The sequence below is a fragment of the Fluviispira multicolorata genome, assembly GCF_009208585.1.
Lineage (GTDB): Bacteria > Bdellovibrionota_B > Oligoflexia > Silvanigrellales > Silvanigrellaceae > Silvanigrella > Silvanigrella multicolorata.
The window spans coordinates 173,015-230,685 of sequence record NZ_WFLN01000004.1; the positions used below are offsets into that span (position 1 = coordinate 173,015).

The window sequence follows — 57,671 nt, forward strand, 5'->3', positions numbered from 1 at the left end:
TACAGGCGCACCTTTTGTTGAGGAACCCATTACAAGCACCGACAGTTCAGAAACACAGAGTACAGGTACATTTTGGAAATTGGCATGGCAAAGCCAGGTGGGTAGGGGATCTTCATTAAGCAATACTTTTTCAATTACCCACGGGCTTACCAAAACAGAAACATCGAGTTTAGGTTATCAACTTGGGGTTAAACAAAGTTTTGGGATCGATGGTTTGTTTTCTACTGATATTTCTATGAACTTTAATCAAAATTGGGGCTGGTCAACAGCAGTGACAGATCAAAAAACATACTCAACGCAAATTTCTTTCCCTGTAGACTTTAGCAACGACCGCGCCGTGGCATATTACAATCTTATGTTGGGTGTGCATTCAAAAGCTCCCTTATTGGAAAAATTTGTAGATCCACAAAATCCAAACGGATTTAATGCGCAAATTGTTGATCACTTTGTTGGTCTACAGATGGCTAAAGCATTGCCTAGCGGAGTTTCAGGGGTTGAGAATGCGGTTGATGCATTGACTCCTTCTGGTGAATATATTTATGGAACTTTAGCTGTTAACAGAAATTGAATTTTTCTCTACCGATCAGCGTAAAATAATGGCACAAAAGCAGTTAAAGATACGATAATTACTTAATAACATTGGGTAATTATCGTATTTAAAATTTATTTTATAAAATTTGAAAATAAACAAATAATTAATTAATAAATAAAATGATTCAATTAATTGGATCATTTTATTTATGCTAATAAACAAGGAGGTTTTTTGGTTATGTTTCAAATTTTTGCGAAAAAATCGTGTCTAGCTTTTTCGGGATTAATTTTTTCACTCACATCCAATGCATATTGCCCAAATAGCGAAGATCTACGTTTAAATGAAAATTATAATTATGTTGCAATCACCGACCAAGGAGAATGGACTCAAAAGAATAGTTTAGAAAAATTTAATTCCGCAGCAAATTCTTTTATCACTCTTCGATTTGTCTATGCACTTAGTCCAGAAGCTCAAAACAAGTTTAATGAAATTTTATGTATTTATAATATAAATGATTCATATGTGTTTCTTAAGTCACCAAGGAATAAAAAATATGCACTTTCAAATGAAAATCAGACATCAACAAGTTTTTGGGTAGAAAGTGAAAGAAGAAATAAACTTAATCTTTGCGTGACTTTTACAGCTCCAAAAAGATGTCACTTTTATGAATTGTAATTTAATAAATTTCAAATTTAATTAGGGTGTATTCTCAAATTTTAGCCCACATAATTAAGTATCTAATTTAATTATTTATTTTTGAAAATAGAAATAAATATCCGTTATTTTCAATGTCATTTTTCATTTCTAATTGTTCATAATCTGTTTCAATTAGACTAATATGGGTGTCATTATGTTTGTACCAGTTATTATTATCCGCCATAATATAAGCTACATAATGCCCACCGTTTAATCCATTGCCATAGTGAACAACAACTCCATTTAATTCATAAGAAACGCTTGTTTTTTCGGATAAGTTCATACTAAAAAAATCGATATTTATATTTTTAGATAAAGAAATATTGTCATTATTTTTAGATAATTTTCCGTTTAAGTCATGAGTAAATCTTTTTAATCCAAAAACAAATTTATCTGGAATTTTATTCATATCTTTCAAAGTAAAGTATGTATTTTTTGTAATATTATGCGGGACACCTTCAACCCTAAAATCATCTATTTCTGTAGTTAAATTATTTAAAAGCAATTGATCAAAAGAGTGGAGTTTATTTTGTATATTTATACGAAAATAAAATATATCATTAGGGCTGCCGTCTTTTTTTGTAGATTCTGCTTGTGCAGGTAATTTTCTTCCGCTTTTTAATACAATTTGTGTAGAAATAGTAAGGGATGGTAAAACTGAATTGAGATCTAGCAAATCAATTAATTTAACGAAATATTCATCAGCATCCATTTGATCTTTTTTTAGTGAATATCCAGAAATAGTTCCATCGCCTCCTTGTGATTTTAATTCATTTTTAATATTTTCAAATAAGGTATTTAATTGATATTCATAGAAAGGATCTTTTGCATTCTCAAAAGTTACTTGAGAAGGATTTGTATTTAATAAGTCATTTTTTCTGTTCATTATTGCCATGAAATCATAAAATGATTTTTGAACATCGGTATTTTTTTTAATACTCGGATTTACTTTATGGTTACGTAAATATTCCCATATCAATTTATGAACAGAGTTGGCAAAACAAGTATTTCCTAAATTCACTGTTCCTAAAGCCTCGGAAAGATAGATTTTGTTACTTTCTGAGTTAGAAATGCCTGCCGGCTGTTCAGTATTATTTTTCTGGTTGGAATTACTGCAACCTATTAGAAATAATAAACTAAAAAGTAAACTGTGAGTTAGGATATTTAATTTCATCATAATTGAACTGTTACCTTTGTTATTTTGGATTCGTTAAACTTCATAATCCAATTTTTGCTGGAAATTTGCTAAAAAATTAAGTTTTTTCAATATTTGAGATCACACCCTAAATATGAGTCTGTCTTGCTCTATCGATCATTGTATGTAGTAATGTAACAGCAGCAGGAGTTATTCCGCTGATGCGTGATGCCTGACCTAAAGTGCTAGGACTGTGTTTTTTAAGTTTTTCCACAACTTCACGCGAGAGTCCGCTTACTAAAGAATAATTAAAATTATCAGGAATCCAAACGTGATCATATGTGCGAAGCTTATCGCTTTGGGTTTCTTCTCTTTTAATATATCCTTCATATTTAACTTCAATTTCAACACAGCGTAAAATACGTAAATCATAATTTGAAATAAGACCTGCTTCTTTTAGATAACGAACATTGACTTCAGGTCTTTTTAAATAAGCATCCAATGTTACGTTTGTCGAAATTTCAGGTAAATTATTTTCTGTTAATTTACTGTTTAATTCTGGAGTTGGGTTTAGCCAAATACTCTTTAAACGAGCACGTTCAGAGGATATTTTTTGCATACGATCTTTAAATTTTTCATACACTTCATCATCTATTAAACCGAGGGTACGACCGTATTCTGTTAGACGAGAGTCTGCATTGTCTTCTCTGAGTTTTAATCTATTTTCAGCTCGACTTGTAAACATTCTATAAGGTTCATTTGTACCTAAAGTTGTTAAATCATCAATAAGAACACCAATGTAACTTTCAGAGCGACTTAAGACAAAAGGTTCTTTACCGCTCACATTGAGTGCAGCGTTGATTCCAGCTATGAGGCCCTGTGCCGCTGCTTCTTCATACCCTGTTGTTCCGTTAAGTTGCCCCGCAAAATAAAGATTCTTAATTTTTTTAGTCTCGAGAGTTGGACGCAGCTCAGTTGGTTGTACGAAATCATATTCAATGGCATACCCAGGTTTCATTAATACAACGTTTTCAAAACCAGCGATGGTTTTTAAAAACTCTTCTTGCACATGAATAGGTAAACTCGTGCTGATACCATTTGGATAAATCTCATGTGTTTGATATCCCTCAGGTTCAATAAAAATTTGATGGCTCAAACGGTCAGGGAATTTTACAACTTTGTCTTCAATACTCGGGCAGTAACGAGGGCCAATTCCTGTTATTACGCCGCTGTAAAGAGGCGATAAGTGCATATGATTTTTAATGACTTCATGTGTTTTTTCGTTTGTGTAAGTAATATAACATGGAACTAATTCTTGAGTTATTTTGTCAGTACGCATGCTAAATGGTACGAAATCAGGATCGCTGTCTTGACGCTCCAAACGAGAAAAATCAATTGAACGTGCATCGAGACGAGGTGTTGTCCCAGTTTTCATACGTCCTACCTGAAAGCCATAATCTTTTAAAGCTTGGGCAAGTTCGACACTTGCAGGTTCTCCTGCGCGACCTGCAGTTATTCTTCTTTCACCAATATGAATTAAACCGTTTAAAAAAGTTCCTGTAGTGAGGATAACACAGTGCGAGTGAATAATTTGATCAAGAGATGTCTTTACTCCATAAGCACAATTTTTATCTAATATTAAAGAAGAAACAGTGTCCTGTAAAATATCGAGGCAAGGCGTGTCTTCGAGGGTTTTGCGTACATAAGTGCGATATAAATCCATGTCGGCTTGTGCTCGACTGGACCAAATGGCTGGACCTTTGCTTTTGTTTAATATGCGATATTGAATGCCTGTTTTGTCGATCGCAGCGCCCATTTCTCCGCCTAAAGCATCGATTTCTTTAACTAAATGTCCTTTGGCGGTACCGCCAATAGCAGGATTACATGACATTTGTCCAATGCGATCGATGCTCATGGAAATGAGAAGTGTTTTCTTTTTCATACGAGCTGATGCAAGTGCTGCTTCGCAACCTGCATGTCCTCCTCCAACAACAACCACATCATAATTTAATGAACGCATAAATATTTTCCTCAAAAACACAAAAAGCAGGATGTCATAAAGAATGACAAGCCTGTGTTACTTACCCTTATTTGCTTTGTGATTCAAGGTTTATTGGCGTGAAAGAATACTTTAAAATAAAAGTTATTTATACTTTTTACTAATATTATCAATGACTTTGTCTTTGTTCATTTGGACAAGGAGAGCATTGAGTTTTTTAATTAAGGTCTCATCTGTTTTTATGTTAAATGCTGCGTACAGGTCTGATTTTTTAATAGTAAAGAGTTCAACGATACTACCTGTTTTTTCTGACTCACTAATATAGGGTGCAAGCAATGAACCTGTTGCCCAAAGATCAATACGTCCTGCTTCCAGTTTAAATGCATTTTGCACTTCATTTGTAGCTAGTAGTAATGATTTATCTTTAATAAATCCATTCTTAATAAGGTATTCAGATGTTGCATCTCCATAATAACCACCTACACGAAATTTTTTAGCATCTTCTAATGATTTAATTACAATTTTAGAGCCTTTTTTTGCAAAGAAAGCCCAATTGCTTTCTCCTATTGGACCAACCCATTTAAACAACTTTTCTCTTTCTGGTGTCCGTGATGTTGCAAAAACAACAGTATTAGGCTCTTCAAGGGCGAGTTTATATGAGTGCGCCCAAGGATAAATATTCAGAGTGTATTCGATTTTAGCTCGTTTAAATAATTCTCGCATAATATCTGCTGAAACACCAACAATATTTTCATTTTCAATCATATTGTAGGGGGGATAATGTTCAGTGACTGCAATAATTTTATTTGCAGCAAAAAGTTGGTAAGGTAAAATTAAAAAAAAGAGTGCAATAAAAAAACTTATATAATTTTTTAATTTTACTTGAAGCATCTTAATCCCCTTACTATATTTTTAGTATTATCTAATTATAATAGCAATTTAACAATTTAAAATAAGTATCTAACAAAAAAATGGCATAATAACTAATATACTAAAAATCTATTAATTGGTCTTTTTTTATTAGAGAAAAGTATATGTGTAATAAATATCTATTAAAATTTTCATTAATTATTTTATGGTATTGTTTTTATTCTGTTTCTTATGGGTTTTAACATGAAAGTCAAATAAATATGTCAAAAAGTAGACAATTCTGTTTGTGTAAAAATAATAAGAAATTATTATAATATATGTTTTGGTAATTTTTTTCTTAAATAATTAAAAAAAAATAGGAGGTGCTTATATAAGACGCTTTAGTTGATGTTGATTGGTGTTAAAAATTTAATAAATCAGGAGGTGAATTATGTCGAATATATTCGGTATAAGTGTAGATTTTTATAGATACACTTCTCTCGGGATTTTTTTGTTACCAATTTACTCTTATGCACATGGTACTATAGAAACTCCCATCAGTCGTGTCTATAGCTGCTATAAAGAAGATCCAGAAGATTTAAAATCTGCAGCTTGCCAAGCCGTTGTAGATGCGAGTAGTACCGATCCATTATACAACTGGAATGGAATCAATCAATTAAATGCAGCAGGAAATCATAAAAGGGTTGTACCTGATGGTCATTTATGTGGCGGTGGAAATGAAATGTTTATTGCATTGGATCTTAACCGTTTTGATTGGAATACGACAATAATAAAGTCAACAAAAGGAAAATTTAACTTTGTATACTTAGCCGCCGTTCCGCATGCGACTAAATATTTTAAATTTTATATTACAAAAGATTCATATGATTATTCTCATCCTTTGAAATGGTCTGATCTCGAAGACAATCCATTTTGTACTATAAACAAAGTTACTTTGTCTAATGATAAATATAATATGGCATGCGATTTTCCATTAAATAAAAAAGGAAAGCATGTCATTTATAATATTTGGCAGCGTTCAGATAGTCCTGAAGCATTTTATTCCTGTTCAGATGTTTATATAGAGTAATAATAATGAAAAAAAGAAATGGAGTTATATATGAATATAATTAAACTCGTTCCATTTTTTATCACAGCTTCTGCATTTGCTTCAGAAGTTGTTCCTCCTGAATGTTATAAAGCAACTTCAGGAAATGAGTGGGGAGCAAACTCCTCAATATCTATTATTGCAAAATGTTTCATTGATTTTTCAGGTGGTGGCACGATTGCTTTTCAAGGAAATCATTCAGGAGAACCTTGGGGGCGCTTTCCGGGGGGTTGGATGACATTTACGAATATTCCTGAAGGATATCTTTTTAAACCTGTGCAAGGAGAAAAACATGTTTTAAATGTTGGCGATAATATGATGCTTGCATATATGGGGGATACTGCTGCAAAGCATATTGAAATATACACAGGAGCAACTCCACCACCTCCTCCTGTGAAAAAATATGGTTCATTTCATTTTACAAATAAAACAGGATATCATTTTATTTCAACACTAAGTAGTGAAGATAATCAGCAAAATATAGAGATAAATGGAACAGATATTACTTCTAAATCATTGATTGGAAAATATGAAATTTCTGTTGCTCCTATTAAAAATGATGGAAAATTAATTGTCATCAATGCAAACCAAAATCCTGTAGCTGTTGAAGAAAATAAAACAGTTGAAATTTCTTTTTCAGCAAAAGAAGTTATTGCAAGTAAGATTTTTTATCCATATTTAGAGACGAGTGCCTTGACAGATCCAACACAGCCTAAACCAAATGGATGGTTGTATCCTATTTCAAAATTAGTCGATCTTGTTCCTGTGGGAATGTATAATGTAACACTGGCTTTTGTATTAAGTGATGGTAAATGTGGAGGAGATTTTTACTCACAAAATTATAATTCTAACTTAGCACAGCAAATAAAAGATTTTCAAAACAGTGGAGGTACAATAATTGCTTCTTTAGGGGGAGCAAATGGCCCTTATATTGAAGAGCAGTTTATGGATGCATCACGTTGCAAAGTTGCAGGTGAAAATCTTGAAGTCACTCTTGCCAAAGCATATAAGAAATTTATTGATCAATATAATATTCGTTACCTTGATTTTGATATTGAAGGATCAGCAATTTCAATCATGAGTCAAGTTGATTTAAGAAATAAAGCAATTGCTATTTTACAAAATGATTCGAAATATGCAGACGTAAAAATTTCTTATACACTTCCTGTTTTGCCAACAGGAGTTCTTGATAATAGTATTGAATTATTAAAAAACTCGAATCTTAATAAGGTTAATGTAGATAGAATTAATATTATGACAATGGATTACGGTGGCGGCTTTCCTGCAGATAGAATGGGAGACAATGCAATTATGGCAGCAGAAAGTCTCTTTAAACAAATAACACCACTTTATCCAAATGCAACAGATAAGCAATTGTGGAATAAAATTGGTTTAACTCCTATGATTGGTTATAATGATGTTAGACCTGAAGTTTTTACACTTGCAGATGCTGAACAGGTTTACAATTATGCACAAGCTAAAGGCATAGGTTTGCTTTCATTTTGGAGTGTAAATCGTGATCAGGCTTGCGAAAGTGGAAATGTTTCAGGCGTTTGTAGTGGAATTCCAACTCAAAAGACTTTTGATTTCTCAAGAAAATTTTTGGGCCAATAATTAGCATTTTAATTTTAAATTTTTTACTTGCATGTCTTTGCTGTCTTCGTATATCTTCCTGTTAACTTAAAGTCTAAAGTTTGAATAAGGGCATGCAATCATGAATTATATTTTTCACTCTCCTAAGTTAAATGAATTAAGAAAAAGAACGCATTTTTTATATAGGGATGTTAAAGAAGTTTATGAAAAAAAACCTTTAAATGGAATACGTATTCTTCATTGCGCACCTTTGACTTACGAAAGTTTATGTAAAGTTGAACCTCTTGTTCTTGCGGGAGCTTCTTTAACAATGACAGGCTACCCAAGTTTAGTGGATAATCCAGAAGTTGAAGCTCTCATTATAAAAAGTCCAATTAAATATCAGAGAGAAATTTCATATATAAAAGATGAATTTGATATTTTTCTTGACTTTAATGCAGAGCTTGTACAAGTGGGAGAGCCAAAAATAGGTACAGTGGAATTAACTCAAATAGGTAGTGAAAAATATAAGAAATTACATTTAGACTATCCTGTTATTTCTTTAGATGAAACGCAAACAAAGGTTATTGAATGTAAATATGGCACAAATGAATTATTTTTACAGGCTTTTCAGTATTTAACGGGAGAGAGCCTTAAAAACAAACAAGTTGTTTTATTTGGGTGTGGAAAAGTAGGATCTGGAATTCTTGAATCTTTAGTTAAACAGAATGCAAAGGTAACAATTATCGATAATAAAGCCATGGCTATGGAATTGGCAAGATATTACTCAGCAAATTTTATTGATAGCAAAGATGTTAGTAAAGTTAAAATTGTAATTAAAAAAGCTTTTTGTGTGGTTTGTGCCACTGGAATTAATAATTTAATCTCGAAAGAGTATAAGCTCACACCGCTTGATTTTGCGGATGCTTTTTTAGTTGATATGGGTGGTGCGGATGAATTTGGCGATTCTTTTCCTGAAGAGCGGGTTTTAGCAAATAAAAAGCCTATTAATTTTATGTTAGAAAATCCTTATATAATGGAATATGTGGATCCAATATTTTATGCACAAAATTTATCTGCCTTTTTATTATTAGATAAAATGTTCCCTTTTTCTGGATATTATCCCTTTCCAAAAGAACTTGATGAGCAGATAGTAAATATTTTTGAAAAAAACTATCTCAGACCTGAATTTTCTTGGAAAGAAAACAAAGCTTCAAACGCAATAGATTTTTTTAAATCAGATATTAGATAATATTTTAAAAATATGTTTCAGAAAGAGTTTATAAAATGTATAAGATATGCTTATTTATAGTTACTTTAAACTTCTTTCATATAAATGCTTTTTCAAATGAAAAAAATAATAAATGTAGCATATGTGAAATTCAGTGTGGAAAGAGTTTTAGTCGTAAGTATAAATGGACTGCTGCCGAAATTAAACTTGAAATGTCTGATAATAAGCATTTAATTTTTGAACGTAATGGAGGATTTATTTTAAAACTCTATAAAGATACTGATATTATGGCAATCCGAAAAGAGACTTTGATAAGCACTGCTGATATGCTTGAAAAGCAAAATGAAAATTCATTTTATACAGTAAAAAATTTCTTTAATTTCTCTTATAAAGGTCAGAATATATTTCGCATTGGTTGTTACTGTTGTGCAGAGTGTGGAAAAAGGTGTGAATAAGTTAAATAGTTTTAAATTATTCTTCTGAACTAACTGGCATCTGAATCATAAAACAATTATTTTCGTTTGATTCATCTAACATAAGTTTGCCACCACAGTCTGAAATGACTTCGCTTGCTAAGTTTAGATTAAGTGATTTTGAAGGAGACGTAAATTTTTTAGTATAATTAGGATCTAATATATTATTTAAAACATCACTTTGAATTCCATTCCCACTGTCAATAATACGAATAATAAGATTATTTCTGTTTTCATTTTCAATGCATGACATTTTTATATTTATCCATTTATCTTTTGCAAAATGCACTGATTCATATGCGTTTGTAATAATACTGAAAATTGCGTGTGAAAAGTTAATTGGACGACAATTAATTTTAACATTTGGAATTTCTTCAATCATAAAATAAATACCGCTATTTATTATTTTTGCTTCGCATAGAATTAAAACTTGATTTAGTATATCAGATAATGAGCATATTTTAAATAATTCATTATCTGATATAAGTGAAAAATTACATAATGATTCTATAATGTATGATATACGTTTGCTAGCAATAGAAATGGAGTTTAAATCTTTTAAAGCTTCTTCTTGTTCGAAATGGCTTTTATTTTTAATTTTATTTTCTAGTAAATAAATGCGACCTAAAATGATTGATAATGGATTATTTATTTCATGTGATATACCTGAACTTAAATTAACAATTATTTTTAGTTTTTCATCATTAACGATAGATTTTCTAAGTAAAATAAGTTCTCTATTTTTTTTATAAATTTCAAAATAATTAATAACTTGCTTGGAAAGAGCTCTTAAGAGGTCAATTTTATTCTCATCAAGTCTGTTTTGCTTAAAATCAATCACGCACAGGGTTCCAATATTATATCCATTGTGTGATTTTAAAGGCATTCCAGCATAAAAGCGTACAAAAGGTTCACCCGTTACAAAGGGGTTATTTTTAAATCTTTCATCTTCACTTGGGTTTTCTACGATAAAAATTTCATTTTGACGTATTGCATGCGTACAAAAAGAAATATCGCGAGGTGTTTCTTGGATATCTAAACCCACTTTTGCTTTAAACCATTGTCTATTTTCATCAATTAAAGAGACTAGAGCAATGGGTGTTTGACAGATATTTGAGGCGATTTTTGTTAAGTTATCAAGGTTGACGTCGGGGCTTGTGTCTAATATAAAGTAGTCTTTTAATTCTTGTAATCTTAATTCTTCAAAAGACTGAGTATTATTATTTTCCATAAAAAAATTTCCTTTATATATATTTATAAGTTTAATTTATATAGAATAAAATAAAAATATATTTCAAATAATTGACATACTTTTTTATGATTTTGAGTGGTAAATAATGCCCTAAGAGCATGAACTATTTTTTAAATTGATTTCTATCCACAAAAGCGTCTGAATATATGTTATTTAAATTGGCTCCTTGTAGAAAGACCTGTTGTTCAGTTTCTTTTACAAATGATTCATTTCCACAAATAAATACTGTCCAGTTAGAAAGATCTGGGAATTTTTCTTCAATATATTTTTCGATTGATGTATTATGGACGAGTTTATGATTATCATCATTGTTTAAAGCGCATGGATGAAATATAAAATTTTTATTTAGAGCAGATATATCAAATAGCTCTTCTAATAAATATAATCCAGATGTTTTAATAGCTCCATGTATTAAGTGAATTTCTTTTTGGTGATTATTAAAAAAAGTATCCTTTAATATTCCCTTTAAAGGTGCGAGTCCTGTCCCAACAGCAATGAGAAGAATATTTTGATTTTTATTTTCATTTGAGTAGTAACAGTAACCATGTGGTCCCGCTATTTTTATTGTATCATTTATTTTTAAATCATTAAAAATCCAGTTTGACATAAGTCCATTTGGAGCAATTCGTATGTGCAGTTCAAGTTCATTGGAAAATGTAGGATGGCTTGCAAGAGAATAGCATCTTGAGAAATTATTATTTATGAGATGAATAAATTGTCCAGGCTTATATTGAAAATTTTCTTCAGGCTTTATTTTTAAAATTACTATATTTTCAGCAGCTAATTCTTTAAATATGACCTTCGCATTTATGATTTTTCTTGGTGCAGAGGTCTGCTCAATTTTAACATCATTTATAGGTTTACAAACACAAGCTAGAATTGTTTTTTCTTCTTTATGTGTTGTGGAGAGTCCTTTTTGACTTTCAGAAGGAATTTCTCCTTCTGACATTCTCAAAATACAGGATTGACAAATTCCACTTTGACAAGAATAAGATACTTCAATTTGATTGCGAAGGAGTGTTTCAAGAACGCTTTCATTTTCGAGTGCTAAATATTTTATATTTTGATATTCTACAGAGTGCATATAAAACCTATTAATAGATATTTTCTTTTTAATGAAGAGTTTATTTTATTGATTCTTTAAAATTTTACGTGCGTCCTAAAACGTCTCCTCTTGCGGCTGATGCTGTTCCAATGATCTGTTCTATAATTCTTTCTGGTACTTTGAGCTCTGAAAGTGTCGTAGAGAGATGCTCAACTACGGCATTGAAATGTTCGTCATTGAGACCTCTTTTAACAAGGTGTGCATGACCTGAACGAAGATCTTTACCTGTATATTGATTAGGACCTCCAAATAACATTGTTAAAAAAGCTTTTTGTTTTCCAATTTGTATTTTCATATCGATATCAGTAAAAAAGTGTTTTATTCGATTGTCTTTTAATATTTTTCGATAAAAAATTGTCACGGCTGCATCCACAGCCGCATCTTCGCCAATCTGTTTGAATATGTTCTCCATTTGTTTTCTCCTAAAGAAAATTCATAACATGTATTTTTAATACATGTTATGAATTTTTCAGTCAAGTCCTCTTGAATATTTTTAAGAGGTATAAGATTGGTTGTCTTTTTCGCATAATTGGATCGTGATTTTTCCCATCAGAGAGGAGTTATTGAAAACAATCAAATAGGGAGAGCTTAATTAAAGATAATTTATTTAAATTTTTCGTAAGTCCATAAATAAAAAGCATGACTCCATGCTAACGGAACAACCCAAAGGGGTTTGCCTGTCTGTGAATGAATTTGTTCAGCAAAGAATCCAGCATCATTGCTAAGATTGAGTGTATTTTCAAATAAATTATTTGCTATGATTTTTAGCTCTGGTTTTATATGAGACAATTCTAAAGCCGCTTGTGCAAGCCAAAAGCCTGCAAGAATCCAACTGTTGCCGCCTTTATAAATGTCATTTTCATAACGTAATACACCCATTTTTGTAGTGAGTTTTTCACTACAAAATTCAAATATTGAAAGTTTAAGTGAATCTTCAATTGGAAATTGCGTGAATGGAAATATACAAGACAATAGAGAGATATCTGCTCTTAAATCACGATTACTATGCGGATCAACACCACGTGCAAAGCGCTTTTGTTTAGTCACATATAAATGGTTATAACAAAAATTCTCACATGTTTTTATTGAATTTCTAATATCGCTTTCTAGTTCTGGGAAGAGCGGTAGAGAATTTGTGAGTGCAGCATGCGCACAAATATGTGCATAAAAATGCAAACCATAAAACTCTTCCCAGAGATCAAAGCTATTCTGTAGAGAACCTTTTTCAGAAAAATCATGAATAAGTTTTTGAATTCCTTTTTTAATACTCAGAGAAAAATTTTCATTCTTTTCGTAATTTAAATATTCAATAAAAGATACAATAACAAGGCCCAATTGATCAGCCTGTAATTCACACCAGCTGGGAGCCTTGTTACCTTGAGAATCGAAGCGCTGAAAATAGTCACCATTGTAATTTTGAACTTTACTTAAAAATTGAAGAATGGGGCGTGCCTCATTTATATAACCGCATTTCATAAGGCTCAAAGCACAGAATGCGGCATCACGAGGCCATATGAATCCATATCCTCCGCTGCTTATAAAGTCAGGATCACATTCGGGTGCTGCGACAAGTGCTCCATTTTCATCTATAAGGGATTTTAATACGGATAAAGAAATATTTTTTAAGTACTCTTTTTTTATATTCAAATTTGTTTTTATTTTTAAAATATTTTCATTGATTATATTTCTATTAATTTTTTCAATAACATTATTTCGAATAGGAGTTTTATCAAGATGAAGTGAAACTTTTTGTTCCAATTCATCTTGATGAAAGCCAAACTCGTACAAAATAGTAACTTCACCGTTAAATATATTATTGTTGTCTCTACTTTGTGTGAGTGCTAAAGGCTGTGTGCAAGCCGCAGCATATACATTTCCCATTTCAATACGGCGATAGTGATTGGGTTCTCTAAGAAAAGTATCGACAATTTCTCCCATTGTTATGTTTGTGTTACTTTGTATAGCCCTGACATATTGAAAATGCGAATAACGTGAGTCATTGCAAGCTGCAATTCCAACCCAAAAATTTCCGTTGTAAGCAAAAATAATATCTTCACCGGTTTCAGAATAAACAGATTGAAATCTTTTTTCACTGTGTATTTTCCAACTTGAAAGAAGCCACATTTGAATTTTTTTGTTGGCATATTCAATGGGAATGTCGAGAGACCATTTTTCGATGAGAGAAGAATCTTGTGGAATGACTTTTTTTATGACTTCTATATTCTGAAATCTTGGATGTTGAACTTTCCAATGAACGGCTAAAATATTTTCTGCATGGAAAAAGGAAATTTGCATGTCATCACGATTTTTATCGAGCCAAATACTTTCGCCATCAATAGCTAAGCCACAAATAGAAAACTCAAGATGGGAATGGTGACTGTCTTTAAAAGGCCAAAATAATCCTTTTAATTGCCCATCTTCACCGAGGCAGGCGAGGATTTTTTCTGAGGCGACGATGCTTGAATAGTTTTCGTGCATTCCTTATTCTCTCCGAGATTTCCCTGTGCCAACTCTTGTATAGTGCCTTGAGCAAGATCTTTGAGTCTTACTTTTTCGGCACACTTCATTTCAAAATCTTCTAAAATATTGACATAGTCGAGATATGCTTCGTAGGGGCTGTCAAAGGGACTGAAGTACTTATGCACATCACCATCGTTTGACCACTTGATACACATATAATAGAAATGGTCACTGGTAAGCAATTTTCTCCATTCTTTGGTAAGGCTTTCATCATTAAGGTAACGAATTTGTTTTTTGAGCTGATAAACTTTTTCAAAAGCATCTTCCTGAATTCGATTGCCAAGCCACGCTGAAATATCTCTTTCTGTATCAGCCCAACTTAAAGGCCTATTTACATCCATGGGAGCGCGGGCTGTGAACTTATTTGCCGCTTCTGACACTGTTAAAAATTCAAAACGTTTGTCATATGTCATATTGCTTATAAAGCGGTCTAGGAATTCAAAAATACCCGTATCTGCCCATTGGTGTTCCCCAAACGTTTCGTAATCCATAAATAAGCCGACAAATTCATGGTTGCCATCAAGAAGTTTTTCAAACCAAGAGTGATATTTCTCGGTTGTTAAAGGCCAAGATTCCCAAGACTGGTTTGAAAAACGAAATGCTAAATCATCAGATAATTTATAGCTCTTTGGTAATAGTTTTAAATTTTGTAATTCAGGGTGGTGAAAAATATGGTGAGCATTCCAACCCTTTGGTATATAGGGATCCCAACCTTCAAGTAAACAGGTTTGAAAACCAGCTTTTTCTACAAGTTTACCAATATGATTTGAATAGATAAGTTCTGTATTGCGAAATGCTGTTACTTTACGATTGAATAATCTTTTTATATTATTTCTCTGCAGTTCAATTTGCGAATAGAATTCTTCTTCATCAATTAAAGCTGCAAGGCTATGGTGCGAAGTTTCACATATAATTTCTGCATTAGAGAGAGATAAAATATCTTGATACAATTCGAGAAGTTTTGGATCGTATGTTTCGCATTGCTCAAGAAATGTACCTGACATTGAAAATGTTACTTTAAAACTTTTAGGGTAGCGTTTTAAAAGCGAAGCAATGAGTAAACCAGCTGGCCAGTAGCATTTTTTTGCAACTTTTTCAAAAATATTTTGATTAGACTCTTCATTAAAGTATGTTTTGTGTGCACCAATTTCTTTAATGCGATAATGATTTATGCGAAAAGGCTGATGAACTTCAAAATAAAAACACAAAGCAACCATATTTTTATTCCTTTCAATTAAAATCACTGTATGCATTTACAAGAGTCTGTGCCGAATGCTTCCAAGTTCTATTTGATAAATCTTTTAAAGAATTTTCGATCAGTTCATTGCGGATCGGAGTATATTTTAAAATGCTTAAAATTCTATCAGCCATAAGGTCTGTATCCCAAAAATCAACTTTCATGGCATGATTTAACACTTCTGATACTCCAGATTGCTTTGAAATAATGACAGGAATATTTTTTGCAATAGCCTCTAAGGCAACAATGCCAAAAGGTTCTGAAACACTGGGCATAACAAAAATACTGGAACTATTTAAAACATCCTGTACGCCTTGTGCATTTAAAAAACCTTCAAATATAAAATTTTTATGAATCCCTAGCTCCCAAATAAGTTGTTTCATTGCAGGCAAGAGATCTCCCGTGCCAACGACTTTAAAAATAACATTTGGGTTTATTTTTAGAACTTTCTCAGCAGCAAAAACAAAATAGGATGGCCCTTTTTGAAAAGTGATTCGACCTACAAATGTAACAACATGAGGTTCCGAATTTTTTTGTTCTACATTTGATGAGATTCTTTTACTCACATTGTGTTGATCATTATTAGCATTATAAACAACTTTTATTTTATTATTTATAATACCAAATTTTTCAATAATTACATTTTTTGTATATTGTGAGACGGCAATAATCATATCTGCAGCTTCGAGTCCTTTTTTTTCGATGGCTAGAATTTTTTGATTATTATGAATATCTCCTGAACGATCAATTTCTGTGGAATGGATATGAGCAACGATAGGTATTTCAAATTTTTGATGGAGCATTTCAACTGCGGTAAAGCTCATCCAATCATGTGCATGAATTATATTGTAGGTCGGGTCCTTTTCAAGAAGATCAAGAGCAAGTAGACCGAGTGCATAAATTTTTTCATTAATCTCATTCGTTATAGAAAAAGAAAATGGTTTTAAATTTATTTTTAAATGCTTATATTTAATATTTTCATTAATGAGTTTATGATGATTTTTTAAATTATATTCTAAGTTTTTTCTTTCATCTTGGCTTAACTCATTTTCAATATGAGTATAATTATAATGTGATATATTATTTTTTTTACCTTTATTTTGAATTATATTTTCAATCTCTTGATAAGTTTGAGAAATAATTTCAAGTACATTTTTTTGTTTTTCATTTGTGTAAGAATTGTGAAATTGATTTAAAATATCGAACTCTTCATCTAATAGAAATGGGTTTTCAGGACTGACTATTTTGAGCCCAGGAATTTTAACTTGAAAAGGAAAGTAAGGTAAAATAAGGGTAACTTTATGTCCCAAAGCGATGAGTCCATTGATAAGTCCTTCTGTAGCGGTGGCAAGACCGCCAGAAATCATTGGAGGATACTCCCAACCTAACATTAGTATCTTCATAATTCCACCATTCTCAATACAATAAATATTTTTGTACTTTCAAAATACTGTTATCGTGCTACTAAATTTAAATCAAGATGTTCTGGAAAAAGACTTGGGTTTGGACAGACACGAATGGTATATGTGCGAATTTCTGGGTTAGTCGTTTCTAGCTCAGAAACATAAATATATTTTTTTCCTGATTCTTTTTCAACGCACGGCATAATAATATCTTTGTTCATAATATATGAATTATTATTTTCTGTATTTGCTAAAACAAGATTGACTTCGATCCACTCTTCAGGGAAAGGTGAAAGAATTTCAACCTGTAAAGTAACAGTCTCTCCGACACTTACAGTGTCGGCTGGTTTCAATTCAGCTCGTGTTACTTCAATTTGATTCCACTGTTCCCTTAATTTTTGTACATTGTTTATATGATTTTTTAACTCTTCAATTTGTTCTGATGAATGTATAGACCATTTTTCATGGAACTTTGCTGCTGGTAAATAAGATTTATTAATATAATCCATTAGCATTCGATTTGCACTGAAGCGTGGCGTCAGAATTGAAATTGATTTTTTCATTTTCTCAATCCATTCATTTGGAACCTTATTACTGTAATAGAGTGGTATTATTTCATATTCCAGTGTGTCATACAGACTTTGACTGTCACGATCGTCTCTCAATTTTTCATTGGCAATCATCTCACGGGAACCAATTGACCAACCTAAGTCGGGTTGATATGCTTCGTCCCACCAGCCATCCAGAATTGAAAAGTTTAGACCTCCATTCATGGCAACTTTCATACCACTTGTCGCCGAGGCTTCTAATGGACGGATAGGTGTGTTTAGCCAAACATCAATTCCTCTAACCAGTTTATGCGCAATTTGCATGTCATAATTTTCTAGGAAAAGAATATTTGAATTTAAATTTTCTTTTTGAATTGATTGAACAACAGACTGAATTATTTCCTTACCTAAATTATCTGCAGGGTGTGATTTTCCAGAAATAATAAGTTGAATAGGTCTATCTTTGTTTTGCATGAGTTTTTTAAGTCGCTCTATGTCTCGAAAGATGAGATTACCCCTTTTATAGCTTGCAAATCTTCTTGCAAAACCAATTGTTAAATATTCAGGATCCAAATTTGATTTTGAAATTGAAGAAAGCAATCGACTTTTTCGAGTCATATGCATATTCCAAATTTCTGTATTTGGAATATTTTCAACTCTTTTCCAGATGAGACTTTCATTTAGTTTTGCATCCCAACCTTTTCCTAAATAAAAATCAAATAATTCGACCAATTCATTGCAGAGCCAAGTGCGTGTGTGAACTCCATTTGTAATCCCATTAATGGGGACTTCATTGTCAAGAAGGTTTGGCCACAGAGGTTTCCAGATTTTTTTTGAAACTTTTTTGTGAAGTTGGCTGACTCCATTTCTATGTCCACTTGTCCTTAATGCAAAAATGGGCATAGAAAATTCAGAGTGATTTTCTGGTGAGCGACCTAAATTGTAAAATTCATTGTCTGGAATTCCATAGTTTTTATAAAGATCTCCCATATAATGTGATAACATTTGTACAGGAAAAGCGTCATTACCTGCGGGGACTGGTGTGTGTACTGTAAAAACTTGTGTTCCTTTAATTGCGATCAAAGCTTCTTGCCAGTTTAACCCTTTTTTAATAAACTGAGAAATTCTTTCTAAAGTTAAAAATGCAGAATGTCCTTCATTTAAATGAAAAACAGCAGGATTAATTTGTATTTTTTGGAGAGCTTTAGTGCCCCCTATACCTAAAATAATTTCCTGTTGAATGCGTAGCTCTTGTCCACCAGAATAGAGTCTTGAAGTGATTAATTTATTTTCTGGCGAATTTTCTGGTACATTTGTATCCATTAAATAAAGTGGAATTCTTCCAACATTTAATTTCCAAATTTGAAAATATATTTTTGTTCTAGCAATTTCTACATCAACGAGTATGGGTTTATTTGAAGATTCAACTAATAACTGCATAGGAAGATAAAAAGGATCATTTGTGTCATAATTTTCTAGTTGCCAACCCTCTTTATTTAAGCTTTGTCTAAAATATCCTTCTGAATAAAATAGTCCTACTCCGACCATGGGGAGTGATAAATCGCTGGCTGTTTTTAAATGATCTCCAGAAAGGACACCTAAACCACCTGAATAAAGTGGAATGCTTTCATGTAAACCAAATTCCATTGAAAAATAAGCTATCGTATTTGTATTCTTATATTCTGTTACTTTATTAATTCCAGTTTCGAGGTAATCCAAAAATTCTTTGTAAACTTCATTGAGGTGTTCTAAAAATCCGTTATCTTCTTTTAAGCTCTCCCAAGTTGAAGAGGGGAGTGTGTTTAAAAGTTTTAAAGGACAAGGGCCGCTTGCTTCATATTCTTGAGGATTGATGCGACGAAATAAATTAATAGCACTGCTATTCCAAGACCACCAAACATTACGAGCTAAATCCCACAGTGGATGAAAATTGCTTGGCAACGATGAACGGATATGAAGTTGAATCGTGCGCATAAGAGTTCTCCTCATTTTTGTCAGAGGATATTGACTGTTATTTCTGAGAAAATCAACAAGCTTAATTTACTTGAAAACTTGAAAAAATGCGAATTAACCACAATTGAGTTGAGGGATTCATACTTTCATTGTTCTTCCACTGAGAAATCTGAGAAAGGATAAATTTTGAAACTGAGAGAAATTCAGGCTCTTTTTTCAATCGTTCATTTGTTATAAAAACAATTATATCTTGTAAGGTGTTTGCTTTATATTCTTTTGAAAGTTTTTCTGATAATTCAATAATACTTTTTAATTTGAATGGATTTATTTTTTTAATAATTTTTTCGGATAAAAAATTATTAATATTCGGAATTGAATTTTTAAACTGGTTAATCTGTAACTTTATTGAATTGTAATCCTCAACTGAAATTTCAGAAATGATATTTTTCTTTTCTATATCTTCAAAACGCAGAAAAACTCTCTGACAACGACTTGATATTGTTGGTAAAACAAGGTTAATGTCTTTTGTTGTGAGAATGAACAAGGATTTTGCTGGAGGCTCTTCTAAAGATTTTAAAAGAGCATTGGCGGAGTTTGCATTCATTCGCTCGCAATTTTCAATAAAGAAAAATCTATGTGTGCCTTCATTGGGTTGATAAAGCGATAGATCTTTTATTTTACTGAGATCCTCAATTCTTAATATTTTACGCTGTCTGTCAGCAATAAAAATATCAGGATGTGAAGAAGCAATTTCAAAGGCAGATGTATTTTCACTTTTAAATAATTCAATTTCACATGTTTCTTTAACAAGAGTGCGAAAGTGCTCTTCTGGAAAATCGTTGTTTTCAAACTGCCGGGAAACAAACAAAAGAGCATGATGTTTGTTATTTTTTATATTCAGAATAAACTCATTAAATGTTTTCATAATTTAATGCCAAGCGTGTTAAAAAGAGCTGTTTTAACTTGTTCAAAAACATTTTCTACCGATGCATTGGCATCGATTGATATTCTTTTAGGTATTGCACCATTTGGATAAGTAAAATTATTATTTAAGACTTCTCTATATCCATTCATTATTTGTGCATGAATATCATTTGAAAATGAATCCAGTCTGTCTTCTTTGCGTGATTTTTCTTTTTTTATTCGTGCCAAAGCTTTGCTGGTATCAGAAATAAATACAAGTGTGAGGTCGGGGATAATATTTTGTAGCGCAAATTGCGAGATGGTATCGACAACCTGTTTATTTACTTTGCCAACAATACTTTGGTATACGTAAGTGCTGTCGAGAAAACGATCGCAAATGACGTGATGACCCTTTGCCAATTCAGGTTTAATAACTTTTTGAATGTGTTGAGTGCGAGCGGCTGTAATAAGCAGGAGCTCTGTCAATGGGAGAGGCGTGTCGCCATGTTCACTCATTCGTTTGAATAGGGAGCGGATGTCCTCGGCAAACGGGGTACCGCCTGGTTCGCGGGTGAGGGTGCAAATTATTCCTTGCTGTTTTAAAGATGTGAAAAGAAGTTCTATTTGAGTGCTTTTGCCAACACCTTCGCCACCTTCAAATACTATAAATGCCATTTGTTCTACCTGGTTAAATGCAGTTTTTACCGAGGGGCTTTTCCCCATGGCTATTAACATAGAACAGGACTCCGATAGAAAGAAGGAAAAATTCTGGAAAATAAGGAGGGGGGATGGATAAAATTGAACTGGATATGCTCAGCATCTCAGCTTATGCAGACTCCTCCCATGCTCGTGATCGTGAATTGTGGCGAGGTTTTTTAAGCTATGCCTTGCCTGTTGTAATGGCCTATGATCCTGCAAAAATTGAAAAAAATTTGGCAGAAGCTGTAGTCTATTCTTTACATGAACTCACTGTAAAAATGGGAAAAAGCTATTCTAAAGCAGAGCTTTTACGTTCTATTTCTATGTTGTTGGCAAAAGAAATTGGTGTGTCACCTGAGTTTGCTTTGGCTTCTTTTTTTGAAGGTGAAATGCCCGCGACTCGTCTTTATAAAATTAACTACAGACCCATGAAGAAGTCAGCAAAGGTTCATCAAGAAGATGCTATGATTGGCGGTTGGTTGGCGGATTTAGCAAAAGTTCAGGAAGATAAGAAATTTATAAAGACGGTGGAAAAGTGGAGAAAGTGGTTTGAAACTGAAGCAGAAGATAATCACAAAGAAGCGAGTTAAATTTTTATATAAAATTAAAACGCTCCCAAACCTTAAAAAGGAATGAGAGCGTTCATATTTCGCGTTAGCAAAAGGATCAATTGAGCTTGATCTTAGTAGCGAGTGCGGTTTCCACCACGATCGCCACCACGATGTCCGCCGCCAAATCCGCCGCGGTTATTGCGTGGTTCTGGTGGACGAGCTTCATTTACGATCATTGGACGGCCGTTAAGCTCAGAACCATTGAACATAGAAATAGCTTGTTGTGCTTCAGCTTCTGTTCCCATTTCAACAAAACAGAATCCTTTAAAACGGCCTGTTTCGCGATCCATAACGGCACGAACGGAAGCCACATTACCAGCCTTTTCAAAAAGACTAGCAACATCATTCTCACTTACAGAAAAAGGCAAATTGCCTACATATAACTTGGTACCCACAGGATCTCCAGTTGAATTGTACAAATGCCGATCAAACACAAAAGCCCCATGCCACGCGTTGTATCGAACAAGAATAACTTTGAGATAAACGGTGGCTCTGAAAACTTTTCATGACTCACGGAGTATTCTCGGTTCCCAGTGTTTCATGGAACGCCTCTACTTGCAAGAGAAAAATAACGTCAAGAAAAAAACTCAATAATATTTATATATTAAAAAATTTGCATGGTCACTTCTAGCCCATATCCCCAAGCAAATCGCTTGTCATTCTCAAGAATCACATAACGTCCATAAGGTTCAATGACAACAATTCCACTGGCAATGGGAAAACCAATTCCTAATTGTGTCTGAAACATCGGTATGTTATCAGTTCCTGAGACATCATCTACTGGAACAACCAAAGGATATTGGGTCTTTAAGCTGATTTGTCGATAGATGCCTCCAATTCCAAAACTTATACTCGGGAGGATGATCCAATCGACCACCAACCCTATTTCTATATCGTACTTTAGGTCGTTTTCCTCAACTCGAATGGCTTGTGGCATTTCGGGTTGCAACCATGAGTAATTTGCCCGCAGCCCAGGACGCAACCAAAGTCTTTGAAATAATGGAATATAACCGTAAATAACGATTTCAGGAGCAACTTGTGTAAAGTAATTTTCTCCAAAATCTCGTATAGGGTAAAAACTCACACCTCCTCCAACGGCCATTTGAAAACGATTGGATTGACTAAAAGCGCTCGAATTGGATATTAATAATAAAATGAAAAGGAAAAATTTAATAATTTTCATTGAAGTTAACATCCAACGTGTGCAGAAGAGATAAAGCCAACGCCCCCAAAATTTGCTTTCAAATTATTACAAATTGCTGTTTGTAATGCCGCATTTGAAGATATTGCTGTCTGTGACAGAAAAGATTGAAAAAAAGAACTCAAGATAAGTCCATTATAATTGCTTTGACTCGAATTACTGATAACTTTGCAAATGTCTGATCCATTTAATAAGGTTGGAAGTTGAGTCATATTTGCTTTTGTCGTGGATAAAGCTGATACGATATTTGTCATAAATGCACTTCTGCCTGTTAATGATGTTTGATCAGTACTTACATTAATTTGAGCATTAAACAATGATTTTGCAAAAAGTGTTCCAATGCAATAAAAACTTCCAGTGCAAATATTATTTTGAGTATCTGTATTTGAATTGTAAATATCATCATAAGTAAAATTAATGCTTGAAAAATTTCTTTGTTCTGCAATATTATTGAAATCTAAACTATTCTTTAGAATATTTGTACTTCCTGTCTGAGTATAACTTAACATATCTGCAAAACCTTCATTTAAACCACGAATGGCATATTCATTTGATATACGATCGCATTCTTGTGATAGACCATTGTCAAAGGAATATTCCCAAATTGCGTGGCCAAATTCATGGGCAATGACCTGTAAATTAGAGGATAAAGGAATTTTTTCAATTGCGGATCGCTGGTATATTAAAAATTGATGAGCAGTGGGCATATAGGCAGCATTCGTTTTTCCAGATACTTCCGCATTTGAACCATCGCTTTCAATTGTAATTTTGGGTTCAAAAAGAATTTTAATTTTTCCATATTTTGCATTTATTGAGCTTAAAGAAATACCCGTCATAGTTTGAATGTTATTTGTTAAATAATCAAATTGATAATAAGAAGAAAGCATGGCAGCCGTTAAATAATCTTTTGGAATCGCAGCCCCATTTTTAACCTTGTATCTGAGCAAAGGAGCATTTCCTCCAGAAAAACTTTTGGCTGTTATGATTGATCCTGATATATTTTTAACAACAAGTTCTCCACCCAAAATCATTTGAAAATAATTTCCATCTAATTTATTTATATCTGTTAATGTAGAATAAGTTGCTATATCGAATATATAGGTGGGATTTTCAGATCTTTGTTGTGATGCATTTAATAAATTTAATTGAATAACTTTTGCTTTAAAAGGTGGACCTGGAATATTATTTTTTTGAGTACATGCAGATAATAAAATAAAGTTAAATAGAATTAAGCTGATATTTTTTGAATTTTTTTTCAAATGAAAAACTCCTTATTATTTGTTATAAAATAAAAGTCCAACTTAACCATGGTCCATAAAATTGGTTGCTAAAATTCCAATACCCCCCACTTAAGACTGATTCTGGTCCGGTTTTCCAATTGAATAAAAATCTAAAAAAAAATGGAAATTTAACAGTAGAGTTTGTAAAAGTGATGGAAGAATTGCTTTCTGGATTATCTATTTCTAAATTTAAATAAGCAGGCACTACAATAAGACCTTCAGCAGAATAAGATTCAGAGAAAAAGTGTAAATAATTTACTCCAAAAGCAAGCGTTTCCACTCCTATTTTAGAATATTTTAAATTGCTTGGATTACCCGTTTGTGAATGAAATGAGAGAGCAGTTGTATGAAAATTAAGAACATTATACTCATCAAAAAAATAAGATGTGTTATTTGTCCCACTGTATAACCAAATATTGTTAGCTGGTGCATTATTTGTTGTTAAATTTAAATAGCCTAAATAGCCTGTTATAACGGAACTTACATTGTGTGAAGAAAAAAAGCGATAACGTGCTTTTAAAATAGCTGTTGGTTGTAAAGTAAAGGCTGCTAAAAGAAGTGTTAACCCATTTGTACCAAGAGAAAAATGCTCAGTAACACCATAATCGAGTTGGAATGTTGGAATGTCAAAAACAACTTTTTTTGGAGGAGTCATTCCAGCATCAAAGTAACTAGGGAAATGGCTCAATGGTGTTTCGATAGGGGATTTTTGTTGGGTATCTAAAGCACCCCTTTGTGCATAGGAAAAGAATGGTGTATGACATATAAGGAAACAATAAAGGAATATTTTCTTCAAATGATTTCTACCTTCAAATAAAAATTGTGTTCAATTTATAAAGGATTTTGAATGAAATCGCAAAAACTAATATATCTCGGAAGCTTTCTTTCCTCTGCATTTTTGACAACCTCGTGTTTAACGGTTGGCAGTTCATTTCCAAGTTCTGTTACCTGGATAAAAACAGATAAAACAACTAAAACCGAAATTGAAAAAGCTTTCGGCCCTCCTTTCCGTATGGGATACGATTCAGGTTACCGCACCTACTCTTATGGATATTATAAATATTCCGCATTTTCAGAAAGTCTAACTAAAGACTTAACAATCCGTTTTAATGCAAATGACACTGTGAGCAGTTATAGTTTTAGCAGTTCGTTTCCTGATGATAAAGAAAAACCCAATTCAAAGGAGTGATTTATTTCTTATAAATAACTCCAAATTGATTTTATAAGAGGAGCTTGGGGATGCAAAATGACTTTATGGATAAAACTATTTTTATGGTTGATGACGAAAAGGATCTCCTAGACTCTATGGCCGCAGTTATCCTATTGCATTTAAAAATCAATATCGTACTTTTTAATTCTCCTTTAGAAGCCCTAAAAAAAATAAAATCAGGGGATGTCCCAAATTTAATTATTTCCGATATAAAAATGCCTAAAATGGATGGACTTAAGTTTGTTTCTGAAATTAGGCAACTGAATATAAGAAAACCAATTATAGTTATGTCTGCTTTTGCAAATAAATCAGAAGCCATTCAATCATTACAGCTTGGTGTCTATGGTTTACTTGATAAACCATTATCTTATGAACTCCTTATCCACGAAATCACGCGAGCGTTAAATTTAGAAGAATATGCTTTGTTAACCGAAAGATTAAGGAGCGAAAAAGATCTTCTTATTGAACTTTTTCAAAAATTTATTTCTAAAAATCATGAAAGAATTTCAAATGTAGAGAATTTATTGCTAAATGAGACCAAAATTTTTTCGAAAAATAAGCATAAAAATAAAGATAAAATTTCAAATTTTTTAAATGATATCATTGAGTGCAATGCTATTGATAGGGAAGTTTCAAAGGTTTTTCAAAAAGTAAATGAACTCATTGCTAAACAAGAAGCCCATATGAATTATTCGATTTAAAATTAGAAACTATAATTTATTTAATTGGTTATCTTCATAATATAGATATTTATAATCTCCTGCAACAATTTGTTTCATCAATTTTATTGTATATCAAAAAATAAATGATATCTAACTTGCTCCTGCATAAAATCTTATGCAGTGAGTTTGATTTGTTTGGATAAAAAGGAAAATAAATGAGGATAAATCAGGTATTATCAATAATAATTTCAGTTGTTTTTTGTTCTTTAATGCAAAATGCAAAAGCTTGTTCTTCTTGTGGATCAAGTGCAACCTCGCCTTTGGTATTGAATCCAGATGAAAATTTAAAAATGTATTTTGGAATTTCAGAAAACTTAAATTTTATGGATTACGGCGCTAAAGGGGCTGATTCTACTGAACAAATTCCTAACCAAAAAATAACTTCCCGGCGTACTTTAACTCTGGCAATTGGCTATCGCACGACAGAAAATTCTTTTGTGACTTTGACTGGCTCAGGAGTGCAAAATCAAGGTCCTATTGATCGTGGTTTTCCTGAAATGGGGATGGCAGATAAACAATATCTAATGGGTGATCCTATTTTAGCAGGACGCTACAATTTAGTAAATATGGATATTACAAACACTTATCGCCCACAAGTTCAGTTGGCTATGAGCTACAAACCAAGTTTAGCAAAGAATATGGTTGATAATGAACCCTCTGCAATTAAAACAGTTGGCAATGGATTTCACCAGGTTACCGCTGGGGTTGATTTTTGGTTTGGTATGTCTGCAGTTCAGTTTGGTGCAGCACAATTTGTGACATACTCCTTCGATAGACAACCAAATAATGCAGGAAGAACATGTTGTGGTAAGGAAAGCTCAACAACGACACAGGTAAAAAGAACTCGAGACTTACAGTATACGACAGTTCTTACGGTAGGATATATTTTTAAAGAACACAATATATCTATACAAAGCGGTGCAATTCTTGATTATATAGGTGAAGAGAAAATCACAAACCAAAATAATAACGATGGCACTCAATCATATATTGTTAAGAAACCAGCACAATCAAATTCTCTATTTGCAAATGTGAAATATAAATCATCTGATAAAGATACTTGGCGTTTATCTTATACACTTGGTGGAGCATATGAGGGTGATTTAGGAGTATTTACAAACTCGAGTCAAACCACTTCTGACTCCATTGCTTTTTCATATGAAAGAACAATTTTCTAATTAAATCCTTGCGAAAAAAATGTATTTCAATTAATTTATTGACAACTATTTGTCTGCAAAACCAGCAAGTTTTGCAGGTATTTCTTATTTATTGACCTTAATAAGTGTATTATGTTAAAAAAAATCATTCATCTTTTATTTATACTTTTCTTTCTTAAATATTCTGTATTAGCTTATGCAAAATGTATAGTTGGCGACGATAAAGATATTGCTCACTTAGTAGAAAAAAAAGCAAAGGTGAAACTTGTTTTTTTTTCTACATGGTGTGCAGATTGTAAAGACGAGCTAGAAAAAATAAAGAAGGAAAAATCAACAAAAGAGCAAGTGATTTTAATTAATATTTTTGATCCTGAAAAAAAAGCTGACAATGTTTTAAAAAAATTTTCACTTGAAAGTTACTCTTGTTTTATAGATACCTCTAAAAAAATTCGTGAAAAATATAAAGTGACGACTGTGCCAAAAGTTATTTATATAAATAATTAAAAGACAGTTCCGTCGCTATTTATTCTAAGGGGAGGGCTTTTGTCTTTGCGTAATTGTTCTGCCATTTTTCTTCCGGCCCACCATGTGCCACCTTCTAAAACACGTGCTAAAGGAAATTCAGAAGGCTTTTTACCCAAGAGCTCTGTTACCTTTTTACCAATTTCATCAAGAAAAGTTATTGTGAGAGCTCGCCATTCTATAATAAGTTCTGAACTTGGCAAATGGATTTTATCAAACTCCTCTTTATTTTTTAATGAAATTAAGCCAGAGTCTAAAATCAATCCGCCATTTCTGTATTCTGCTAAACCTGTTAAAGAATCAATGTGCGTGATATTTAAGCCTGCATCGGTCAATGGTTCAAAAAGCGAATACGACAGCCATTGTGAGAGTTTATGGAATGGAATCAAAGCTTGTAGACCTTCTCCTAGAGGGGAGTAATTCCAAACATCTCCAATGTTAATTTGATTGATTGTGGCTCTTCCTGGCCATATTGAACCAAGTCCTTGTTGCAAAGTTCTTAAAATAAAGGCGGCAGAAATTTTTCCAGAAGGAGATTTCTCTTGAAAATATTCAAGCATATTTCCAATGCGCTGATTTTCACTGCCAAAGAGATCTTCATCATTGTGCAGAGCATGTCCTAAGTTGTGCAAGAGCTTTAATCTTCCCTCAATACCAATAAGAGGGTTTTTTTCTGAAATTTGAAATCCTTCTATGAATTCATTTTCGCTGATACTCAAAAGACGCTCAGCATCGACTCTGAGCGGATTTTTTTTATCCATGGAAAAAAAACCAGCAAGAAATAAACGAAAACTGGCCACTGCCAAGCCCTCTGAGCGAGCGTATTCTTTCCCTGTTTTTTGTTCTAAATAACGCCAGCGCATGCCCGCACCTGCATCGAGTAAAACACTGATCACCACAAGATCAAGTTTTGCTTTTGTCTGTTGAGTAGAAGTCTGTTTTTCGAGCATTAATTTGAGTTCTGCTACGCGATCAATATTTCCTACATTAAAATGATTCCAGCGTGAATGAAATGGAATATTTAATTTTGGATAATTACTTAAAGTAACATCTATGACATACTTTGAAACTTCATCAATTTTATTTAAATGAATTAGAAATTGAGTTTTATTTTCAATGGATAAATTATAAATTTCTAATGATTTTTTTCTTATTGTTTCAGGAGAAAATATATATTCAAGATCGTTAATATCTCCACTATAATCAATCAAATTTTCACTCATTAAGATTGCGTCCTTTCACTTTTTTGAGTTCAGTCGCATCCTTTGTTTTGCCTTCAGTGTAATAGCCAGCTGCTTTTTTGGCTTCCATTTCTACTTGGGCATCCTGAGGAATGAGTTCATCAGGAATGGATACTCTTCGTATAACTTCAATTCCACTTTCAATAATAGCATTGTATTTCATATCGCTCATAGATACGAGATTGTCTATACGTTTTATTCCAAGCCAATGTAAAACATCAGGCATAAGTTGTTGAAAACGCATATCTTGTACACCTGCAACGCATTCTGTGCGATGGAAATAAGTAGCAGCGCTGTCTCCACCTTCTTGTCTTTTACGTGCATTATAAACGAGAAACTTTGTCACTTCACCAAGTGCACGTCCTTCTTTTCTAAAGTAAACGATAACACCCGAACCACCTTCTTGTGCCGTGCGAATAGATTCTTCAATTCCGTGGGTTAGGTAGGGCCTACAGGTGCAAATATCTGAGCCAAACACGTCGGAGCCGTTGCATTCATCATGTATACGCACGGTGAGCTTTTTAGATAAATCGGAAATGTGCTCAACATTGCCAAACATATAAACGGATGTACTGCCTATTGGAGGGAGAAGTATTTTTAAATCTTTTCGAGTGATAAGTTCAGGAAACATACCGCCTGTTTGATCGAAAAGGACGCGGCGTAAATCACCTTCCGAAACATGAAACCTTTTTGCAATGCCAGGTAAATACCATACTGGGTCAATAGCAGCTTTAGTGACAACAACATCTTTGTTTTTGGTGATTATTTTATTGTCAATATGGAGCCGCCCTGAATCAATTGCTTGATTTATTTCTGGCATATTTATATGAGCAGTTGTTATTGCAATTGTTGGCCTAATGTCGTATCCTTTTTCGTAAAAACTTTTAAAAACGTCTGCAACTTGCGCTCCCCAAGGGTCAAGGCTCACAATTTTTTCAGGATCTCCCCAAGAAGGAAACGGACCAATGTTTGTAAATGGTGAGGTATTTGTGAGGTCAGGTTTGTGATCCATGGTCAATGCCCCAGACGCATTTGCTAAAGCTCTATAAACTGTGTAGCTGCCGCTGTGCGTGCCTATGGAGTTTCTATGTTCTCTTTTTGTTAAAGAAGCGACTACCGGACCACGTAAAATCGGAGTGCTTTCTCCCCAATTTAGAGGAGCTGCTTGTTTAAAAATGCTTGCTGGGTGAGAGGTTAAAAGAACATGACTTGTAATTGCCATTTTATTCTCCTAGCAGTGTTAAGACATCCAGTTTTTGCTTTTTTGCTGAATCCATTTTGTCGTTATTTTTTTTCTGTTACTCCAAAATTCAATGCCTCCTTCGCCCGTGATATCTCCATGCCCAAATTTAGAAGCATTTATTCCACCAAAGGAAAAAGGCTCACGAGGGACAGGTATGCCAACGTTAATTCCGATCATTCCTGCACTTGCATTTTCAGAAACAAATTCTGCTACATCGCCTCGAGTTGTAAAAACCGAGGCGGCATTTCCATAAGGATTTTTATTTTCAATTGCTATTGCTTCTTCTAAATTTTTGCAACGAATAATAGATAAAATAGGACCGAATAATTCTTCTTTTGCAGCAAAACTTTGAGGAGAGACGTTGTCTAGTATCGTTGGATTGAGCCAATTGCCATTTTCATACTCTTTTGCAATTGTTACTTTACGTCCGTCAACTAAAATTTTTGCTCCTTCTTTTTGAGCTGTTCCAATTGCAGTTGTTAATTTATTAAGAGATTCTTTAGTTATAACTGCACCTATGTTTACTTTAGGCTGAAACTCTTTCGCTTTATCGACTAGAGAATTGATTATTAAATCAACTTCTCCTACAGCAAGTAAAACACTTGCAGCCATACAGCGCTGACCTGCACAGCCTGTGAAAGACGCAAGAATAGCATCAGCGGTAGTTTCTTTATCTGCATCAGGCATTAGTATAATATGATTTTTTGCGCCACCTAAAGTCAGTGCTCTTTTGCCTTGGGCCGTTGCTCTTTTATAAACATCTTTTGCAACGGGAGTTGAACCTACAAAGGCAACTGCTTTAATATCTTCGTGTTCACAAAGTGCTTCGACTGTTACTTTATCGCCTTGAACCACTGTTAAAACCCCATCTGGTAAACCTGATTTTTTTAATCCTTCTGCTATTAATAAAGAAGTAATTGAGGTTTTTTCGGAAGGTTTCCAAATAAAGCAATTTCCAACAATCAAAGCATTTGGAATCATCCAGAGGGGGACCATTGCGGGGAAGTTACTTGGCGTTATTCCTGCAACTATGCCTAAAGGTTCTCTTTTGTATTCACAGCTGACTCCGCGTGAAACAGGTATTTTATAGAGTTTTTCACTACAAGGTAAGCTTATTGCAAATTCGAGAATTTCTATACCTTTAAGAAGTCCATCTTGAGCTTCTTTTGGAAGTTTTCCACATTCATCACTTATTGTTTGCGAGAGTAGGGTAAGATTTTCTAAAATCCAGCCTCTAAATTGATTTAAAATGTGTGCCCTTTCCCGAACACTCATTTGTGCCCAATCTTTTTGAACTGCTTTAGCAGCTACCACTGCTTTATGAATGTCTTGCGCATTGCTTCTATATGTTCGTGCAATTGCTTTTCCTGTATGAGGATTTTTAATTTGCGATAGCTCTTCTGATGGCTTCAGCCAATTCCCTCCGACAAAATTTAAGCAATCAATTAATTCTTGGCTTACAAAGCGACTTAGCATAAGATGATATTCCTTTAAGCTCTTTGATTAGGTAATCAAAAAGAGTATGTTTAGTATCCCTAGACTATTGGTAATGGTTTAGTGTATGTCAATTTTCCGATGTGGTAAACCATATCAATTTTTAAAAGGCGAATTTAGACATTTGATGTTTTTATTTGCATCTCATAAAGTCATACCAATGTTTGTTTTTGGTATCAGTGTTGTGTAGGAGTACGAAAAACGATGCCACCTAAGATGCCTTCCCAACCACAAGAGTTGACTCGTGAAGAGATTGTTCAACTCAAATCTGTACTTGTAAAACTGCGTGATGATCTTTATGCTAAAGAACATGCTCGCAAAACTGAAGGCGCATATGAAATAAGTCGTGATGATATCTCTGATGAAACCGATCTTGCCTCAGTCGAAACCGATCAAGAAGTAAATATGAAACTTGCCGAAGCTGAACGTAATAAACTTTCTCTTATTGAGAAAGCTCTTAGAAAAATTGATGCAAATGATGGAACTTACGGTTTGTGTGAAGGTACGGGTGACCCAATTGGGTTTAAACGTCTACAAATTCAACCTTGGGCTCTTTATTCTTTGCGTCATCAAGAAGATTTAGAGCGTGGGCGGAGAGCAAATTAGGCTCTCTTTAAAGTTCTAAATATTAAATAAAACTCTCAAACGGACTCACTTTGAGAGTTTTTTTATTAATAGTCAAAAATAGGCTAGACGGCCAAAAAAAACGATGATACTTTTGCACTGCATTTTAAAAAGGTACAACAGTATTGGAGACTCTCGTTATGGTCGTTTCTAAAAATAAGCTTATCTCTTCAAGTATATTAGCTGCATTGTTATTTTCTTCTTATTCTTATGCAGCAGATGTTCCTAAAAATGTTGTTTTAGCGAAAAAACAGATTTTTAATAAAGGTAACGGCGCGGAACTTCCAACACTTGATCCGCAAAAAGTTGAAGACAAGCAAGGTAACAACATTGCAATTGATTTGTTTGAAGGACTGGTGCGTGATGATAATGAAGGAATAGTACGTCCTGCAGGCGCTCATAAATGGGAAATTACTCCTGACGGTCTTACTTATACGTTTCATTTACGTAAGAATGCAAAATGGTCAAATGGTGATACAGTAACAGCACATGATTATGTTTATGGTATACAGCGATTGTCTGATCCTAAAGTGGCTTCTACTTATGCATTTTTAACAATTGCTTTAAAAAATGGAGAAGAGGTGAATGAGGGGCGAATTCCTGTTTCATCTTTGGGTGTAAAAGCGCTTGATGATTATACTCTACAAATTCAACTTGCAAGAAAAAACCCCGCTATTTTAGATACTTTAGTCATGAGAAACTTTTCCCCAATCAATAAAAAAGTAATGGAAAAGTATGGAGAGCAGTATTTTCAACCTGGAAAATTAGTTACCAATGGAGCTTATATGCTTACATATTGGCGTGTAGGTGATAAGTTAACTATGGTAAAAAATCCTCACTATTGGAATGCAAATAAAACAGTTATCGAAGAAGTTAATTATTTTCCAATTCAAAATGTAAATACCGAAGAACAGATGTACCTTTCAGGTCAGCTGGATATGACTAATGATATATCTACCGATCAATTTGATAAATTAAAGAAAAAACTTGGCAGTGAGGTTCGCAGTGACGCTTTTTTAGCAAGCTATTTTTTTAGTTTCAATAATCAAGTTGAGCCTTTTAAAGATAATTTAAAATTAAGAGAAGCACTTAACTTAGTTATAGATAGAAATGTTATTACACAAAAGGTAACAAGAAGAGGAGAAATATCTTCGAATGATATTGCAGCGCAAGGGGTAAAAAATTATAATTTGAATGTGTACAGTTGGTCAAATTTATCCATGCAAGAACGGATTAAAACTGCCAAAAAACTATATGCAGAAGCTGGATATTCAGAGAAAAATCCATTGACATTAAAAATTCTTTACAGCACTAACGAAAATTTTAAAAAACTTGTGCTCACGGTTGCTTCTATGTGGAAAGATCATCTAGGTGTTAAAGTTGAACTTGAAAATCAGGAGTGGAAGGTTTTCTTAAAAACAAGACAAAAAGGTGATTTTCAAGTTGCTTTTGATAGATGGAATGCAGACTATAACGATATAAATACTTTTGCAGATCTTTTGCGCAGCGATAATATTCAAAATAATGCAAAATATCGCAGTGAAATATTCGATAAAATGCTAAAAAAAGCAGATTACGAAATGAATGTTGAAAAGAGAAAAAAATATTTTGAAGAAGCTCTGTCATATGCCATGAATGAATATCCAATTGTTCCTTTATACACAGCTGTTTCGGTGCATCTTGTCAAAAAGTATGTTGGAGGTTATACAGGTAAGAACCCGCTTGATAACACAAGCTCTTTTGATCTTTATATGATCGAGCCCAGTAAAGTATTAAAAAATTAAGTTTAGGATAAGATGAAAAAAAATATTCTCCTTTTAGTTGATCTCCAAAATGATTTCCTTCCAGGGGGAGCTCTGGCTGTTCCTCAAGGGAATGAAGTTATTCCCATTGCTAATCTTTTAATGGAAAATTCAAATTCATTCTTTTCTGAAATAATTGCTACCCAAGACTGGCATCCGCAAAATCATAAAAGTTTTGCTACAAATCATTTTGGTAAAAATATTGGTGAATTTGTTAAACTCAATGAAGTTGAACAAATGCTTTGGCCAAATCACTGCATACAAAATTCTAATGGCGCATCTTTTGCGGCAAATTTAAATGTTCAAAAAATCATGAGAGTTTTTCAGAAGGGACAAAATTCTGAAGTGGATAGCTACAGCGGTTTTTTTGATAATGATCACAAAACATCTACAGGATTGGGTGAGTATCTAAAATCAATTTCTGCAACAGATATTTATATTATGGGTTTAGCAACAGAGTATTGTGTAAAATTTACAGCTATTGATTCTATAAATTTAAACTTTACAACTTATTTAATTATAGACGGATGTCGTGGAATAAATATTCAAAAAAATGATATAAGCAATGCAATTTCTGAAATGAAAATGAAAAATATTCATATTTGCAATAGCTCAAATATTTTATAAATAAAATCGACAAGAAAAGCCTAAATCAAATATTTGACGTACTCATGTCACCTTACAGTTGTTAAGATAATTGTGTAAGGAGATTTGCGCATGTTGACATTTTTCAAATACTTATCGCTCTTTATTCTTTTTGGAATAATATGGTTTTTTATTTTTTCAATACCCGTAAATAAATCAACAAATTTGCTTTTGGCTATGCAAAAAGAATTAAATATGCAAGGGAAATTAGATGATACGGATCAATCAAATAAGAAAGCGATAGATAGGGAAAGAGTGATTGATGCAATGACAAAGGCATTTGAAGATAAATAGCTATATATTTTCAATTTTAATGTTTTTATAGATAAAGATTGAACGATGAACTGAAACAACAAATGGGTCATCAAATTTAATATCATGTGGAATTCCAAGATCATCATCAAAGCAACAAGGCATGGATACAGCATGTATTTGAGCTGATTCATTCGTTTGTAAAGCATTTAAGCTTGCTTTTAAACTCGCATGCGAATGAACAAAAAGTAAAACAATAGTTTTATATTTTTTCAGATCTATTTTGCAGTCTTCGATTTGTGAAGGAAAGATAGATAAGTTTTTTCTTTCATTTATAAATTGTACTATTTTTTCATAGTCGCGCTGCATTGCGGGATCAACAGAAAATACGCTCCACTGGGTCATACACGCAATATAGTAGCCTGTGCGTGGATTGTAACCATCGCCGACAACAACAATTGCAACGTCGCTGTCTTTATAGTTTAATTTTAATTTATGACGAGCTCCTTCAAACACCCCTTGTGTTTCAGAAATTTCCTTTGCATTTGGATAAAACCCTGTTGAAATAAGTTCACCAGCACATTTTAATTTTAAAAAAAAGTCTATATAGCGGAGACTTGGTTTTGTTACTTTAATTGTATAAAATTCATTTGTTTCGTCAAAATCAACAACGGGGCGTGGCATAATTATATCCTCAGGAATCCAGTGAAAATTATTTTTCACTCGCCCAAAGTAGTGGTGATTTTATAGATGGTCAATGGAGTTTTTTAAGATGGTATCTGTCAGTACTGAGTGAAAAGGTTTAATAATTTTAAGGCCATTGTCACTTAAACCATAGGAAAATCCTTTTTGTCCATTGGGAACTTTAAAAAACAATCCATACTCAACTCCCGTTTCGAGTAAAATTTCAATTTCTCTTTTTAAACCATCATTATCATTAATATTTATCCAGTTTTTTAAAATATCAATTTGAAATTTATCTGATTTAAATCCTGGGGAGAAAAGACGAGCAATTTGACTTACAGAAATAGGGGAATGTGGAAGTAAAAGATTACCTGTTTCATCACTATGAGGAACAAGTAAAGAAACTATGGCCATAATTCTTTTGGGATCTGTTTTTTTATTAAGATTATTTTCTCTCAAAATGAAAATAGAACCTTCTTTTTTATCAATAAAAGAGATAAATGACTCAAGTCTCCAAGATAAAAGAGACAATGGATCTGTATGAAGTTGGAAAAGAAAATTAAACAATGTATTTTTAATATGTGGATAATTGTCTAGGAAAAATTCATGACTTTCAAGTACTGTATCATTCCATTCATATTCTTTCTTTGTGGTTATTCTTGCTATTTTCTCTCTTGATATTTTTCTAATGTTTTCAATTATATCTCCTGAAAAAACACTCATTCCAGTCAAGTAATCTTCTTCTTTTTCAGAACAGAAAATTCTTTTAATAAATTCGATGGAAAAAATTTGTTCTAGTTTTTCTTTATCATTTATATTCTCTTTTGTCGGAAATGCTAAATCTTGTAAAATAAGATCTGCAGTAATATTGAGCCAGTTTAGAATCACACCATTTTCTACTCCAGTAACAGAGTGCAGTTCACTGGCAATGAAATGAATACTTGTATTAGCAAATAAACTAAATCCAAAGTGTTGATAAGAATTGGATATTTCTATAATTAAATAGTCTTTTTGGAGAGGGTAAATCGCGTAATTTGTGCTAATAATTTCTAGTGAAGTGTTTAAGAATTCTGTTACTTTAGAGTTTTTTTCAATGAGCTTAAGATGTTTATATGTTTCTGGAAATATTTTTTTTATGTTCATATTATTTCCCTCTTTCATTGTGAAGGACTATTTACATTCACAGTAATATTTTTTGTTTTCTCAAAACCAGCACTCGTGTCAATAATAGTATTTATCTGTCTATTTATTTGATCAGATATTGAGCTTACTTCTTTTAAAGTATTTTTAATTGGTTCAAAATCTGTAATATTACTGGGTCTCAATTGTTGATTTCCTTGACTCACTAAAACATCATTTAATGAATTATTTGTGCTAACGACAGTGCTAGTGCCATCTGTATTAAAGACTTGCTTTTTTTCTGATGAAGGTGGTTTGCCATCGTTTGAACCACTCGAAGGATTTTCTTCTTTTTTCTTAGGAGCTCCTTCTGGTTTAGGGGCTGGTTTTTCGCTTTCTTTGAAATTAGGATCGACCATAGTGGCCTCTGCATTTAAGCGATTGATAATCATAGGAGGCGCTGTTTTTGGTTGTGTTGGAGGTCTATTTTCAATAACTTCTGTGTATTTATTTGCAGGCACGACTACGGATTTGGTTGGGTCAGCAAGGCTTGTGACTTCAACAGTACCTGTTGTGATTATGATTTGTGTGTTGCCAACGCTTGAAGTATCAATGAAACCACTTGTACCACGAATTCCCATCACCGAATTAGAAGTTTTATATTTCGCGTCGACCTTAGCATCTTCTTGTGGTTTGACAAAGAAGCGCACTTTTCCTTTGATGACTTCAATAGCAGATTTTAAATCACTAGAATCCTTGCCTTTAGCTTTAATCCGATATTCTGATATCTTGATTTTTGCATCTTGAAATGCCATTAAATTACTGCCATCATTAAACTCGATTTTAATTGCAGTTTTATCATATGTAATAAGATCATCAGTTTCAAAAATTGGCATGTTTTTTTCGGCTGGCAAGGTTTTTCCTGAGCGAACTACTTCTGCTTTGCCGATGATGTTTGCTAGTTTTCCAATAACTTCAAGTGATTGAGGAAAAATTGGAAAGTCGAAAGCAAGAGTTGCAATAAGGAACAACTGTAAGATAAGTCTTGAAAGCAAGATTGCCATATACTGACGTATTAGTTTGTATTTGAGCCCTGTCATGTGTTCCTCGACTGTGACTCCTTTATTATTTATATAAAGTCAGCATATCGAGTATCATCCTTAAATTGTGAAAAGAGTGCCAAAAAGGACAACACCTAAAAATGTGTAGTGAAGCTATTTTAACAATATCAAAGATAACAAATTTCTCTGAATTCTATGCAAATGCAACTAAATCCAGATCAGAGTATTTTTTAACTTACATGTCATTTCATAAACGCTCAGATGCAAACAAATCTTTTAAATTTGCCATCGTAGCTTCAAAAAAAGGAGTGCATAAAAGAGCCGTAAAAAGAAATCGAGTGCGTAGAAGATTAAAAAATGCACTCAATCAGTGTTTAAAATCGTTTGAATTGCCAAGTGGGATTGATATTCAACTGCTTTTTATGGCAAATAGAAATGTTCTCGAAGCTCCATGGGAAGATTTGTTAAAAGCGATAAATTATGCTTTACAAAAATCAGTCAAAAAATGTTCATTCACTCTGGAACAAAAAGTATGATTTTAAAAAAGTTGAATGAATTCTTTGTTCTTTTCTTTGTTTTCTTGATTAGAGTTTATAAGCAGTGTATTTCTCCTGCACTCGGCTCAAGATGTCGGTTTTATCCGAGCTGTTCCCAGTATAGTCTTGAAGCATTTCAAAAGTATGGGGCAGTTAAAGGTTTTGGTAAATCGGTCGTTAGGGTTTGTAAATGTCACCCTTTTCATAGAGGTGGAGTTGATCTCCCATAGTTGTTTAACACAGTAAAGAACGGGATTCTGAAGTGAAAAAAGAAACAATAGGTTTAATGTTAGGTTTGTTTTTATTATTTGGTGGATATTTTTATGCACAAAGTTATTATATAAAACAACAACAAACAGCAATTGAGCAACAGAACCAACAGCAAGCACAACTGCATAAAGAAGAGTCAGAAAGCGCACAAAGCACTAATAAAGCGTTGAAAAACACTCCTACTCCTCAGCCAATTGAAGCAAACTCGACAGCTTCTTCCTCACAAAACTTACCTTTGGTTGTTGCTAATCCTACAGATCTTCTTGTTAAGGTTCCTTATGCAACTTTTGAATTCACCCCAGTGGGTGGATGTCTTGGGAACAATAGTTTAGTAGGAGAAAAAGTTGCTTATAATGATCCAACTCCTGTGTCTGTTGTTCAAAATTATAATATTTGTAAGGCCTATGGTTTTCGCATTGGAACAACTGATCTTCGTAATCAACCTGCGCGTATTGTCAAAACTCCAGAAGGTTTGACACAGATTACGCAAAGAGCAAATGGCCTTGAAATCATAAGAACATTCCATTTTTCTGATAAAGATTATAATGGAGAGTTTAATATTATAGTTAAAAATAACTCTCAATTTCAACAAACTACAAATGTTGATTTTGAATTAGGTGCGACATCTGACAATAAGAACTCAGGTGGTTTATTCTCTTCACACTCAGCTGAGTTTCATGGTGCTGCACTGAGGTTGCCAAATGGTGATGTGAATCGAGTGTTGACTCCGTTTGAAGCAGAAGCCTCTTATAAAGTTTTATTATCAGATGTTGGAGTTGTGCCCACATGGATTACTGCGGATTCTCATTATTGGATGAACACTGTGATTCCACAGTTTCATTCACCTATTAATTTTGAAGTAGCCCGTACAGGATTTGTTTTAAGAAAAGATGGACTTTCTGAAATTGATCAAACAGTTTATGAAGCATGGGTTAAACAACCTGTTAATTTAATGCCTGGTCAATCTGTTAACTTTAATTATAAAGTGTATTTTGGGCCAAAAAATGAGACTGTATTAAAAGATTTTGATCAATATAGTTTATACCAAACGATTGATTATGGCTTCTTCAAAATTATTGCGCGTCCATTGTATCATGTGTTGTTTTTCCTACATAATTTAATAGGAAACTGGGGACTCGCTATTATTGTTTTGACCTTTTGTATCAATATTCTTTTCTTACCACTGCAAATTAAAGGTTATTCTTCTGCGCAAAAAATGCAGCTTATTCAGCCGCAAATTAAAGCCTTACAAGAAAAATATAAAGATGATAAACAGGCATTGCAACGTGAATCGATGTCTCTTATGTCCAAAAGTGGTGTCAATCCATTAAGTGGATGTTTGCCTTTGCTGCCACAAATTCCTGTATTTTTTGGACTTGATACCTGTTTGCGTAATACATTTGATCTTCGTCAATCTCCGTTTTTCTTTTGGATTAAGGACTTAACGCAAGCAGATCCTTATTTCGTTCTTCCACTTTTGATGGCAATTCTTATGATTGGCTATCAAAAAATGATGCCTATGCCTTCCATGGATCCAACTCAAGCAAAAATGATGAAAATTTTACCTATTCTTTTCTCGGTCTTCATGATTTTCTATCCATCCGGTTTGGCACTCTATGTGATAACGAATACAATCATATCAATGATTCGGCAGGCGTTCCTGACACGTCACTACAAGAAAGTTCAAGCAAAATAAAGTATTCTTTAAAATGAGTATTTTTTGAGTTTGGAGCTTTAAATCAGTTCAACCCCTCATTTTACATTTGAGGGGATTAAAAATAAATCCCGAATTACGGAGTATTCATGGATAAACGGCAATTTACTGGGAAAAACCTTGAGGAGGCTCTTGCAGAAGCTGCAAAAACATTTTCTACAGATAAATCCTTACTTTGTTATAATATTATTCAGCAATCATCTGGAAATTTCTTTTCAAAATTATTTTCTCGTTCCGTTCGTATCGAAGCTTGGGTTGAAACCGCTAAGCAAGATCTACAAGCAGCTGCGCGTGAAGTTGTTAGACAAGCATTGAGTAAAACTTCTTCGGTAAAAACACAAAGTGTAAGTTTAAATACACAAACACGCAAAGCTGTGAACGAATTTGTTAAAAAAGAAAGACCTCAGAAAAAAATTGAGAATGAAAGTACTGTAAATGTAAAATCTTCATATAACTCTGAAAATTATATACCACGTAATTTATTAAATATGAAAAGCGCTGGAGTTGAAGAATTATTTGATAATTATAAAAAACTTTTTTTCTCTGCGTTTGATGTTTCTTTAGAAAACATACAAACAGTTACCAATGAAAATGAAGCTGTTGTTAAAGTTTCTGATGAATTTATTGAGCGTTTTTTGAGCAAAAGCGATAGGCTTTCATTGGCATTTGAACATGTTTTTAAAAGAGTTGCGCAAAAGAAACTTGGAGATATCTCATCAAGAATCAGTTTAGATGCCGGGGAGTCTGCTGAAAAACGTGAAGAAAGACTCATTGGAATGGCGCGTTCTCTTGCTGAAAAAGTTAGAAAAACAGGGAAAAGCGTAATACTTTCTTCTAAAAGCAGCCAAGAGCGAAGAATTATACATCTTGCTTTAGATGGTTTTAACGGTGTTGCAACACGCAGCGTGGGAGCAGGAGATAAGCGCAGGCTCGTTATTTATTCAACAGAAAAAAAATTAAATAAAAATAATATCGATCAAAACACGAATAGGAATAATGGCTCTGAAAAGTCTTTTAGGCCACCATTAAAACAAAAAAGAAAGTTTCATCCTAAAAAAATGAAACACAATACGGCTCGTCAAGATAGCATTGAACGTGCGGGAGCTGTTTCTTTAAGTGATGGAAAAGATATCAATCCTAAAAATGAAAAAGAAAAATTTAATTCATCACCTCTAAAAGATGAATAAAGTTTTTTATAAAAAGTAAACAGATCTAAGGACGTAGAATTGAACTTTCATTTTCAATCGATTTTTGCACTTGCCACACCTATCGGCAGAAGCGCTTTGCATTTACACCGTATTTCTGGAGAAAATATTTTTGAAATTCTTTCTCCTTATGTAGTGTTGCCAAATACTCGCAAACAATTAAATCTTACTCAATTAGCTGAGAAATCTCAGGGGAAAGCTCACACTCGTTATGTCCTTATTATTGATAAAGACAATAATGAAATTGATGATGTCGTTTTAACTCTTTTTCCTGCTCCAAAAAGCTATACAGGTGAAAATATAGTTGAAATATCAGTGCATGGAAATCCATTGATTTCAGCAAAATTACAAAGTTTATTAAGATCAATTGGTATGCGTGATGCCGAACCAGGGGAGTTTACACAAAGAGCTGTTTTAAATGGAAAAATAGATTTAGCTCAAGCTGAAGGAATTAACCAACTTATTCATGCTGAAACATTAGGAGGCATTGAGCTTGCACGCAATACGGTGGAGGGTGTTTTATCACGTGAAACCGAAGAAATTAGAGGGCAAATTATAAATATTTTAGCCTATCTTGAAGCGCACATTGATTTTGCACCAGATGAAGTGGGAGAATATGAACCTGCTTCGTTGTTACCGCAAATACAAGTTGTGTTAGAGCGTTTAGAGAAGTTGCATTCAACTTTTTCCAGTGGCTTGAAAATGCGTGAAGGTGTGAGAGTTGTTCTTTCAGGTAAGCCCAATGCCGGAAAATCAAGTCTGTACAATTCATTGTTGCGTTATGACCGCGCTATTGTAACGAACATTCCTGGGACAACCCGCGATGTGCTTGAAGACAGACTTGTTATTCAAAATAAAGACTTCGTTCTTCTCGATACGGCTGGAATTCGTAAAACATCGGATGAAGTTGAAAAAATTGGAGTGGAACGCAGTTTAAAATCTGCTTTAGGAGCAGATGTCATTTGTTTAGTTATCGATATTCATGAATTAGATTGTACTCAAATTCAGACTCATATATTGTCTGAAGTAGGACATTTTTGCGATGAAGTTAGGTTAACTGAAGATCAAAAAATTATCTTAGTAATAAGTAAACAAGATCTACTTTCGGATGCTCAATTAAAAATGATTCAAAAGTTTAATGATAATTTTAGTATAATTGTTAAAGATTTAAGCTTTAAAAAATGTATTTATGAGCATTTAATATTAATTTCTTTGGCAGAAAATCAAGAGTTATGTAAAGTTTTAGTCGAATATCATCAGGTTTTTACGGGCGCTGTTAATAAAAAAGAAAACCCTACTCTTATCTCTGTAAGACAAAAAGATAAGGTTTTCAATGCAATTAGTACTTTAGAAGAGTGTGGAAAGTTAATTTCAGTGCGTGATTATCCAGAAAAAATTGCTTCTTTAATAAATCATTCACGACATTCATTAGAAGAAATTGTGGGTGAAATTCATTTGGACAATGTGCTCGAAAAAATATTTTCAACTTTTTGTATTGGAAAATAATTTTAAGTCAAAATGTGTCTGTTTTTCTCTTTTATGAAAAGGAAAATTTTATGGCATTTCTCGACACCTCTGATAGATTTTCAGGTAAAGCAAAAGACTTTGCAAAATATAGACCTACTTACCCAGATGAAATAATAAAATTTTTGCGAGACCGCTATGGCTTCAGTTCAAAAAGCGTTTGTGCTGAATTTGGTGGCGGTACTGGTAAGTTTACTAAACTTTTATTAAAGAATAAATGTCGTGTTTATGCAATTGAACCAAATGCTGAAATGCGAGCTATTGCAGAGAATTCATTTAAAAAACTAAAATCATATACAAGTATAGATGCAACCTCATTTAACACAACTCTTAAAGAAAAGACTATAGATTTTGTTTTTTGTGCGCAGTCTTTGCACTGGTTTTCCAATGCTGAAACGGCCGCAGAAATGAGAAGGGTTTTAAAACCGCGTGGTAAAGTGGTCATTGTTTGGAATAAAAAAGATTATAAAAAATCTGCATTTATGTCTGGTATTCATAAAGTATTTATTGAAGACTCTATAGATTTTCTCTCTATCAAAATTGAAAATATTGAAGATGAGAAAATATTAGCAGAACTTTTTCCGCAAAAGTTTGAAAAATTCTCTATTCCAACTAAACAAATTTTAACGAAAGATGAGCTATTAGGTCGTATGCTTTCAACTTCCTACTCTCCACCAAAAGACAATCCAAAATATGAACGTTTTGTTTCTGAAACTCAAAGACTTTTTAATGAGCATCAAAAAGATGGTAAGGTTGAATTCTTATATGAAACAGTTGCATATGTTTTGAGAATTTGAATAATTATTTATTTTTATGATTTTATTACTGTTAAAAAACATTCTAAAATAACTAGCAATAAGAAAAATGGTCCTCTTAATATCTAATTTTTATGAATAAAATTTATTTATTTTTTTGTGCAGTGTTTATTTTTTTAAATTAAAAATTTTAGTAAAAATTAATGTTTTTTTATATATGATATTTATCTCCATAACCATTATAAATATTTTGTATTATTTAAATAATTGACAAATATTTCATATTAAATAGACTTATTTAAAATAGAATAGGTAGTTTAATCTATTTTAATAAATATTTATGGAGATTAAATAATATGAAATTAATCACTCTAGTTTCTTTAATGTCAACTTCTGCTTTTGCTTATAACTTACCAGTTGATACAAAGTGGGAAAGTGAATGTATAGAAAATGGAAAATATATTTTAAATGTGTATTCAGATAATGCAATAAATTTAAGTAAAGTAAAAAATAATTGTTCAGAAAATACAGAATCTAATTTGTGGAACGATAAATATTTTGATAATAAAAAGTTTAGTATAGAAAGAGTTAAAAATAGCCCTGAAGTTGATAATTTTTACCCTACTTGGCTCCTTAAGCATGATTCTAAAACTGATTCTTTTTACTATGTTATTTATAATGTAATGGATAACTTTAAAAGTGGAATTTTTACTTTTACAAAACTAGATCATGATGGCAATAGTATACATGAAAAGATAAAAGTTTTAAGGAAATTAAGTTCAATAGAGTTCAATAAAAATAAAACTGGGCATAACTATTTTTTTACTCAAACCACTAACTATATAATGAGAATAGCATGTCTTGATAAGCGTAAAAGCTATAACTGCAAATGCCCATTCCTTTAAGAAGAAAAATTTCTATAAATAATAAAAGTAACATTTTATATAATTAGTTTCCAATTTTCTTATATTCATAACACTCATAATTTCCAAGATTTAAAAAGCCCATTTTATTGTATAGACTAACTGCTTCAGGAGAAGAAGCTGTTAAGCATATTTAAGTTGAGCCTTGTTTTTTAGCGTATGCTAGTAAATATTTCATTAACCGATATATTTTCTAGATATTTTCTCAATTCCAAAATCATTCCTATTTCATTTGCTTCTTTGCTAAAATCTAATTCATTCAATTGAGCTTCAGAAATTTAAGAAAATGAGTTTGGTCCAATCCATAAGGCAAAAGAATTTGGAGAAAACTCTACAATAACTTTTCTCTTCAATTTTCTTTAACCAGGCAATATTAAACATTGAAGTATTATATGGTGCCTTTAGTAAAATAAAGTTTGGTAATTCTATTAATTCACAATTATTCAGCATCTTTGGTGTGTATGAAAATTTTTCAATTACAGTTTTTTCGCATGGATTTATAATATTTTGCATTATTAATTATCTTTCTTTGCAATGTTAAATTAGACATGAAATGCTTTTCATTCAGAGGCTGTAAGAAAACTAAAATTCATTTTTTAAAATACTTAGAAATTAAATCCACTGTTTCGAGTTTGAATAATTTCTTAGCATAAGAAACCATCAGATGTGATTGAAATAAATCACATCTGATTTCAAAATAAAATGCAAATAATATTCTATTTGAATTAATTTTTTAAGTATTCTTAATTTTGCATTCTCAAGATTATTTAGAATTTTTACTACTACAGAGCAAGAAATGGAATAAAATACTCTGAAGTCTTATACTCTACCGATACATTATTTATAAAAAATCTAAATTATTATTTGTTTTTATTGCTTAAATGCAGAGTCATACCACTTCTACTTTCATGTATGAAGTCACACCGGCCTCACTTTGTCCCAAGGTTCTGTTAAATATCACTCCTTCCATTTTTTATCGTTGGGGATGCTGAAAATTTTTTTTTGAGCGTGGATTTGCTGAAACGAAATGGGCAGCGTCCAAGAAATGATTGTCTATGCGAGCATTTCAAGCAAGGAATAACCTACCAAAATATTTTTCTCAGTATTATTTTTATTTTCAAAAATTTATTTTTTAAAATAATTCACCAAATATTAAAAGCTGAATTGATGATATTTTCGTAGTTTTTAAAATAATTAACAATAGAATGAAATTTATAATTATAGTCTTTAATATTTTTTTTAAATATTTCCTAATCCATTTGAAATCATAAAAAACTATGAATAAAATACAGAGTGTTCATGAATTTTTTCCCAAAAATTTATTTACTAGAGTCAAAAAAATTTTCAATTTATCAGCCTGAAATTCAAGTTGTAAAAATATTTTTATTTTTATTTTAAATTCAATAAAGCAAAATAATACTTTAAATTATAAATTCTTTCATTGACATAACTGGAAAATTGGTATATTCCTCTAAGTAAATTGAGGGGGGAATAGAGTGCAAAATAGTAAATATGATGAAGAAATTGAAAAAAATTTCTTCATACTTACGAAAGAGAATGCTCCTTGCTGCTATGAAACCATTAGCAAATACGAAGCAAAACTTGTTATAGAGATTTATGAGAGCATAAAAGAAAATGTTGATATCTATAAAGGTCACTCCGACATCGCTTGTGACAAAATAAGAATTCTTATTTTACCTGCTCTCCTAAATGATGGTTTGATTGAAGAAGTTGCTGGCGGATACAGAGCTTTACGAGGAAATATTATATTTAGACTTGATAAATACACTTTGGTAAAATCAGCTCCACAATGGATGCAATCCGCTCTCGATAAAATCAATAAAGACAATGCGAAAAATTCTAAAGTTTTTTTCTTTAACAGTAAAAGAATCTCTCGAAAAGACTTAGACGATATAATTAATTTACAAAATGCATTATTTAAAAGAATTTCAGAATTAAAAAGTACTTCTAATTATGAAATAGAAGAATTAGATATTTGCTGCTATCACTTTTTTACAGAAAGGGAATAAATCATGTTAAGAACTCTTATTTGTATTGCTTCAATTTTTACAACTTTTGCTGCAAGTGCGGCTAATTTTGCAATGAAGGCTGAGCCAAATGTTTCTGGATGTGGGATGAAGGTTGAGCCAAATGTTTCTGGATGTGGGATGAAGGTTGAGCCAAATGTTTCTGGATGTGGGATGAAGGCTGAGCCAAATGTTTCTGGATGTGGGATGAAGGTTGAGCCAAATGTTTCTGGATGTGGGATGAAGGGCTGAGCCAAATGTTTCTGGATGTGGGATGAAGGGCTGAGCCGAGCGATTCTAGGATTGTGAGTGGGTAATAAGAATGAAATTAGAGCATGGTGAGTCTGGCAATGGAAGCTAAACTATTACGCACTCTTCCCACCCGAGCTTTTAAGGAAACTTAAAAGCTTTAATTACTTTGCTCGAATTCTGTTAGCTGATCGTAACCCTCATTTAAGATGATTATTATACCCTATTTAGCTCCTTAAGCATGATTCTAAAACTGATTCTTTATCCTTTTACAAAACAAGATCATGATGGCAAGAGCATTCATGAAAAAGATAAAAGTTTTATGGAAATTAAATTTAAAAGAGTTAAATAAAAAGAACAATTTAATTAAGATGTTTTAATCACTTAAGAATTATGAGCTGATTAGAGAGCTGATTTTTTAATTTTAGTATTTACGTTTTTTCTTCCACAAAAAAAATGAAACTGCCAATAAAAATAAAATAATACTGGGAGTAACTATTTTTTTACTCAAACCACTAACCATATAATGAGAATAGCATGCGCCAATAAGCGTAAAGGCTATACCTGCATATGCCCACTCTTTTAAGAACCAAGATTTTTTATAAATAATAAAAATAACGCCTAATATATTTGCTATTCCAAGCATACGTGGAAAATAAGAAGGATAACCTAGTTCTGCAAATGCTTCTACAATTTCTGGTCTACTTATGAAATCTATAACTCCGCTGTAGAGTATAAAACCACAAAAAATTAAAGTAAGAGTCCAGTATAAAATATTATTAAGCATTAAAACCTCCCATAGTGGTATGTTTGCAAATAGTGGAGAAGAGTTGATTTTTTGGTATGTTTCTCGCTTTTGTAAGAATTAGTAATCTAACTTTTGCGGGAAAAGTACACAGAATCAAAATTTCTTTACTGTTTAAGAATACACTCTAATGTTTTTAGTAATCTATTTTCTAGATAAAAAATTTTAAGCGACATATAACATGTCGAATTTTATTTTATTTGATTAAAAAATTTGACAACTAAAAATTTTAGATATCTTACTCTCCTTTATTGATGCATTATTTTTTTCAACTCTTGCTTCATTAAAAGTGGGCAACTGTCCTGGAGTACTCTTTACAGGAGTTATACTTAATTATTATGGCTTAAATGGTATTTATACAGGACGTAGTGAGAAAAATTTGTAAATAAATATGTTTAAAGCTATGAATTGGATATATGAACATATTAAATTTGATGAAATATAATGAGTGTATGTTTTAAATAAATCATATTTATGAAAAATCAGAAAATTTAATATTGAAGATATCTTGATATTTTGATCTGTTATTGATTATGGATATCTATCTGTGAGTAACATTATAGTTTTTAAAAAATGTTTTATTTTAATTTGCAATATATTAAAAAATTGATATATTTTTTTTAGTTTTTAAAATATATATTTATTTTAAAATTTTTTTGTAAATTCAATTTAAATTTAAGGAATTTTTGAATGAAAATTAGAATTAGTATATTTTCAATAAGAAATATAGCATTGTTATTTTATATAAATTTATCACTTACTGCATATTCAGAAGAAGCATATGTTTATTGTGCGAATAAAAATAAAGATTGGCATTGGTTAACTGATGTCGACAATAAATATGTATCCGTTAGTGGTAAATGGAAGCATTTTGAGACTGAAAAAGTAAGATTTTCATATTTTTTACTTGATGATGTTTTAAAATATGTTGCATTTAAAATACAATGTGAAAATTTACATGGGAAAAGCTTTGACAGTCCACAGCCAGCGCGCAAAGGTTCTAGTGTTTGGAGTCCATTTGCATTGTCTGATTCCATTTATTTTAACGGAATTATTCAGTGTCATCAAATTTTTAAATACTTTAATTTTTCGCAGATAGATCATAGAAAATATAGAAAAACCTTTTTAAGGGAGGGTTTACCATACAGTGATCCCGACTTTATCTTTATAACTGAGAAGCAGGTTCTAGATGAATGTTAATATATTGTTTAATTATAGTTGGGGTGTTAAGAGATCTCGCAATATTTTTCTCATACAGTTAATCATTTGCAATTGATTTAAAGATTCTGTTCGTATTTTGACTCTATTTTTTTCTAAAAATGTTGATGTTTTATAGATAATGATATTCTTTAATGGAGTGGTTATATGAAATTAGGAACTCTTATTACAAAACTACTTTAATAGGAACTCTCAGTGAAGAAAATAAAAACCTACGAAATTCGACATGAAATAGGAATCAAAGCTACTTCTAAACTTGTGTACCAAGCGTTAACTGACATAAAGATGCTCTCTAATTGGTGGACTTCCGACACTCGGGGTACTTCAAAAGTCGGAAATTTTCTGGAATTTTGGTTTGTAGATTTTTGCCAAAAATTTGAGGTCATCGAACTTAAGCAAAACCAATTTGTTCATTGGAAATGTGCAGACAAAGGCTTAGAGGATTGGGAAGAAACTGAAATAAGATTTTCTTTAAGATCAGATGAAAAGCAATGTTTTGTTAACTTTATACATTCAGGTTGGCAAGATAATACAGGACTTTACCCACATTGCTCCACAAAGTGGGCTGTATTTTTATTAAGCCTTAAAGAATTTTTAGAAACAGGAAGAGGTCGTCCGTTTCCACATGATTTAGCGGTAAATCATAATTAGTTGATATTATCTAATAATAATTAATGCAAAATTTTTTAGTTTAAAAGAAGTCACCTATTTTAATTAGGGTGTGTTCTCAAATTCTTGCAAAATTTTCAGAACACTCTCTAATTAAAATGTAACTTCTCTAAGGAGTTCAGGATTATCAAGCACTCGGCCTGAACCAAGAACTACGGCAGTGAGCGGATTTTCTGCTACAACAATTGGCAATCCAGTTTCTTCGCGTAAAAGGACATCTAAATTTCGAATAAGGGCACCACCGCCAACTAAGACAATTCCTTTATCAACTATATCTGCAGCTAATTCTGGCGGAGTCTTTTCAAGGGCAAGGCGCACTGCTTCGACAATGGCATTGACAGGTTCTTGCATTGCCTCACGAATTTCTTCACTTGTTACTTCAATTGTTTTAGGAATTCCTGCAACAAGGTCACGCCCTTTGACTTGCATTGTTCGAATTTCTTCTTCGGGATAGGCAGAGCCAATTGCAATTTTAATTTGCTCTGCTGTGCGCTCACCAATTAAAACATTAAAACGGCGTTTTAAATAATTTACGATAGATTCATCCATTTTATCGCCGCCAACACGCACACTTTTTGAATAGACAATTCCTAATAGTGAAATCACTGCAACTTCTGTTGTTCCACCACCAATATCTACAATCATATTTCCACTTGCTTCATGAATGGGGAGATCGGCACCAATTGAAGCTGCCATAGGTTCTTCAATAAGATAAACCGATGCGCAGCCAGCAGATTCTGCAGATTCACGAACAGCTCTTTTTTCAACTTCTGTAATTCCGTAAGGGATGCAAATTACAGCCCTTGGTCGTACCAATGATCTGTGATTGTGAGCAACTCCAATAAAGTAACTCAACATTTTTTCTGTGAGTTCAAAATCTGCAATGACCCCATCTTTCATTGGTCGGACAGCTTCAATTGTTCCAGGAGTTCTTCCAAGCATTTCTTTTGCGGCTCTCCCCACTGCCTTAACGGTTCGTAGCCCCCTTGAGTCGCGTTGCACAGCAACAACTGAAGGTTCATTGGCAACAATCCCTTTATTTTTAACGTAAACTAAGGTGTTTGCTGTGCCTAAATCGATGGCTAAATCATGAGACAGTAGCCTAAAAAACCAGTCGAACATGGATCCTCCCTAAATTTGGAGAGAATGAACAATTAAAGAACATTCATTAGTTTCAAAATGGTTATAAAAAAGGTATCACTTTGATAATAGAGAAGCTATCAAAACTAAAACCAATTTTACTCTATTGCGGTGAATATTGCACAAAAACATTTGAGCTCACAACTTGTATAGCCATGACTTCGGTGACGATGCTGTGAGCAAAGCGTGGTGGTACAGACATCGGAAGTACATGCGTTACGACTTCTTTAAAAACAAGATCCGCTCCTGAAAAATCTTTATTGGGGTTTTTTTTCTGAGTCAAATTTTCAAACTTTTCTAGGTAACCATCTCCCTTTATATAGACTTTATAGTATACCACATCTCCTGGGCGAAGTGGTGATTCGGGAGGAAGCATTCTGTCTTTGGAATTCCAAATTGCACCAAATTTCTCTTTAAATTCCAGACTAAATTGGTAAAGACTGTAGTCCTTTGAAGCAAATCTTTCTTTAATTTGTGGCTCACTGCTGGGAGCATTATTTTTTCCAATTATGGGAATGTCGCCGCCATCTCCATGAATTATTTTATCTTGCTGAGACTCCCTTCTAATTTGATCAATATAACTTGGACTTGATTGTGGGAGAAGGGATTCCATGCCTGAAATGACTTTTTTATTTGTCTGTTGTGGAATGGATAATTTGTCATTTTTCTTTTTCTTTGGGATGAGATTACTTTGAAAAGGTGTTTTTTCAACTCGTTTATCTAAAGATTCTAGATTTTTTGGGACGTAAAATGGACTTTTAGAGTTTAAATTTTTATCTGTTAAAACTCCCCCAGATCGGCTTTTAGGAATGCTAAACTCTTGATCTTGAGCTCGTGCTCCTTTTAAAGTAGAATTATTTTTTGGTGAGCTATCTAATTGAACATGGACAGGAGGGGAGTTGTGAAAAACATCGTCTTTAAATATTTTATATTCTGTTTGTGAAGTTAAAGTTATTAAATATAATAAAAGTGTATGTATAGCAATAGAAAAAACGATAATAAAAAATAAATTATTATTGTTATAAGGATATAACCATTTTTCAAATTGAATTTTACTTTCACGAATAACTCTCAAATACAATCCTTTTTCAGATTAAAAGGTTTTAAATGGATATTTCATAATCCATATTTCATAATTTGGATTATTTTACACCTATTGTCACTGCTTAAAAATGGGTGTAACACAATATTTATCCATCAATCGAGGAGCCTTAACAATGGATCTTGCGTATGTATCTCATTTTCCACTTTTTTCAACTCTATCTGAAAATGAAGTCAAAATTTTAGTAAATTACTTTGAAAAAGCAACTTATAAAAAAGATGAAATTCTTTATTCACCTGGCAACGTACGAGATAAGCTTCGTCTTATTTTGTCAGGAAGAGTAGAAGTTTCAGCTCCTTCGCATAATTTTGAAGAACCAACGACTTTATATGGACCCAATCAGTTTTTGGGTGAAGTCTCACTTCTTCAAGAGGGTACTTTGCATAAAGCTAAAGCGGTTGCGCTTATAACTACAAAAGTCATTATTCTTTCTCGACAAAATTTTTTAAAACTCATGAAAGAACACCAAGAAATTTCTTGTAAAATTCAAATGAGTTTGGGCTCTTTTGTTTTTAATCGAATTTCAAGTCATGCAACTCATGGAGGAGTTCACTTAGCAGGCTATGGGTCTGGAAAAAAGCGTTTTGAACACGATTTACTGGGTGACAGAGAATTGCCAGATGAGGCTTATTATGGAATACAAACTTTACGAGCGCTTGAAAATTTTAATATCAGTGGTGTAACCTTAAATGCATTTCCCATGTTTATTAAAGGACTTGCACAGGTAAAAAAAGCAGCGGCGCTTGCCAATAGTGAATTAGGAATTCTCGATAAAACAGTTGCAGGTTATATAGTTATGGCTTGTGATGAAATTATTGCAGGACATTGGCACGATCAATTTGTGATAGACATGATTCAGGGCGGAGCAGGCACTTCGACAAATATGAATGCAAATGAAGTGATTGCAAATAGAGCGCTTGAGCTTTGGGGCAAAGCAAAAGGAGATTATAACAGTGTTCATCCAAACAATCATGTTAACTTAGGGCAGTCCACGAATGATGCTTATCCAACTGCAATTCGACTTGCAACGTTGCAATCCATTCCAATCTTGCTTGAATCCTTGGTCGAGCTGTGCGGTATACTTTCTGAAAAAGGGAAAGAGTTTTCTGATGTGATAAAAATGGGGCGCACACAATTGCAAGATGCTGTGCCAATGACTTTAGGTCAAGAGTTTGAAGCTTTTTCAGTGACTTTAGGAGAAGATATTGTACGTATTCACGATGGCGCTAAGCTCTTTTTAGAGTTGAGTATTGGTGGTACGGCCATTGGAACAGGAATCAATTCTCACCCCAAATATGCAGCAAAAGCTATTGAAAAAATAAGAGAAATTACAGGTTTAGAGGTGGTGGCATCGCCTAATTTAATTGAAGCTATATCGGATACTGGTGCATTTGTTTTATTTTCTGGAATTCTAAAAAGACTTGCAATCAAACTTAGTAAAATTTGTAATGACCTAAGACTGTTGTCAAGTGGTCCACGCTGTGGCTTTGGGGATATTAACTTGCCTGCCATGCAGCCTGGTTCGAGCATTATGCCTGGAAAAGTAAATCCCGTTATTCCTGAAGTTGTCAATCAAATTGCCTTTCAAGTCATTGGCAATGATTTAACAGTGACAATGGCTTCTGAAGGAGGGCAATTGCAGCTCAATGCGTTTGAACCTGTTATGGTTTTTAATATTTTTCAAAGCGTAAATATGCTGAGCAGAGGTATGCGCACTCTGGGTCGCCTTTGTGTTGAAGGAATCACAGCTAATAAAGAAGCTTGCCGGAAAGCAGTTGAACACAGCATAGGTCTTGTGACCGCACTCAATCCTTTAATAGGTTATGAAAATTCAACAATGATAGCCAAAGAAGCTCTGCAAACTGGAGAAAGTGTGTTTAATCTTGTTCTTAAACATAAGCTTTTAACAGAGCAACAGCTTGAAGATGCACTTAAGCCTGAAAATATGCTCTCAGCACGACTCTAGGGAAGTCCTTATTTAGCAATTTTTGTAAATATTCTTTATGCGTTGCCGATAAACTCCAGACACTTAACGTCTTGGAGTTTTTTGATGGAGAATCAAAGCGACTTTGAAGTCATACAAGATGGAACAATTTCCAGATTAAAAGGACATCTTGTTGATTCCACAAATTTAGATGATCACAAAACTTTTCTTTCTAAGTCAAAAGAAATAAGTTTACAGGATCTTTATTCTGTGAGTTGGTTGGGTCTTCAACGCTTTTATGAAATGGTATTTAAATTTCCTAATAAAGTTTTATTATCTGATATTCCACCTCATGTTTATCGTATTTTATTGCTGTTGCCTAGCTTTGGTAAAAAAGTGGGTGTAAAAAGTTTTGTGATCGAGGTTTTTAAGCCAAATCAAGATAAAAAAAAGATTTCGATGACCATCGAAAAATTAGTTGAAATTGGTAAAAAGCAAGGCTGTTTTGCGAGTTTGCCAGATGGCTCAAGAATAAGCGGATCATTACACCATTTATGTCGACCATTTTTTAATGATTTTCAAATACCGCATAAAAATTTTTCATCTAAATGGTGTATTAAAAATGAAGGAATTTGTAACTTCTTTTATGAATATGCATGTTTCATGCGAGTTACATTAGAAATATGTTCCTTAGCTCAAGAATCAACAGCTAGACTCATAGAAGAATCACTGCAACAAATATGTATGAGGATATCAAATTTAGAATTTGGTGTGAAAACAATTGATCCCAATTTTTCTGATTATAAATCACGCTCACTTATGTCCTTAATGCCTCATATTCATGAAGTTTCAAAATCTGTTGTGATTGGTCTAAATTTAAGCAGCACAACTTTTGAGGCTGTTGCAGAGACTTTTGAAGCAATATTTTTAAGTGAGAGAATGGTTGGATCAGAGCTTTTTGATCAAATGGAATATTTTATTAACTTTACGGATCAATTAACGCCAATGGCGAGAAGCCTTGAAGATGTTGGTGTTGAGTTAGGTGATAATACTTTAAAATATGGTGAAATATCATCTTTGCGTAAAGCATTTGAAACTTTTTCTGGAAAAGATTTAAGCGAAAAAAATATATCTACTTTGCGCAGAAAATTAAAAATGGATCAGTCTATAAATTTAAATTGGGAAGATACCTTAAAAGAGATTCAAAATGAATTTAAGTTGATTCAAAATGAATTAGGACGTTGTATTGTTGCATTGCAAGGTTTTGACTTAGTTCGACAAGTTCTTGAGCACAGAGTTGGAGAAGTCGAAATATTAAAAGATAACTTTAATGCTGTGCGTGATAAGGAATTGAACTGGGAGCAGCTCAAAGAACGTATTTTAATTAAAATTGTTGATAGACTTGTTACTGATCAGGAAAAATTTTCCTTCGCATTTTTCTTTCCTGACTCGACAATAAAACAACATGAATCAAAACTTTTAAATGGTGAGACTTTTTTCTTTTAATTTCAAGAATTTCTTCAATTAAAAATATATTTTATTAAAGTTGTAAATTTTAGAAAATAAATCAATTTTATTTTTAATTTGATCTCAGTGTCTGATTTAGCTATAATTATCTGTTACATCTTTATATCTCTGTATTTTACAATAATTAGACCTAAAATAGAAAGGTCAATGAATGTTTAGCTATATTTTTAGACAAAAAATAATTTTGCAAAGCTTACCTTATTTACTTATTTTTGTGATTGTTTTTCCAAAATTATTAGGACATGGAATGTTTGTTGATGGTGTTTTATATGCTACGGTAGCTAGAAATATGTCACAGGGAATTGGACATTTTTGGCAGCCCCATTACACAGAAACAATGTACACTTCTTTTTTAGAGCATCCACCATTAGCAATTTATTTGCAATCTATTATATTTGATATTTTTGGAGATTATCGTTGGATTGAAAGAGTATATACATTTATAATAGGACTGTCACAACTGTTTCTGATTTCTCTAGTTTGGAAAAATATCTCACAAGATAAATCTCTTTCTTGGTGTGCTCCTTTTCTATTTGTAATCACTCCCGTTGTTTTTTGGGTCATTGCTAATAATGAACTTGAAAATACTTTAGTCATTTTTATGCTGTTAAGCACATTATTTATTGTCTATGGATGTAAGACAATTAAAACTTGGAAAGCTGTATTTTATGGATTCATTGCCGCTTTATTTATTTTTTTAGGTTTCTTATCAAAAGGAGTTTTTGCATTTTATCCTATGTTTTTTCCTTTTTTTTGTTATTTTTTTCTTAAAGATTCGAATAAAAGCAAAACTATAATATGTCAAATATCTATCATATTTTATTTAGTATTTATGATGATTTTATTGCTATTAAATGCAGATGCAAGAAGGTTTTTTGAGGTTTATTTTGAAAATCAAGTATTTAGAAGTATAGCGGGTAAAAGAGAAATTGATAATCCACATTTTCAAATACTATGGGTTCTTATAGAGCAGATTGTTTTACCTATGGCAATCTGCATTATACTTGTTCTTTATAATAGAAATTTTAAGCTTTTAAATTTTAATAAAAATACAGCCCTTTTTTTTCTGATGGCCCTTTCTGCTTCACTGCCATTGGTTATTAGCTCTAAAAATCATGGTTGGTATCTTATGATTTCTATGCCATTTTATGCAATGACACTCGCATCTTTATTTTCTAATTATTTAAATAAACTCCAGGATTGGTTCTTATATAAAAGTTATGGATTTATTCTCTTGAAAATTATTTTTATATTTTTGATTTTCTTAACAATTATATTGAGTGTAAGAAATTTTGATAAAATTCTAAAAAATGCTCAATACCATACAGATTTCACTGCTCAGGGAGTCATGCCAATAACAAATATGCAGATAAATTTTTGTCCTTGGTTTCGCGATAATACTGAGTCGTGGATGATGATTGCAAATTTTGCTCGAGATTATAAATTGTCATTATCTCCGGGGCAAAATAATCGTTATAGAGTTTATTTATTAAATCAAGAAAAGATATGCCCTATACCCAAAGCCTGTAAGCGTTATTTTCCATATAAGCCAGAAAAATATGCTTTATTTGATTGTAAAAATGATTTCAATGTAAATTTTCATCATAATAAGTGAAGATTTTTAATTATTTTTTTAATTATTTTTTTAATTCTTTTTTTAATTGAGAAATAGTTAATTTAAATTTATTTAAAATATTTTTATCTTTTATATCCTCAATTTTTTCAGCAATTAATATTTCATTGAAAAGATGTTCGAGAAAGCGTATGCCTGCTAAAATATCATGTTTTCTCTTTTTTTCTGCTTCTAAGTTTATTTTTTCAGATTTATTTATCCCCATCTATTGTGCATCCAAAAATATTCTTCAGGGTTTTGTTTTATCATTTTTTCTACCATTAAATTCATTCTCTTTGTATTTTCAGTAATATTTTGTTCGCGAGTCCATTCTTTATTTTCAATCATTTCAAATTCAGGAAAATAAATAATTTCTTGGGTATCAATT

Annotated in this window: 56 protein-coding genes (2 of these 56 running past the window's edge); 29 read left to right on the forward strand and 27 right to left on the reverse strand. The window is 32.6% G+C overall.

Annotated elements, in window-relative coordinates; translation table 11 throughout:
* On the forward strand, positions 1–568 hold the final stretch of the coding sequence (locus GCL57_RS00850) for a hypothetical protein (RefSeq protein ID WP_152211364.1). 734 nt of this gene lie to the left of the window's left edge; the window shows 568 of its 1,302 coding nt (coding positions 735–1,302); its start codon lies beyond the left edge, outside the window; its stop codon occupies positions 566–568.
* A 201-nt stretch (positions 569–769) separates the two neighbouring features.
* Positions 770–1,207 (forward strand): DUF3757 domain-containing protein, encoded by a 438-nt coding sequence (locus tag GCL57_RS00855; protein WP_152211365.1) that lies wholly within the window; start codon positions 770–772, stop codon positions 1,205–1,207.
* 67 nt (positions 1,208–1,274) lie between these two features.
* Here GCL57_RS00855 and GCL57_RS00860 read toward each other — a convergent pair whose 3' ends face one another.
* The 3 genes from GCL57_RS00860 to GCL57_RS00870 form a co-directional block, all read right to left on the reverse strand.
* Positions 1,275–2,405: a ubiquitin carboxyl-terminal hydrolase family protein gene (locus tag GCL57_RS00860; RefSeq protein ID WP_152211366.1), complete on the reverse strand. Its 1,131-nt coding sequence runs from the start codon at positions 2,403–2,405 to the stop codon at positions 1,275–1,277.
* A gap of 106 nt (positions 2,406–2,511) precedes the next feature.
* On the reverse strand, positions 2,512–4,383 hold the full coding sequence (mnmG, locus tag GCL57_RS00865) for a tRNA uridine-5-carboxymethylaminomethyl(34) synthesis enzyme MnmG (protein WP_152211367.1): 1,872 nt from the start codon (positions 4,381–4,383) through the stop codon (positions 2,512–2,514).
* A 123-nt stretch (positions 4,384–4,506) separates the two neighbouring features.
* The gene (locus GCL57_RS00870) at positions 4,507–5,253 is read right to left on the reverse strand and encodes a substrate-binding periplasmic protein (RefSeq protein ID WP_152211368.1); all 747 of its coding nucleotides are present in this window, start codon (positions 5,251–5,253) and stop codon (positions 4,507–4,509) included.
* Between the two features lie 409 nt (positions 5,254–5,662).
* Between GCL57_RS00870 and GCL57_RS00875 the strand changes: the two genes are divergently transcribed.
* The 4 genes from GCL57_RS00875 (at position 5,663) to GCL57_RS00890 (ending at position 9,577) form a co-directional block, all read left to right on the forward strand.
* Positions 5,663–6,301 (forward strand): lytic polysaccharide monooxygenase auxiliary activity family 9 protein, encoded by a 639-nt coding sequence (locus GCL57_RS00875; protein WP_152211369.1) that lies wholly within the window; start codon positions 5,663–5,665, stop codon positions 6,299–6,301.
* 30 nt (positions 6,302–6,331) lie between these two features.
* On the forward strand, positions 6,332–7,933 hold the full coding sequence (locus tag GCL57_RS00880) for a chitinase (protein ID WP_161597526.1): 1,602 nt from the start codon (positions 6,332–6,334) through the stop codon (positions 7,931–7,933).
* A gap of 100 nt (positions 7,934–8,033) precedes the next feature.
* Positions 8,034–9,143 carry an NAD(P)-dependent oxidoreductase gene (locus tag GCL57_RS00885; protein WP_152211371.1) on the forward strand — a complete coding sequence of 370 codons (1,110 nt, stop codon included), beginning with the start codon at positions 8,034–8,036 and terminating at the stop codon, positions 9,141–9,143.
* Between the two features lie 35 nt (positions 9,144–9,178).
* On the forward strand, positions 9,179–9,577 hold the full coding sequence (locus GCL57_RS00890) for a hypothetical protein (RefSeq protein WP_152211372.1): 399 nt from the start codon (positions 9,179–9,181) through the stop codon (positions 9,575–9,577).
* A 16-nt stretch (positions 9,578–9,593) separates the two neighbouring features.
* On the opposite strand, the gene GCL57_RS00895 is transcribed toward GCL57_RS00890, so the two are convergent.
* The 9 genes from GCL57_RS00895 to tmk all read right to left on the reverse strand — a co-directional run bounded on the left by GCL57_RS00895 (position 9,594) and on the right by tmk (position 21,251).
* Positions 9,594–10,826 carry a GAF domain-containing sensor histidine kinase gene (locus GCL57_RS00895; protein ID WP_152211373.1) on the reverse strand — a complete coding sequence of 411 codons (1,233 nt, stop codon included), beginning with the start codon at positions 10,824–10,826 and terminating at the stop codon, positions 9,594–9,596.
* A 124-nt stretch (positions 10,827–10,950) separates the two neighbouring features.
* The gene (locus GCL57_RS00900; protein WP_152211374.1) at positions 10,951–11,931 is read right to left on the reverse strand and encodes an FAD-binding oxidoreductase; all 981 of its coding nucleotides are present in this window, start codon (positions 11,929–11,931) and stop codon (positions 10,951–10,953) included.
* A 64-nt stretch (positions 11,932–11,995) separates the two neighbouring features.
* Positions 11,996–12,364: a group I truncated hemoglobin gene (locus GCL57_RS00905; RefSeq protein ID WP_152211375.1), complete on the reverse strand. Its 369-nt coding sequence runs from the start codon at positions 12,362–12,364 to the stop codon at positions 11,996–11,998.
* 191 nt (positions 12,365–12,555) lie between these two features.
* The gene (locus GCL57_RS00910; RefSeq protein ID WP_152211376.1) at positions 12,556–14,430 is read right to left on the reverse strand and encodes a glycoside hydrolase family 15 protein; all 1,875 of its coding nucleotides are present in this window, start codon (positions 14,428–14,430) and stop codon (positions 12,556–12,558) included.
* On the reverse strand, positions 14,358–15,689 hold the full coding sequence (locus GCL57_RS00915) for a glycoside hydrolase family 57 protein (RefSeq protein ID WP_161597527.1): 1,332 nt from the start codon (positions 15,687–15,689) through the stop codon (positions 14,358–14,360). The genes GCL57_RS00910 and GCL57_RS00915 overlap by 73 nt, the downstream gene beginning before the upstream one ends.
* Before the next feature lie 13 nt (positions 15,690–15,702).
* A complete protein-coding gene (locus GCL57_RS00920; RefSeq protein ID WP_152211378.1) occupies positions 15,703–17,112 on the reverse strand; it encodes a glycosyltransferase family 4 protein in 1,410 nt (469 codons plus the stop codon).
* Positions 17,113–17,162: 50 nt separating this feature from the next.
* Positions 17,163–19,634, reverse strand: coding sequence for an alpha-glucan family phosphorylase (gene glgP, locus GCL57_RS00925; protein ID WP_161597528.1), 2,472 nt, complete (start codon positions 19,632–19,634; stop codon positions 17,163–17,165).
* Between the two features lie 61 nt (positions 19,635–19,695).
* Positions 19,696–20,538 (reverse strand): hypothetical protein, encoded by an 843-nt coding sequence (locus GCL57_RS00930; RefSeq protein ID WP_152211380.1) that lies wholly within the window; start codon positions 20,536–20,538, stop codon positions 19,696–19,698.
* Entirely contained in the window at positions 20,535–21,251 is a 717-nt protein-coding gene (gene tmk / locus GCL57_RS00935) for a dTMP kinase (protein ID WP_152211381.1), read from the reverse strand. Before tmk ends, GCL57_RS00930 begins: the two co-directional genes overlap by 4 nt.
* Before the next feature lie 53 nt (positions 21,252–21,304).
* Here tmk and GCL57_RS00940 point away from each other — a divergent pair, with 53 nt between their 5' ends.
* Positions 21,305–21,805 (forward strand): hypothetical protein, encoded by a 501-nt coding sequence (locus tag GCL57_RS00940; RefSeq protein ID WP_152211382.1) that lies wholly within the window; start codon positions 21,305–21,307, stop codon positions 21,803–21,805.
* 92 nt (positions 21,806–21,897) lie between these two features.
* Here the strand turns inward: GCL57_RS00940 and GCL57_RS00945 are convergent, their stop codons facing one another.
* From GCL57_RS00945 to GCL57_RS00960, 4 genes are all read right to left on the reverse strand, one after another.
* Positions 21,898–22,260, reverse strand: a complete 363-nt coding sequence (locus GCL57_RS00945) for an RNA recognition motif domain-containing protein (RefSeq protein ID WP_211363199.1) — start codon at positions 22,258–22,260, stop codon at positions 21,898–21,900.
* Between the two features lie 170 nt (positions 22,261–22,430).
* Positions 22,431–23,021, reverse strand: coding sequence for a hypothetical protein (locus tag GCL57_RS00950; RefSeq protein ID WP_161597529.1), 591 nt, complete (start codon positions 23,019–23,021; stop codon positions 22,431–22,433).
* Complete coding sequence (locus tag GCL57_RS00955; RefSeq protein ID WP_152211384.1) at positions 23,015–24,286, reverse strand: gluzincin family metallopeptidase; 1,272 nt, start codon at positions 24,284–24,286, stop codon at positions 23,015–23,017. The genes GCL57_RS00950 and GCL57_RS00955 overlap by 7 nt, the downstream gene beginning before the upstream one ends.
* A 22-nt stretch (positions 24,287–24,308) precedes the next feature.
* A complete protein-coding gene (locus GCL57_RS00960) occupies positions 24,309–25,103 on the reverse strand; it encodes a hypothetical protein (protein WP_152211385.1) in 795 nt (264 codons plus the stop codon).
* 51 nt (positions 25,104–25,154) lie between these two features.
* Here GCL57_RS00960 and GCL57_RS00965 point away from each other — a divergent pair, with 51 nt between their 5' ends.
* From GCL57_RS00965 to GCL57_RS00980, 4 genes are all read left to right on the forward strand, one after another.
* Positions 25,155–25,496: a hypothetical protein gene (locus tag GCL57_RS00965; RefSeq protein ID WP_152211386.1), complete on the forward strand. Its 342-nt coding sequence runs from the start codon at positions 25,155–25,157 to the stop codon at positions 25,494–25,496.
* A gap of 50 nt (positions 25,497–25,546) precedes the next feature.
* The gene (locus GCL57_RS00970; RefSeq protein WP_152211387.1) at positions 25,547–26,218 is read left to right on the forward strand and encodes a response regulator; all 672 of its coding nucleotides are present in this window, start codon (positions 25,547–25,549) and stop codon (positions 26,216–26,218) included.
* Positions 26,219–26,394: 176 nt separating this feature from the next.
* Entirely contained in the window at positions 26,395–27,417 is a 1,023-nt protein-coding gene (locus GCL57_RS00975) for a hypothetical protein (protein WP_152211388.1), read from the forward strand.
* A gap of 111 nt (positions 27,418–27,528) precedes the next feature.
* On the forward strand, positions 27,529–27,900 hold the full coding sequence (locus GCL57_RS00980) for a TlpA family protein disulfide reductase (protein ID WP_152211389.1): 372 nt from the start codon (positions 27,529–27,531) through the stop codon (positions 27,898–27,900).
* On the opposite strand, the gene GCL57_RS00985 is transcribed toward GCL57_RS00980, so the two are convergent.
* From GCL57_RS00985 to mmsA, 3 genes are read right to left on the reverse strand one after another with little or no spacing between them, the layout of a single operon-like run.
* Complete coding sequence (locus GCL57_RS00985; protein ID WP_152211390.1) at positions 27,897–29,141, reverse strand: DUF1688 family protein; 1,245 nt, start codon at positions 29,139–29,141, stop codon at positions 27,897–27,899. The two genes, GCL57_RS00980 and GCL57_RS00985, sit on opposite strands and share 4 nt — an antisense overlap.
* Positions 29,134–30,381 carry a GTP cyclohydrolase II gene (locus GCL57_RS00990; RefSeq protein WP_152211391.1) on the reverse strand — a complete coding sequence of 416 codons (1,248 nt, stop codon included), beginning with the start codon at positions 30,379–30,381 and terminating at the stop codon, positions 29,134–29,136. Before GCL57_RS00990 ends, GCL57_RS00985 begins: the two co-directional genes overlap by 8 nt.
* 18 nt (positions 30,382–30,399) lie before the next feature.
* Positions 30,400–31,878 (reverse strand): CoA-acylating methylmalonate-semialdehyde dehydrogenase, encoded by a 1,479-nt coding sequence (gene mmsA / locus GCL57_RS00995; protein ID WP_152211392.1) that lies wholly within the window; start codon positions 31,876–31,878, stop codon positions 30,400–30,402.
* Positions 31,879–32,100: 222 nt separating this feature from the next.
* Here mmsA and GCL57_RS01000 point away from each other — a divergent pair, with 222 nt between their 5' ends.
* From GCL57_RS01000 to GCL57_RS01015, 4 genes are all read left to right on the forward strand, one after another.
* Positions 32,101–32,502 (forward strand): TraR/DksA family transcriptional regulator, encoded by a 402-nt coding sequence (locus tag GCL57_RS01000; RefSeq protein WP_152211393.1) that lies wholly within the window; start codon positions 32,101–32,103, stop codon positions 32,500–32,502.
* 158 nt (positions 32,503–32,660) lie between these two features.
* Positions 32,661–34,304, forward strand: coding sequence for a peptide ABC transporter substrate-binding protein (locus tag GCL57_RS01005; RefSeq protein ID WP_152211394.1), 1,644 nt, complete (start codon positions 32,661–32,663; stop codon positions 34,302–34,304).
* A 12-nt stretch (positions 34,305–34,316) separates the two neighbouring features.
* Positions 34,317–34,949 carry a bifunctional nicotinamidase/pyrazinamidase gene (pncA, locus tag GCL57_RS01010; protein ID WP_152211395.1) on the forward strand — a complete coding sequence of 211 codons (633 nt, stop codon included), beginning with the start codon at positions 34,317–34,319 and terminating at the stop codon, positions 34,947–34,949.
* A gap of 90 nt (positions 34,950–35,039) precedes the next feature.
* Entirely contained in the window at positions 35,040–35,261 is a 222-nt protein-coding gene (locus tag GCL57_RS01015; RefSeq protein ID WP_152211396.1) for a hypothetical protein, read from the forward strand.
* Here GCL57_RS01015 and GCL57_RS01020 read toward each other — a convergent pair whose 3' ends face one another.
* Genes GCL57_RS01020 through GCL57_RS01030 form a run of 3 tightly spaced genes read right to left on the reverse strand, consistent with a single transcriptional unit; the run spans position 35,262 to position 38,122 of the window.
* Positions 35,262–35,903, reverse strand: coding sequence for a hypothetical protein (locus GCL57_RS01020; RefSeq protein ID WP_152211397.1), 642 nt, complete (start codon positions 35,901–35,903; stop codon positions 35,262–35,264).
* A gap of 60 nt (positions 35,904–35,963) precedes the next feature.
* Entirely contained in the window at positions 35,964–37,046 is a 1,083-nt protein-coding gene (locus GCL57_RS01025) for a hypothetical protein (protein ID WP_152211398.1), read from the reverse strand.
* 14 nt (positions 37,047–37,060) lie between these two features.
* Positions 37,061–38,122, reverse strand: coding sequence for a FecR family protein (locus GCL57_RS01030; protein ID WP_152211399.1), 1,062 nt, complete (start codon positions 38,120–38,122; stop codon positions 37,061–37,063).
* A 101-nt stretch (positions 38,123–38,223) separates the two neighbouring features.
* Between GCL57_RS01030 and rnpA the strand changes: the two genes are divergently transcribed.
* The 9 genes from rnpA (at position 38,224) to GCL57_RS01075 (ending at position 47,289) form a co-directional block, all read left to right on the forward strand.
* Positions 38,224–38,619 carry a ribonuclease P protein component gene (gene rnpA, locus GCL57_RS01035; protein WP_152211400.1) on the forward strand — a complete coding sequence of 132 codons (396 nt, stop codon included), beginning with the start codon at positions 38,224–38,226 and terminating at the stop codon, positions 38,617–38,619.
* Positions 38,616–38,849 (forward strand): membrane protein insertion efficiency factor YidD, encoded by a 234-nt coding sequence (yidD, locus tag GCL57_RS01040; RefSeq protein WP_152211401.1) that lies wholly within the window; start codon positions 38,616–38,618, stop codon positions 38,847–38,849. The genes rnpA and yidD overlap by 4 nt, the downstream gene beginning before the upstream one ends.
* A gap of 32 nt (positions 38,850–38,881) precedes the next feature.
* The gene (gene yidC, locus GCL57_RS01045; protein ID WP_152211402.1) at positions 38,882–40,585 is read left to right on the forward strand and encodes a membrane protein insertase YidC; all 1,704 of its coding nucleotides are present in this window, start codon (positions 38,882–38,884) and stop codon (positions 40,583–40,585) included.
* A gap of 107 nt (positions 40,586–40,692) precedes the next feature.
* On the forward strand, positions 40,693–41,790 hold the full coding sequence (locus GCL57_RS01050) for a Jag family protein (protein WP_152211403.1): 1,098 nt from the start codon (positions 40,693–40,695) through the stop codon (positions 41,788–41,790).
* 39 nt (positions 41,791–41,829) lie between these two features.
* Positions 41,830–43,314 carry a tRNA uridine-5-carboxymethylaminomethyl(34) synthesis GTPase MnmE gene (gene mnmE, locus GCL57_RS01055; protein WP_152211404.1) on the forward strand — a complete coding sequence of 495 codons (1,485 nt, stop codon included), beginning with the start codon at positions 41,830–41,832 and terminating at the stop codon, positions 43,312–43,314.
* A 50-nt stretch (positions 43,315–43,364) separates the two neighbouring features.
* The gene (locus tag GCL57_RS01060) at positions 43,365–44,129 is read left to right on the forward strand and encodes a class I SAM-dependent methyltransferase (protein ID WP_152211405.1); all 765 of its coding nucleotides are present in this window, start codon (positions 43,365–43,367) and stop codon (positions 44,127–44,129) included.
* A 314-nt stretch (positions 44,130–44,443) separates the two neighbouring features.
* On the forward strand, positions 44,444–44,992 hold the full coding sequence (locus tag GCL57_RS01065; RefSeq protein WP_152211406.1) for a hypothetical protein: 549 nt from the start codon (positions 44,444–44,446) through the stop codon (positions 44,990–44,992).
* 1,514 nt (positions 44,993–46,506) lie between these two features.
* Positions 46,507–47,040: a hypothetical protein gene (locus GCL57_RS01070; RefSeq protein ID WP_152211407.1), complete on the forward strand. Its 534-nt coding sequence runs from the start codon at positions 46,507–46,509 to the stop codon at positions 47,038–47,040.
* Positions 47,041–47,043: 3 nt separating this feature from the next.
* Positions 47,044–47,289 carry a hypothetical protein gene (locus GCL57_RS01075; RefSeq protein ID WP_152211408.1) on the forward strand — a complete coding sequence of 82 codons (246 nt, stop codon included), beginning with the start codon at positions 47,044–47,046 and terminating at the stop codon, positions 47,287–47,289.
* A 421-nt stretch (positions 47,290–47,710) separates the two neighbouring features.
* Here GCL57_RS01075 and GCL57_RS01080 read toward each other — a convergent pair whose 3' ends face one another.
* Positions 47,711–48,073 (reverse strand): DoxX family protein, encoded by a 363-nt coding sequence (locus tag GCL57_RS01080; protein ID WP_152211409.1) that lies wholly within the window; start codon positions 48,071–48,073, stop codon positions 47,711–47,713.
* A 708-nt stretch (positions 48,074–48,781) separates the two neighbouring features.
* Between GCL57_RS01080 and GCL57_RS01085 the strand changes: the two genes are divergently transcribed.
* Positions 48,782–49,291 carry a hypothetical protein gene (locus GCL57_RS01085; protein ID WP_152211410.1) on the forward strand — a complete coding sequence of 170 codons (510 nt, stop codon included), beginning with the start codon at positions 48,782–48,784 and terminating at the stop codon, positions 49,289–49,291.
* A 213-nt stretch (positions 49,292–49,504) separates the two neighbouring features.
* A complete protein-coding gene (locus tag GCL57_RS01090) occupies positions 49,505–49,960 on the forward strand; it encodes an SRPBCC family protein (protein ID WP_152211411.1) in 456 nt (151 codons plus the stop codon).
* 111 nt (positions 49,961–50,071) lie between these two features.
* Here the strand turns inward: GCL57_RS01090 and GCL57_RS01095 are convergent, their stop codons facing one another.
* Complete coding sequence (locus GCL57_RS01095; protein ID WP_130609093.1) at positions 50,072–51,100, reverse strand: rod shape-determining protein; 1,029 nt, start codon at positions 51,098–51,100, stop codon at positions 50,072–50,074.
* Between the two features lie 121 nt (positions 51,101–51,221).
* Positions 51,222–52,193, reverse strand: a complete 972-nt coding sequence (locus GCL57_RS01100; protein ID WP_152211412.1) for a hypothetical protein — start codon at positions 52,191–52,193, stop codon at positions 51,222–51,224.
* Between the two features lie 142 nt (positions 52,194–52,335).
* Between GCL57_RS01100 and aspA the strand changes: the two genes are divergently transcribed.
* From aspA to GCL57_RS01115, 3 genes are all read left to right on the forward strand, one after another.
* Positions 52,336–54,186, forward strand: a complete 1,851-nt coding sequence (gene aspA / locus GCL57_RS01105; protein WP_161597530.1) for an aspartate ammonia-lyase — start codon at positions 52,336–52,338, stop codon at positions 54,184–54,186.
* 84 nt (positions 54,187–54,270) lie between these two features.
* Positions 54,271–55,650 (forward strand): hypothetical protein, encoded by a 1,380-nt coding sequence (locus tag GCL57_RS01110; RefSeq protein ID WP_152211414.1) that lies wholly within the window; start codon positions 54,271–54,273, stop codon positions 55,648–55,650.
* A 172-nt stretch (positions 55,651–55,822) separates the two neighbouring features.
* Positions 55,823–57,286, forward strand: coding sequence for an ArnT family glycosyltransferase (locus GCL57_RS01115; RefSeq protein WP_152211415.1), 1,464 nt, complete (start codon positions 55,823–55,825; stop codon positions 57,284–57,286).
* Positions 57,287–57,308: 22 nt separating this feature from the next.
* On the opposite strand, the gene GCL57_RS01120 is transcribed toward GCL57_RS01115, so the two are convergent.
* Together GCL57_RS01120 and GCL57_RS01125 are read right to left on the reverse strand one after the other, a co-directional pair.
* Positions 57,309–57,509 (reverse strand): hypothetical protein, encoded by a 201-nt coding sequence (locus GCL57_RS01120; protein WP_152211416.1) that lies wholly within the window; start codon positions 57,507–57,509, stop codon positions 57,309–57,311.
* A protein-coding gene (locus GCL57_RS01125; RefSeq protein WP_152211417.1) for a lysophospholipid acyltransferase family protein crosses the window boundary here: on the reverse strand, positions 57,500–57,671 show its 3' end. Its footprint extends 689 nt past the window's final position; only the last 172 of its 861 coding nucleotides appear in the window; the start codon falls outside the window, past its right edge — the gene reads right to left on this strand; it ends in the stop codon at positions 57,500–57,502. The genes GCL57_RS01120 and GCL57_RS01125 overlap by 10 nt, the downstream gene beginning before the upstream one ends.

Coding starts and splice junctions, on each gene's coding strand:
- GCL57_RS00855 (WP_152211365.1), top strand. CDS start 770: ATGTTTCAAATTTTTGCGAAAAAATCGTGTCTAGCTTTTTCGGGATTA.
- GCL57_RS00860 (WP_152211366.1), bottom strand. CDS start 2,405: ATGATGAAATTAAATATCCTAACTCACAGTTTACTTTTTAGTTTATTA.
- mnmG (WP_152211367.1), bottom strand. CDS start 4,383: ATGCGTTCATTAAATTATGATGTGGTTGTTGTTGGAGGAGGACATGCA.
- GCL57_RS00870 (WP_152211368.1), bottom strand. CDS start 5,253: ATGCTTCAAGTAAAATTAAAAAATTATATAAGTTTTTTTATTGCACTC.
- GCL57_RS00875 (WP_152211369.1), top strand. CDS start 5,663: ATGTCGAATATATTCGGTATAAGTGTAGATTTTTATAGATACACTTCT.
- GCL57_RS00880 (WP_161597526.1), top strand. CDS start 6,332: ATGAATATAATTAAACTCGTTCCATTTTTTATCACAGCTTCTGCATTT.
- GCL57_RS00885 (WP_152211371.1), top strand. CDS start 8,034: ATGAATTATATTTTTCACTCTCCTAAGTTAAATGAATTAAGAAAAAGA.
- GCL57_RS00890 (WP_152211372.1), top strand. CDS start 9,179: ATGTATAAGATATGCTTATTTATAGTTACTTTAAACTTCTTTCATATA.
- GCL57_RS00895 (WP_152211373.1), bottom strand. CDS start 10,826: ATGGAAAATAATAATACTCAGTCTTTTGAAGAATTAAGATTACAAGAA.
- GCL57_RS00900 (WP_152211374.1), bottom strand. CDS start 11,931: ATGCACTCTGTAGAATATCAAAATATAAAATATTTAGCACTCGAAAAT.
- GCL57_RS00905 (WP_152211375.1), bottom strand. CDS start 12,364: ATGGAGAACATATTCAAACAGATTGGCGAAGATGCGGCTGTGGATGCA.
- GCL57_RS00910 (WP_152211376.1), bottom strand. CDS start 14,430: ATGCACGAAAACTATTCAAGCATCGTCGCCTCAGAAAAAATCCTCGCC.
- GCL57_RS00915 (WP_161597527.1), bottom strand. CDS start 15,689: ATGGTTGCTTTGTGTTTTTATTTTGAAGTTCATCAGCCTTTTCGCATA.
- GCL57_RS00920 (WP_152211378.1), bottom strand. CDS start 17,112: ATGAAGATACTAATGTTAGGTTGGGAGTATCCTCCAATGATTTCTGGC.
- glgP (WP_161597528.1), bottom strand. CDS start 19,634: ATGCGCACGATTCAACTTCATATCCGTTCATCGTTGCCAAGCAATTTT.
- GCL57_RS00930 (WP_152211380.1), bottom strand. CDS start 20,538: ATGAAAACATTTAATGAGTTTATTCTGAATATAAAAAATAACAAACAT.
- tmk (WP_152211381.1), bottom strand. CDS start 21,251: ATGTTAATAGCCATGGGGAAAAGCCCCTCGGTAAAAACTGCATTTAAC.
- GCL57_RS00940 (WP_152211382.1), top strand. CDS start 21,305: ATGGATAAAATTGAACTGGATATGCTCAGCATCTCAGCTTATGCAGAC.
- GCL57_RS00950 (WP_161597529.1), bottom strand. CDS start 23,021: ATGTTAACTTCAATGAAAATTATTAAATTTTTCCTTTTCATTTTATTA.
- GCL57_RS00965 (WP_152211386.1), top strand. CDS start 25,155: ATGAAATCGCAAAAACTAATATATCTCGGAAGCTTTCTTTCCTCTGCA.
- GCL57_RS00970 (WP_152211387.1), top strand. CDS start 25,547: ATGCAAAATGACTTTATGGATAAAACTATTTTTATGGTTGATGACGAA.
- GCL57_RS00975 (WP_152211388.1), top strand. CDS start 26,395: ATGAGGATAAATCAGGTATTATCAATAATAATTTCAGTTGTTTTTTGT.
- GCL57_RS00980 (WP_152211389.1), top strand. CDS start 27,529: ATGTTAAAAAAAATCATTCATCTTTTATTTATACTTTTCTTTCTTAAA.
- GCL57_RS00985 (WP_152211390.1), bottom strand. CDS start 29,141: ATGAGTGAAAATTTGATTGATTATAGTGGAGATATTAACGATCTTGAA.
- GCL57_RS00990 (WP_152211391.1), bottom strand. CDS start 30,381: ATGGCAATTACAAGTCATGTTCTTTTAACCTCTCACCCAGCAAGCATT.
- mmsA (WP_152211392.1), bottom strand. CDS start 31,878: ATGCTAAGTCGCTTTGTAAGCCAAGAATTAATTGATTGCTTAAATTTT.
- GCL57_RS01000 (WP_152211393.1), top strand. CDS start 32,101: ATGCCACCTAAGATGCCTTCCCAACCACAAGAGTTGACTCGTGAAGAG.
- GCL57_RS01005 (WP_152211394.1), top strand. CDS start 32,661: ATGGTCGTTTCTAAAAATAAGCTTATCTCTTCAAGTATATTAGCTGCA.
- pncA (WP_152211395.1), top strand. CDS start 34,317: ATGAAAAAAAATATTCTCCTTTTAGTTGATCTCCAAAATGATTTCCTT.
- GCL57_RS01015 (WP_152211396.1), top strand. CDS start 35,040: ATGTTGACATTTTTCAAATACTTATCGCTCTTTATTCTTTTTGGAATA.
- GCL57_RS01020 (WP_152211397.1), bottom strand. CDS start 35,903: ATGCCACGCCCCGTTGTTGATTTTGACGAAACAAATGAATTTTATACA.
- GCL57_RS01025 (WP_152211398.1), bottom strand. CDS start 37,046: ATGAACATAAAAAAAATATTTCCAGAAACATATAAACATCTTAAGCTC.
- GCL57_RS01030 (WP_152211399.1), bottom strand. CDS start 38,122: ATGACAGGGCTCAAATACAAACTAATACGTCAGTATATGGCAATCTTG.
- rnpA (WP_152211400.1), top strand. CDS start 38,224: ATGTGTAGTGAAGCTATTTTAACAATATCAAAGATAACAAATTTCTCT.
- yidD (WP_152211401.1), top strand. CDS start 38,616: ATGATTTTAAAAAAGTTGAATGAATTCTTTGTTCTTTTCTTTGTTTTC.
- GCL57_RS01050 (WP_152211403.1), top strand. CDS start 40,693: ATGGATAAACGGCAATTTACTGGGAAAAACCTTGAGGAGGCTCTTGCA.
- GCL57_RS01060 (WP_152211405.1), top strand. CDS start 43,365: ATGGCATTTCTCGACACCTCTGATAGATTTTCAGGTAAAGCAAAAGAC.
- GCL57_RS01065 (WP_152211406.1), top strand. CDS start 44,444: ATGAAATTAATCACTCTAGTTTCTTTAATGTCAACTTCTGCTTTTGCT.
- GCL57_RS01075 (WP_152211408.1), top strand. CDS start 47,044: ATGTTAAGAACTCTTATTTGTATTGCTTCAATTTTTACAACTTTTGCT.
- GCL57_RS01080 (WP_152211409.1), bottom strand. CDS start 48,073: ATGCTTAATAATATTTTATACTGGACTCTTACTTTAATTTTTTGTGGT.
- GCL57_RS01085 (WP_152211410.1), top strand. CDS start 48,782: ATGAAAATTAGAATTAGTATATTTTCAATAAGAAATATAGCATTGTTA.
- GCL57_RS01095 (WP_130609093.1), bottom strand. CDS start 51,100: ATGTTCGACTGGTTTTTTAGGCTACTGTCTCATGATTTAGCCATCGAT.
- aspA (WP_161597530.1), top strand. CDS start 52,336: ATGGATCTTGCGTATGTATCTCATTTTCCACTTTTTTCAACTCTATCT.
- GCL57_RS01110 (WP_152211414.1), top strand. CDS start 54,271: ATGGAGAATCAAAGCGACTTTGAAGTCATACAAGATGGAACAATTTCC.
- GCL57_RS01115 (WP_152211415.1), top strand. CDS start 55,823: ATGTTTAGCTATATTTTTAGACAAAAAATAATTTTGCAAAGCTTACCT.
- GCL57_RS01120 (WP_152211416.1), bottom strand. CDS start 57,509: ATGGGGATAAATAAATCTGAAAAAATAAACTTAGAAGCAGAAAAAAAG.